The sequence below is a fragment of the Paenibacillus antri genome, assembly GCF_005765165.1.
In the GTDB taxonomy this organism is placed as follows: domain Bacteria; phylum Bacillota; class Bacilli; order Paenibacillales; family YIM-B00363; genus Paenibacillus_AE; species Paenibacillus_AE antri.
The window spans coordinates 1-57,180 of the sequence record NZ_VCIW01000016.1 but is presented as its reverse complement, the minus strand read 5'-3'; the positions used below and the strand labels follow the sequence as shown (position 1 = coordinate 57,180).

Sequence of the window (57,180 nt, the reverse complement as noted above, 5' to 3'; positions counted from 1 at the left end):
TCACGATCTCTTCGGACAGCGGCGTCAGCCGCTCGCGCAGGAAGCGGCGGACGTCCTGCTCGAAGCCGGGCGCCCCCGCCATCTCGGTTAAAGTCCTGAATAACGACAACGTCTGTTCGTTCACGCGAATCTCTCCTTACCGTGATCAGTCTTCATCGTTCGAATCCAACTCGCGGAGCAGCCGCTCCACGTCCTTCGGGTCGTACGACCCTTGACGCTTGAATTCCAGCAACGTCTTCCGGATGCGCTCCGCCTCCCGTTCGCCCTCGTCCACTTCCAACGCCGGCGCGGGGTCGAACCAGACGTATCGATCGTTCGGTCCGTTACGCAAATACGCCCGCCGCCACGCCTCCGGATACCGGTACGGGGCTCCGTTGAACATCAGATCCAGCACTTCGTCCGTCTCGAGCGGCATGAGCTGATGATACGCGGACTCGGCGCCGCCGGCCGCGACGTCCCGGTGTATGTATCGATAATGCAAATAGTGTTCTCCGGTTTCCTCGTCCTTCACGATTCCGTATCGTTCCGTCTCGGACGCCTCCAGCTCGCGAACCTCCTCGATGCGCCGCTCGAGCCATTCGCCCGGCACGACCTGCATCTCTCGCAAGGACATGGAATTCCCGCCTTTCGCGAAAGTCTTTTCCGAAATACGTTCCTCATTATACCATGCCCGCGCGGACAATAGAAAAAGAAGGCGCGTCGCCGCGCCTTCCTCGAGTTCAACGAATGTCGAGCCAATTCGTCTCCGCCACATGCTTATACCAGTAATAGCTGTTCTTCTTCGTGCGCGCCAGCGTGTCGTAATCGACGTGGATCAAGCCGAACCGCATGCCGTACCCTTCCGCCCATTCGAAGTTGTCCATGAGCGACCAGGTCAAGTAGCCGACGACGTTGACGCCCGAGTGAATCGCTCGCTGCAGCGCGATGAGATGCTTCCGCAAATACGCGATCCGCCGGTCGTCGCGAACGCGGCCGTCCGCGCCGGGCTCGTCGTTGTAACAGGCGCCGTTCTCCGTAATGAGCAGCGGGATGTCGCCGTACCGGTCGCGAATGTACGTCAGCACCTTATAGAAGCCCTCCGGATAGATGTTCCACCCGATGTCCGTCTTCTCGTAGCCGACGTCGATCGCCTCGCAGTCGAACAAGAACTCGCCTTCCTTGTACCGTCCGACGCGGCCCGTATAATAATTGATGCCGACGAAGTCGATCGGCTGTCGAATCGTCTCCATGTCGCCCGGCTCGATCGGCACCGTCACGCCGCGCTTCGCGAACGTCTCCACGAGAAAGTCCGGATACTCGCCCTTGAACACCGGATCGAAAAACCATTCGACGAACCATCCCGTCGCCCGTCGGCAGGCGTCGATATCTTCTTGGCGAGAAGAATACGGCTCGTTCCACTCGGTATTCGGCGCATAGCCGATCCGACCGGGAGCGCCGCTCTCGCGGAACGCCTTCACCGCGCGGCCGTGCGCCACGTGCAAATGATGCGCTACGTTCACGGCCAGCTGCAGATCGCGGTAGCCCGGGGCGTGCGCGCCGAGGAAGTTGGACAAGAACGACACGCACCACGGCTCGTTGAATGTCATCCAATGTTTGATTTTCCCGCCGAATTCCTTATACATGAGCGTCGCGTATTCGACGAACGCGTCGATCGTCTCGCGGTTGTTCCAGCCGCCCTCGTCCTGAAGCGCTTGCGGCAAGTCCCAGTGGTACAGCGTGCAGTACGGCTCGATGCCCGCCTCCAGAAGCTTGTCCGCGAAATCGTGATAATACGCCAATCCCTTCGCATTGACCTCGCCCCGCCCCGCCGGGAAGATGCGCGGCCACGCAACGGAGAAACGGTAATGCTTAATGCCGAGCTCCTTCAGAAGCTTGATGTCTTCCGCGTACCGATGGTAGCTGTCGCAGGCGACGTCTCCGTTATCGCCGTTCGCTACGTTGCCCGGCGTATGCGAGAACGTATCCCAGATGGACGGTCCGCGGCCGTCCTCGCGCGCGGCGCCTTCGATTTGGTATGACGCCGTCGCCGCCCCCCATCGGAAGCCGTCCGGAAATCGAAATATCGTCATGCAGCCGTTCCCCTCTCCTGTTCGTCGTTTCCTGCCCATCCCATCAAGCATAAGCGCGTCTGCAGGAAATTAGTATGCGGCAGATCACTGATTTTTTGCGTTTTTCCATGGAAAACGTAGAAAAACCGACGGCGGACCGTCGGTTTTTCTAATCCTGCGCTTAGGAAGCGGCTGTCTCTTCCGTCGCGAGGGAATTTTCGATTTTCGCCGCGGAACGCAGCTCTTCGACGTAAGCCGACGTCCGCTCGTTGAGCTTCTGTTGGAATACCGTCTCGCGGATTTCCTCTTTCTTCTCGTCGAACGTCGCCGTCGCAGCCGCCTTCTTATCCGTCACCTTAATGATGTGGAAGCCGAATTGGGATTCGACAACGCCGCTGACCTCGCCGATCTCGAGCGCGAACGCCGCTTCTTCGAACGGAGCGACCATCTGGCCCTTGCCGAAGAAATCGAGATCGCCGCCTTGCGCCGCGCTGCCGTCCTTCGAATGCTCCTTCGCGAGCTCCGCGAAGTCCGCTCCGCCCTTGATCTGCTCAAGCAGCGCTTCCGCTTCTTCTTTCGTCTCGACCAGGATGTGCGACGCGCGCACTTGCTCCGGCGTCTCGTATTGCGCCTTGTTCTCGTCGTAGTACGTTTGAAGCTCTTCGTCCGTCACTTCGATCTGCGGCTCGACCAGCTTCGTCAGCTGCACCTGCGGGCGGATTTGCTCCTTCAGCGTGTCGAGCGTGAAGCCGGCGGATTCGAGCTGCTGATTGAACGTCGCTTCGTCCGGGAAGTTCGCTTTTATTTTATCGAGCTCCGCGTTAATGTCCGCGTCGGACACTTCGATCTTCTGCTTCGCCGCTTCGCGGTTAATGAGCCGCTCGAGGATCAGCTGGTCGACCGCTTGCGGCCCCACTTGCTTCAGCATCGTCTGGTACAGCTCGTTCGCCGTGATCTTCTCTTCGTCGACCGTCGCGACCGCTTCCTCGCCCACGTTGCCCGTCGTGACGTTCGATTGGTTCGCTTGTACGATCGCGTACGCGCCGAAGCCGATCGCGGTCGCCGCGAACAATACCCATGGCAGAATGATTTTCCCTTTGCCCCCTGCCGCTCCGCCGTTACCTTGGCCGGATACGGGCTTCTGATTCTCTGACATCGTTCATCCTCCTATAGTTCGTTCCCATTCTCAATCGTGCCACAATCGAGAACGTTTGTCCAATACTAGCTCCCCGTCTTCCGGCGGATCGGAAATCCGACCCATAATATGCTATAATTCCGTAGAAAACGCTTCACGATTCAGACTCGATTGACGAAAGGAATGTTGCAATTGAATTCTTCCATTCTCTCCCGAATCGACGAGATCGCCCCCCGGATCCGCGGCATCGCCAACGCGATCGGCAACCGGCCCGAGCTCGGCAACGAGGAGTTTTTCGCGTTCGAAACGCTGACCGAAGCGCTCGAGAGCTTCGGCTTCCGGATCGAGCGCCATACGCTCGGCCTTCCGACCGCATTCGTCGCGGAGCTCGATTCCGGAAAGCCCGGCCCGACCGTCGCGTTCCTTGCCGAATACGATGCCTTGCCGGACATCGGCCACGCCTGCGGCCATCATCTCATCTGCTCGATGAGCGTTGCGGCTGCGGCAGGCCTCGCGGCTGCGCTCGACGACTTCGGCGGCAAAATTCGCGTCTACGGCACGCCCGCCGAAGAAACCAAAGGCGCTAAGGTGCTTATGGCCGAAGCCGGCATGTTCCGCGATTGCAGCTTCGCGCTGATGGCGCATCCGTATTACGCATACGAGAAGTCCGGGTCGTCCATGGCGATGGACGCGCTTCGCTTCGAATACCGAGGCCGGTCGGCGCACGCCGCCGCCAATCCGGAGGACGGCATTAACGCGCTCGACGCGGTCATCCAGCTGTTCAACGGCATCAACGCGCTGCGGCAGCAGACGAAGGCCGACGCGCGCATTCACGGCGTCATTACGAACGGCGGCAAGGCGCCGAACGTCATCCCCGACTATGCGTGCGCGGACTTCTATGTGCGAGCCGGGACGCGGGCGTACACCAATGAGCTGGTGGAGAAGGTGAAGCGCGTCGCGGAGGGCGCCGCCCTCGCTACGGGCTGTTCGCTGACGATCTCGAACTACGAGTTTTCGTACGACGAGCTGCGGACGAACGAGACGTTGTCCGACGCGTTCACGGCGGCGCTCGTCGCGCTCGGCGTGCCGGAGGCGAGCATCCAGCGCGGCAACGATCACGGTTCGCTAGATCTCGGCAACGTATCGCTGCAGTGCCCCGCCGCTCATCCGTACGTGCAGGTCGTCGACGAGAAATTCGCCTTGCATACGGTCGAATTCCGGGACGCCGCGATGAAGGACCGGGCGTTCCAAGGCATGCTGCTCGGCGCGAAGGCGCTTGCGGCTGCCGCCTACGACTGCGCGTCCTCGCCGTCGAAGCTTCAGGCGATTCGCGACGAGTTCGAACAGCAAGCGAGTAAGAAGTAAGACGACGCTATAGCGACGCCGTTTCCGACGCCCCCGTCGGAGACGGCGTCGCTTTGCGTTGCGCGCCTAGAGAAAATGAAAAATCCGCCTCTCGATGAAGAGGCGGATGTCGTGCCGAATTCGGTTAATTCCCGAAGTAGTCCCGCTTCAGCTTCTCCAGCTCCAGCAGCGCGCGGCGCCCGAACGCGTCGCCGCGCCGCTCCATCGCCGCGATCTCGGCGTCCAGCGCCTCAGCGAGCGAAGCTCGGTAGTCCGGCACTTCCGCGCCGTCGTACGGCTCCAGGTCGGAGGCGAAGACGTTCGCCACCTCGCGATAGCTCAACGCCCGCCGCTCGTGGAAGAACGCGACGTCCGCCTGCTCCGGATGATGCAGATCGCCCTGCGTCGGGTGCTTGCGGACGGCGAGCATCCGCACCTTCGCCTTCGGCCGGTCGAGCTGGATCAGCTCGCCCACGTATTCGCCGCTCTTATACCGAGCGACGACCAAATCGCCGACGTTCATGTCCGTCCCTCCTCGCTTAATACGATATCAATAATCCGCCTTCGCCCGCGTACGTGCCGATGACCGGTCCCATGTCCGACACGATGACTTCCCCGAAGTCGTAGCGCGCCAAGATGTCGCGCACGAGCGCCTTCGCCCGCTCCTCGCAGTTGCTGTGAGCCACGGCAAGCAGCTTGCCGCTTACCTCGTGCTTCGCGTCTTCGATCCGGTCGATCAGCTTCTTCACCGCGTTCGACGTGCCTCGAGCTTTCTCCAGCACCTCGATGGCCCCCTGCTCGCTCGCGTGCATCAGCAGCTTAATATTGAGCATCGAAGCGACCGCGCCTCGGACGCGGTCGAGTCTGCCGCCCTTAATAACGTTCTCCAACGTGTCGAGGACGAAGTGCGTGCGCGTCTCGGCTGCGAGCCGCTTCACGGCGGACGCGATGTCCCGCGCGCCGACGCCGTCCTTCGCCATCTTGGCCGCTTTATAGACGATGCCCCCGAGCCCGGCCGAAGCCGTCTTCGAATCGATCACCTCGATGCGGCCGGCGTCGGGACGCTCTTCTTCGAACATCTCCTTGGCGAGCACCGCGTGTCGATACGTACTGCTCACCTGCGACGACAAAGCGACGACGAGGATCGGTTCGCCCGCCGGGACGTCGCGAAATGCGTCCATGAACGCGTGCGGCGCCGGGCTCGACGTCTGGGGAAGCGATTCCGATTCGCGCATCCGAGCGTAAAATTCGCTCGACGCCATCGTCGAATCGAACTCCGCTTCGCCGAAGCGAACGCCGAGCGGCACGACGCGGATGCCCCAGGCGTCGCGGATCGATTCCGGCAGATCGGAGCTGCCGTCGGTGATGATATGTAAGGTCATGGATGAGTCCTGCTTTCTTCGGAAAAAGTAGTGCCATTATAGCATCGGCCCGCGCGTCGCGGGAAGTTATGAATGTCACATGCCCAACCGCGCCCGGACGCGCTCCAGCAAAAACTCGACCGAGCGCATCGTATACACTTTCTCCGTCACGCGCTTCTCTTCGACGAACGCGAGGCAGGGCACGCTCTCGATCTTCCAATCCTGCACGACGGCCGGCATGAAGTTGACGTTCGCCTTGAACATCGCCGCGTCCGGCGCCATCGCCCGGACGACGGTCAACATCTTCTCGCCGTATCGGCACGTCCCGCACCAAGGCGTATAGAAATAGACGGCGAACGGCGCTTCGCCGCTCCACCTGCGGCGGATCAGCTCCTGTTCGGCGACGTCGGTCATCGGTCCGCTCATCCGCGTTTATTCCAGCGCGTAGGCGGCCAGAAGCGCATACGTGCTCCGGATCGCGTCCTCGTGCGTCCGTTCCATCCCGTGCGAAGCGGCGACGCCCGGGCCGATCAGCGCGGCCCGGATGTTCTGGCCGGCTCGCAGCGCGGCGGACGCGTCCGACCCGTAACGCGGATAAATATCGACGGCGTACCCGAGTCCGAGCCGCTTCGCGTGAGCGACGAGCCGGTTCGTCATCTCGTAATCGTACGGCCCCGTCGAATCCTTCGCGCAGATCGACACGTCCCGCTCCGTGCAGGCGAGGTCGTCTCCGATCGCGCCCATGTCGATCGCAAGCATCTCTTCCGCCCCGCCGGGGACGTAAGACGAGCCGTGGCCGATCTCTTCGTAATTCGAAAAGAAAAAGATCAGCTCGCGCCGCGGCCTCGCGCCCGTGCGGGACATCGCTTCGAGCAGCGCGAACATGGCGGCGACGCCGGCCTTGTCGTCGAGATGACGCGACTTGATGTAGCCGTTATCGAGGAAGACGGCGCGCGGGTCGAACGAAATATAGTCGCCCGTCTCGATGCCGAGCGCCTTGACGTCTTCCTTGCTCGAGACCGTCTCGTCCAGACGGACGACGTAGTTTTCCTCGTTGCGCTTCTGATCGCGCGCGTCTTCGTATACGTGCACGGACGCTTTCATCGGCAGAATCGTGCCGGAATACGTCTTTCCGTCGCGGGTATGGACGAGGCAGTATTCGTTTTCGATCGAATGCAGCATATACCCGCCGAGCAGCGTCAATCGGAGCGTACCGTCGGCGTTCGCCGAGCGGACCATCGCGCCGAGCGTATCGACGTGGCCGGTAACGGCGAGCGCCGGACCGCCCGACGTCCCTTCGACGCGGACGAAGCCGCCTCCCTTGGCGATGCGCTCCATGCGGAAGCCCAGCTTCGCGGTTTCCTCCTCGAGCAGGCGCAAAATGTCGTGCGTAAACCCGGTCGGGCTCGGGGTCGTCAGCAGCCGCTTCAGCCACCCGAGCGTATACTCTCGGTTGTAGTCCGGCGGGGTGATCGGCGTCGTTTCGTTCATGCGAATGCGCCCTCCTTCGGGGTTATTTTCGATCCAATCGGACGTTCCAGCCCGAATCCGCCAGCTCGACTTCCTCGACGCCGACCTCGGACTTGAACAGATTGTCGTAGGCGGACACGCGCAGCCGCTGCGACTTGTCGATCGCGTACGTGATCGTCAGCCGGTTCACGTCGTGCGTGCCGGGATGCGCCCGGATGTTCATGCGCCATAAAATCGGGCGGCCGTACTTCTGCAGCGGCTCGTATCGGTCGCTTCCCTGCGCCTTCACCATCGGAGCGATCTCGATCTTCGTCTGGTTCGGCTTCGTCGTCGCGACGCGCTTCTGCTTCTTGATCGGGTACGTGTCGTCGGCCGCGATAATTTCGATCGTCTCCTTGCCGGCATGGTTATAGATGCCGATCGAAGCGTTCACGACGTCGCCGACGATCCACTCGTCCTCGCTGCGCGTGTACCGGGCGTTGCCTCTCGCGATACGCGTCTGCAGATGCTCCTCGTCCCAGACGATGCGGGCGTTCGGGAACAGCTCCTCGAGCACGTCCGGCACGAACGGCACGAGCGAGCTGCCGCCGGACAACAGGACGGCTCCGATGTCGCGGCGCGTCAGCCGGGTCGCCTCGTTGAACTTGCGGGCGAGCTCCGTCAGTCCTTTCATCAGCGTCTCCCGCGGCTTCTCCGTCGCGAGGTAGAATTGCTCTGCCGTGATCGTCACGTCCTTGATGCCATGATCGACGCCCGGCATGAGCGGCGGCACGTCTACCGTCACCGATTCCTCGGTCGACAATCTGCGCTTCACCTGCTCTGCGATCGACTTCATCTGGTGATAGAACGTGTACTGCGGATGCGACTTCAGCTTATGGAGACGCTCCGGATCCTCGAACAGCTCGAGCGCGATCGAATCGCACACCGGATTGCCCTGCGCCTTGCCCCGTTCGACGAACAGCTTCACGAGACAGTCGTCCAGATCGTCCCCGCCGAGGTCGAGTCCGAGCTTCGTCACGACCTTGCCGTGGTACCGGTTGCTGTCGTTGTCGTCCGGGTCGAAGTACGGGTGATGCACGATCGCTTGCCGGTGCTTCTCCGACGCTTCTTTATCCATGATCGCCATATCGAGCGTGCCGCCTCCGAAGTCGAAGACGAGCGCATAACGCGACGGGATGATGCGGCAATCCCATAAGACGGATACCGGCTCGTCGAGGAACCAGATGCGGCTCGGCTCGACGCCGATGTTGACGGCCGCCTGTTCCATGATCGCTTTGCGCCGATCGTCGTAGTTGACCGGCACGCTGAGCGCCAGCCGGTCGATCGACTCCGGCTCGGGGATGCCGGCCTCGTCGAGCAGCTCCATGAGAAATCGGGAGATGCATTCCACGAGCGGCACGTCTTGGCCGTCCACGCGCAAGCTGAAGTCCGGCGACCGCCGAAGCTCCGTCTTCAGCGACAGCACCGAACGGTCGCGCAGCTTGCCGAGCGCCGCCGCTTGATTGCCGATGATCCAATCGCCTTCCGTGCCTTTCGACAAGATCGTGCGGATCAGGTAGGGAGTCTCGCCTTCGTCCAATCGTTTCATATGTACCCGGTTCTGGACCGGGTCGAGCACGGCCACCGAGCTGTTGGTCGTCCCGAAGTCGATGCCGACGAGCAAGGGATCCATAAGGTGTACCTCCGTTTCATGACTACGTTGTATGTCGTCCTAGAGCAGCTTCAGATCGTCCAAGAGCTTGCCGATTTCCTTCCGGTCTGACCATTCCGCCCGCACCGTCGCGCGAACGAGCACCTCGCCCGTCTCCGCGTCGATGGCGCCGGGCTTCGCGATCGCGTACGTGACGCCCTTGCCTTCCACGTTCGGCGCGTCCGTCTCGAACTGCACCCAGTCGGTGCGTCGTTGCAGCCATTCTTCCACCGCGCGGTGCTGCTCCGTCGGTTCGGCCGCCGTCCCCAACCAGCGGAAACGAAGCAAGCGCGTCAGCGCCTCGCCCCGCTCCCGCTTATCGCCGACCCACGCTCTCCAGTCGCGCTCGTGCCGGTGCAGCCAGCCGACGACGGCCGCCCTCTTGTCCGCGGATAAAATGGCGGCCAGCTTCTGCAGCGCTTCGGACGGCTTTCGCGTCTTCCCTTTGGGCTGTTGCGGTTCCTGAGGTTCCTCCAAGTACGCGTAAAACAGCAGCAGCAAGTGCTTGCGAGCCGACGCTTGCCGGACGCCGTCCCCGCGGAACAGCTGCGACAGCTCCGCGCCCGGCAGCTCCATCATCGGCAGCGCCTCTTCGATCGACTTCGTGCCGTGTACGAACGAATAGAAGACTTCTCTATCATGTTTGGCCAAATACGTATATAACGATACGACGATCCGTACGTCGAGGCCGCGGCGAATGCCTTCCGCATACAGCAGGCACAGCCTTCGGATCAGCTCCTCCGCTCGATCCGCGGCGCCGCGGAGCAATCGCTGCTGCACATTCTCCGGATCGAGCAGGAACACCCAGGAGACGGTCTCGAACCGTTCCTCGGCCCCGTCCTCGCGGAAGCGGTCCGCGAACGACGCCCAATGCTGAAGAACGAGTTCCTCGCGAAGCCGCTTCCGGCGGTCTTCGGCGCGCGCCGCCCGCCAGACGAAGGCGTGCAGCGCCCGCTCCGCGAATTCGGGTTCGGCGAGCAAGCCTTCCCAGCCGGCCGCGCGGAACGCCGCGTTCATCCAGCGGTCGCCCCGCTCCTCGGCCGCGTCCACGTCTGCGTCCGCCTCCGTCGTAACGGCGATCCATCGCAGGGCGGCGCGCTGCCGGTCCTCCAACGGGAGCCAGCCGCGCGTCATCTCGCTGCGGCTCATATACGCCGCGAGCCAAGCGGCCGCGGCGGCGCCCGCGGCCGGCAAGTCGCGCCCTAACGTATCGACATCGCCCGCGTCGAGCGCCGCCGCCCACCCGTTCGCCGGGTGCGTGGCGCTCGCCCGCAGCCGCTCCGCCGCGGCATTAACCCGTTCCGCCGGCTTCGGCACGCCGCCCGTCGCCATGCCCCTAAGGAGCGCATCGTCCGGGAACATCCGCGTCAGCACCTTCAGCGGCAGCTCTTGTTTCTTGCGGTCCCATTTCGACTGGGCGGCCCACTTTTCCGCTTCGAGATCGAATTCGCCTTCTTCGTACTCCGCCGCCTCCGCCTTCAGTTCCTCGAGTTGGCGCACGGCCTCGTCGTCGAGCTTCTCCGCCTCGAGTCGCAACGCCTCGACGTATTCGGGGTAGCGGCGGTCCGCCGCTTCCTTCAACCGCTCGGCGAGCGCCTCGACGCCCGCCGTCCAGCGTTGTTCGCCGTAGCGAGCCGCGAGATCGGCGAATGCGGCCGCGAGCCGCGCCGCGTCTTCCTCGGCGATCGGCTCCCCGATCAAGAGCTCGATCGGCAGCTGCTCGCGGAAGCACGCCTCGACGCCGATCAAGCTGCCTTTCTCCGCCCCCGGCGTTCGTTCTCCTTCCCAGGCGCTCCAGAACGCATCGTCTTCCGCGCCGGCTATGGTCTCCTTCGGCACGACGAGCCATTCCAGCAAGTAGTACGGGTTCGGTTCCGATCGCAGTGCGGCCGTTTTATCTTGAAACGACGACAGCTTATGGGCGTTCACGAACGTGCGAATCCATCGCGTAGTCGCTCTCGGCGTCATGATGCTCCTCCTTTGCGCGAACGGCGAACGCGATCGGCTTCAGCCAATCGGCGAACGACACGTCTCGATTCCAGAACGCCGGATCCGCGATCCGACGCAACATCCAGGGTTCTTCGTTTTCTCGGGCCAGCGACTTGGCTCGCTGCACGGCCCGCGCCTCCCAAGCCGCTTCCGCTTCGGGCGCGACTTCGGCGAGCTTCGCGCGGGCGCCGCGGACCGCGGACTCCAAGGCGTCGCGGTCGACGCCGGCCGCTTCCCACCAGAGCCAAGGGTCTCTCTTGGCTTCCTGTCGGAAGCGGAACAGCAGCGACTGCGCGTGCCGGCACGGCTGCCGCTGGCCGCAATCGCACGCCGCGCGCCAGTCCCGGTCGCCGGCGCCGAGCCGCTCGCGTTCGTCCTCCGTCGCCAGCCCGGCGCGCCAGCGCCCGTCCAGCTCCGGATCCGCCGCCAGCTCGCGCGCCGCGCGTTCAAGGTCTTCCGTCTTCGCTATGGGAACGTCCCACCGGGGGGACGGTTCTTTCCTGTTCGATTCGCTGTTCGTCGCGGCCGTCACGCGGCCGCGCTCGATGCGGATGTCCATCCGTTCCGCGATGATGTTCCGCCCCCTCTTCGCCGCATCATGCTTCGTCTTCCGACAGGATCACCTGTCTGCGGAGCGAGAGCAGCTCGTTCAGCTGTTCGTCGCTGTATTCGGTAATCCATTGCTCGCCCGTGCCGACGACGTCGTCCGCGAGCCGCTCCTTGCTCTCCAGCAGCTTCTCGATCGACTCCTCCAGCGTCCCCTTCGTCACCAGCTTCCACACCTCCACGGTGCGGGTTTGCCCGATACGGTACGCGCGGTCGGTCGCTTGCCGCTCGGCGGCAGGGTTCCACCAGCGGTCGTAATGCACGAGTCGATTCGCCCGGGTCAGGTTGAGGCCGAAGCCTCCGGTCTTCAACGATAAGACGAGCACCTTCGGTCCGTCCTCCGCTTCCTGGAATCGCTCGACGAGCGATTCCCGCTCCTTGCGGGGCGTCTTGCCGATCATCAGCCCGACCTCGCAGCCGAGACGGACGGAAAGATACGAATGCAGCAGCGTCGCCATCGTCGCGTATTGCGTGAAGACGATCGCCCGCACGTCCGCTTCGAGCGATTCCCGCAGCAGCTCCTCGAGCCGGAGCAGCTTGCCGGACGCGCCCGCGCGCAGCGATCGTTCTCGCAGCGCCTGCTCGGGCGCGTTGCATATTTGCTTCAGCTTCGTAATCGTCGATAGGATGACGCCCCGGCGGCGAATGCCTTCCGCCCGCTTCAGCTGATCGGCCATCCGTTCGAGCGCCGCCGTGTACATCGCCGCTTGGCGTTCGGTCATGCCGCAGTACGACGTCTGCTCGATCTTGTCGGGCAAATCCCCGATGACGGCGGGATCCGACTTCATGCGCCGCAGCAGGAACGGCCGCACGAGCGCATGCAGCCGCCCGGACGAACGGTTCCCCGCCTCTCCGCGGTCCGCGCCGTCGCCGAACGCCTTGCGGAACGCCCGCTCGCTGCCGAGAAAGCCCGGATTCAGAAATTCGAAGATCGACCATAGGTCGGACAGCCGGTTTTCGACCGGCGTGCCCGTTAAAGCGATTCGATGAACGGACGGCAGCGTGCGGATGAACCGCGTCAGCTGCGCGCCCGAGTTTTTCACGTATTGCGCTTCGTCCAGCGTCACCGCGTCCCAGGGCGTCGACCCGAGCAGCTTGCGGTCGCGAAGCGCCGTCGTATAAGAAGTGAGCACGACGTCGGCCGCGCCGGCCGTCTGGCGGAACGCCGCCGCGCCGCGCGCTCGCTCCGGCCCGTAGTGAAAATATACGGCCAGGCTCGGAGCGAACCGCTCCAGCTCGCGCTGCCAGTTGCCGAGCACGGACGTCGGGCAGACGAGCAGCAGCGGCCGCCGCAGGTGCCGCGGGTCGCGCCGCGCGACGACATGAAGCGCGTAAGCGATCCATTGGACCGTCTTCCCGAGTCCCATATCGTCCGCGAGGCACGCGCCGAGGCCGAGCTCGCGCATGCGGGCGAGCCAGGCGAAGCCGCGCCGCTGATAGTCGCGCAGCTCGCCTTGCAGCGCCGCAGGCGGCTCGACGGACGCTGCGGCGGCCCCGCCGCTCGCGTCGCGCAGCCCCGACACGAGGCGCTCGAGCCGGGCGTCGCCGCTCCAGCGGCGAATCGGCACGGCCGCATCGTCCGCGGGCGCCGCCGCATCGACGGCGAGCGCAGCCCGGAGCGCCTCCGCCGCGGTCGCTTCGCCTTCGAGCGGGTCGCGGAAAAACCGCGCCCCCGCGCGCCGGTCCGCCGCCCGCAGCCTGAGCCAGCGGCCTTCGCGGAACAGCAGCGCCGTATCCAGCTCCGTCAAGCGGCGCCACTCCGACTCGGAGATCGGCTTCCCGCCGAGCAGCAGCTCCTTGCGGTACGCCATGAGCGTATCGAAGCCGATCGCCGGCGCTGCGCCGGCTGCGTCTTCGAACGGGGCCGTTGCGCGGCTCGCGTTCGGCGCCGGTTCGCGATAGTGCACCGCCGCCTCGAGCGGCGAGGGCGCTTCCCACCATTCCGGCAGCATCGTGCCGAAGCCGAGCCGCTCCAGCGCGTCCGCTCCCGCTTCTAAGAAGTCGAGCGCCTCCGCCTCCGTCAAGGCGCAGCCGGCGTCCGCCGGGCGGACGCGCGCCAGCGGCGGAAACCGCTCCGCCGCCTCGGCGATGCCCCGCGCCAGCCGCTCCTGCGCGCCTTGGAACATGCGACCGCCGAAGCGCGGGTCGCGCTCCGTCCTCCGCCACATGTCGCGGGCGGGCACGAACAGCCGCTCGTCGTCCGCGGCTTGCAGCCCCGGCACGAGCCGCCACGTCCCGTCGGCCGTCTCCGGCTCGAGCAGCGCGAACGCCGCTCGAACGTGAGCGACGGCCGCCTCCCGCTCCGTCGCGCGATGCCATTCCGCGACGTCTTCCGCGAGCCAATCAGGCAGCGCGGGCGGCTCTCCTTCGCCCTGCAGCAGACCGTACGCCCACTTCTCCAGAGGCGTATGCGGTACGCCGTACCGCGGGTGAAGGGCGCGAAACGACGCCTCTCGCCGCTCCGGCGGGAGACTGGCCCGCACGGCCGCGTCGACGTACCGCTCGATCGCCTCGCGGTCGACCGGCGCCGGCAGCGCGGCTTCCGCCTCGACAAGCCCCGGCGCCGCCCAGAACGGCGCCCACCGCGCGCGGGCCGCGACATCGCCGTCGGCCGGCTCGAAACGGGCGGAAGGCACATACCAACCTTCTCGAAGGATGCGCCGAGCTAATCCTTCCCAAGTGTCCAAATTGATTTCGACTCCCCGCTTCGCATTCAAAAGGTGTATCTCTTAGCATATCAAATGGAAAAGCGTCGCCGCAATGTTACGGAATCATTAAGAACGTTTCTTCTATTCTTCCCCTTGATCCGGCTCTTCGTAAAAGCGTGTTAAATCATTACGCCTTAACTGGTAGGATGTAGCCCGGAAATCAGTTTTCAATATGAAGATGAGGCGTTTCAGCCCGCCGACGACTTCGGGCACTTGTGAAACGCCGCCGAAGCGGTGCGCTTGTTCATGTGCAATCAAACAACTACTTCACCCATGGGGTCGCAAACGTAGGGTGGCAAACGCCTATACGGAGTCAGTTAATGGCTTGACGCGGGTATGCGCAGGCGGTGATCCATTGGGTCGTGGCTACTCAGGCTCCTTGCGACCCTTTTCCACACACTTTTACGGATAATCGAACTTTTCAACATGCAAAAAATCCCCGGTCATATTGTCCCAGGGATCGTTTTCATGCCCATTTTGAGTAACCGTTATATTTCCCGTATAATTCATCCGTCTCATATGTTCAAACAATGCAGGCGGATCGCTTTCCCCATGTTCGAACAGAACCGAGCGGTTCGCCCTTGTACGGAAAAAGTCTATAACTGAACATTTGGGAAAAAAGCTGTTTCATTATGCGGTCACTCGCTAACCGTTACCCGGATCACGGCTCCCGGCAGGCGCAGCATGTCCCCGTCAAGCAATTCGTACCGTTCATGCGGCGTCATCAATCGGTCCATATAATATGTGCCGTTCGTAGAGCCTAGATCGCGCGCGCTAAGACGCCCGTCCGTGAACTCGAATTCCATATGGACCCGCGACGCGGCCGCATGATCGACCAAGACGTCGACGCCTTCCGGTCCGCGGCCGATACGCAGCGGACTGCTCCCGAACGGAAACGTCTCGACGCGGTCACCGGACTCGAAGGAAATTTCGAGACTCGCGGACCGTTCCGGTTTCAGATCGGACAAGAGCACGGTCTGCTGGGCTTCCGCGAGCAACACGGTCCGATGCTCGAGCCGTTCCGGTTCGAGCGGTTCCGGTTCCTCGCGAGTTCCGTCGGCCAGGGTCGCTAACTGTCCGAACGAAGCCTCCGGGATCGTCGATCCAGGCTCCGCCGAGTCTTCCGCCTCCTTTTCGCGAACGTACCTTCGGTACAACGTAACTCCTAGCGGAACGCAGCCGAGACAGGCGACGACGAACGCAGGCAAAGACGGATTCCATACGAAGACGATGCTACAGACGGTCGCGGCCAGTAGACGTATCCATTCTCTCGAAGTCATACGCGACGGGGAGAATCGCATCGTCTCTCCGTCGTCGACTTCGCGAATCGCTTGACCGATGACGCTGTTTTCGCGGATGTCGACCGGCGGATTGACTCGATGTCGACGTTCCGAAACGCTTTCGGTTTCCGCCGTTCGGATAACCTGGCTCGGCGCCAAGGCACTGGGCTCCTCCGGACCGGAGGAAACTTCTTCCATCCACAATCGATGACTGAAGGTGGCCGGATCCCATCGAGTAGGACGCAGCCGTTCCCGCCAACGATCCGGTAGTCCGGATTCGATCAAGAAATCGAACACGTTCTTCCATTGCTTCCATGACCGTTCCGGCGAACCGATGCCCGCGACCGGCACGGCCATAAAGCGAACGTCGCGCACGTCGCGCCGCACCCAGATCCAATCGGGGTCCAGCATGTACTCCGACTCCCGGATGCAATAGTCGGCCCCTTCCCGAATCGACAGGAGCATCGCGGCGAGAAAGCCGTCCCATTGCTCCCCTCGCAGCGATTCCGCTCGCAACGCGGTACGAAGCCGGCGATGCCCGGCGACCGAATACCGTAACGACACGACGCCGTCGCGCGTCTCTTGCCGCAAGGCGATCGTTCCGGCGAGCGCATTGCGCTCGAGCATGCCGATCTGCATGCGGATCATCTGTTCCGGCCTCAATCCGTCTCTTCCGGAAACTACGACTTCGGTCCCTTTTTCCGGGTCGATGTTCGCGCGAAGTCCGACCTCCTCCCACATCGCCATCCGTGTCCCTCCCTCGAAACTAGGCTGTCTTTCCCTTACCCCATAAGGATGTATCCGCAGACGACCGGCCCCGCGCAGAGCAGAAACGGAAACGTCGTACGCCCCTCCTCCGGTACGTTCAGCCGCTCCCAACCGGTGCGCACGTAACATCCGGCGATTACCTCCGCGAAGCGCCGGCGGAACGATCGAGACGCCGTCAACCGGCAGAGCGCGGCGACGCCTCCGGCCAACACGGACGCGCAAGCGATCGCTGCCGCTCCCGTCCATCCGGCGAAAGCGCCCGCGGCGGCGAACCACTTCGCGTCGCCGGCTCCGATCGCCCCCGCGATATAAAGCGAAAAGCCGAAGCCCAATCCCGCGGCGGCTCCAAGCGCCGGAACCGCCGCTCCGCTCCCGTCCGGCGCGAAGACGTGCAGCGCGGTCGCAGACAGGATGCCCAAACCGACGAGGAGGTTAGGAATTTTCCTGGCGCGCAAATCCCAACCGAACGTCAATCCCGTATACAACAGAAAGCCGATCTCCACAGTCGTCATCCTTGTCCCCCCAACTTCTCGCCCACCCAGCAGCGTTCCATCGCCGCGGCGCGAAAGACGACTTCCGGAGAGAAGAACGGGATCGGCAGCGTCATTCGATATTCCACGGACAGGCCGAAATAGCTCGTGTCCTCCGAAACGAACGTGGGGATCAGAGTCGATGTGACGACGAGCCGATCCGAATCGAGCAGCGGTTCTCCGTCCGCGCCTCGATCGACGAACGACATCACGAACGGCTCGGCCCACGATCGATGGAAGTCGGATTCGCTCCACGCGCGTTCGACCGCCTCCGCCTCCGCCTCCCCCGAACCGTCGCTCTGTTTCCGTTCCTGGAACATCGCTTTCACCGAATAAGGCAGGAACCGCCCGACCTCATTTTCGATATTTCGTACGTACTCGCTCTCCTGGTAGACGCGCGCCAACAGATCTAGCGGATACGCGTGCGCCGCGGTCGTCCTGACCGCCTCGTCCACTGCTTCCCTTACCAGCGACTCCGTCCGCGCCGTCAGCAGCAGCCAGGATAACGCCACTCCGATGCAAAGCAGCAGAGGAAGAGCGAACGCCGCTTCCAACGCGATCGATCCGCTTTCGTTCAACGCCTTCCACGCCCGTTTCAGTATGATACGACCACTTCCGTTTCCTTCCGAGCCGTCGGAATGACTAAGAAAGACGGCGCCGCTTCCGTTCGGACGCGCATCGCCGTGTACCGACGCATCAGGTCGATGCCCGTATTCAACTCGATCAACGCCTGCATCCGGGATAACGTCGATTCGTCTCGGCTGTGCAGCAAATAAAACAATCGAAGATGATCCCGATAATCCATCGTCGCTCCCGGAACGAACGGAATATCGACCGCCTCGCCCGAGAGCAATACATCGACGTCGTCGTTCGCTGCTTTCGCCCCTTGCGCGAGCGCCGCGAGCAAGGCGAGCCACGGAGTCGCCGCCTTCGCGCCCGTCTCGGGCTTCAACAGCTCTTCCATCGTTCGAAGTCCGGTTCGCAGCACGAACAGCTCGGTATGCATCGCCGTTAAGTTCATATGGCAGCTCGGCAGTCCGTAGAGAATGAATTCCGCTTCCTGGCCTCTTAATCGATGGGAGGCTCGATCGCCGATATTCGTGCCCAGCTTCACGGGATATTTCGGCTTATCGTCCGTCCGGTACGTGAAATGCATGATCGCGTATTCGTTCACGAACGTCTCGTCCAACAGCTCGCCGGTCAATTCGCCGATCGCATTCGTGAAGCGCACCGCCGAGGTCAAGAACGACTCCGCGTCCTCCGCGTCGAGCTCCGGTTCGATGCCCCCCGCAGCCGAATGTTCGTTATACGCGCGATATTTTTCGAACAATCCGTCCGGTCCGGTCAACGTCAAGTAATCCGCCATCGTCTCGACCGTGCATAAATCTTTCCAATTATCTCGCCGTCTGTTCAATTGCGTCTCGGCGGCTTTCCGCTGATTCGCTTCCAACCGTCGAATTTCGTTCCCCTCCTGGGCTCTCTTCGTCTCGAAGGCGCGCCGCGCGCCGAGCCACTCCGAGACGTACCGCCGCAAATCTTCGCGAAAACGTTCGACCCGTTCGAGGGCGGCACCCGCCTGTTCCTTCGGGACGGCCGCCGCTTCGGCCGCCGCCGCGGCTAACGCCTCGTGCATCGAGGCGACGGTTCCCGCACCGACCCGGTATGTCACGAAGAAGTCGAGCGGGTACACGGTAACATGGGGGAACGTCGTTTCGGGTCCGTTCGGCGCCCGAGGCGCCGGCGCGTTCAGCTGTTTGGAGACGTCGCGGTTCGCGTTCTCAGCTTCCTCCAGCGACTCGTGAAGGCGATTCATCAGCGACTGCAGCGACCCGCCGCTTCCGCCCGCCGCTCCCGCCAACGCTTGCGCCGTCGTCCACGCCCGATCCAACGCGGCTTCGCGCTTATTCACAAGCTCCTGCAGCTGTTGCGACAGCTCCGCGTATTGCTTGGCGGCCGCGATTTGCGGTTTCGCTTTGAACAACTTCTCCGTCACCTCGATGCCGAACTCGATCGGTGCGATATATTTCATCCGTTCCAGAATTTGTCGTTGGAACACGCGATGATCCCCGAGATGGTACAGCGGCTCGATCGCGAACGTCCTTCGGAATCCGTCGCTGGCGTCGTAAAAGCGAAAAGCGGCGCCCTTCGATCGTTCCGCGCTCGCCTCGGCGGCCAGCGCCTCGGCCGCTTTCGTTCGCGATGCGCTTTCCGAGGCGCCGAAAAGTCCGTACTTCAACAAGCTCGGTTCGAAGCTTGCCAGCAACGTCCTCCCTGCGCGCCTCGCGTCGCTTTCCGCGTCCATCGCCGTCATTCTCGAGCGCACGACGTCCGCCAGCACGATGGCGACGATGAACAGCGCGGACAGCGCGACGAGCGCGAACAACGTCATGCCGCCTCGCTCGTTCCCCGTCGGAAACATAAGCCTTGCCTCCTTACGAATGAATAACGAATACGATTCCGTTGTCCTGCAGCAGCTTCTTCAAAGCGGGCGACGGTCCGGCCGTCGCGTCTCCAGTCCTCCGAAAAAAATGCCAGACGACCCCTTTCACCTTCCCCTTACGAATGAGCTCCGCATCCTTCATCAATTGATCCCGTACGTCTTTGTTCGGCTGCTTCGGGCCGATGTACGTTTGGTGAGCGACCTCATGTTTGTCCATCGCGTCGATTAATCGCCACTTCCCTGTCTCTTCGGTGCCGATCCGCCGTTCTTGTCCTCGGACGAGCGTCCGCAAATACCTCACCGCGTCCGAGTGATGCCGGAAGGAGAGCGTCCGGTCGACATCCGGTACGATGTCGGGCTTGTCCACCCAAGGCGAGAGGAGATTTCTGAATTTATCGCCTTCGATAACCGCCTTAAGAGCCGGAACGTAGCCCAGCGCGAGCTCGACGTTCCGGATAAACTCGGCAGGCTCCGCGATCGATTTCGTCGATCTCCCCCCCGCCGCGTCCGGCAATCCGAATCCGCCTGGCAGAGACAGCGGAACCGCCGCCTCCACCGCTACCTCTCGATTCCACCCGATCCCCCGGAACGAACCTGCTCCCCGATATGCGGCCGGCCATCCGGCCGCCCCTCCGCTTAGCTTCCGGCTTAATATGGAGCCGTCGGACGAGTCCCCGGCAGGAAGCCGTACGAGGGAAGAGGTTTCCCCGGCTTCGCCCCCCCATAGCCAAGCGCTGGAGCTATCCTGGTTCCAGCGCCAAAACAAAGGGTCGCGCTGAAACGTCGAAAACATGCCTGTGACCGGATGCTTGTAGCTATTGTTCCAGTGCTGGGAGATGCGCTCCGACGACTCGTTCGCCGTAATATACGTTAAGCTGGATTGCGCCGATGCGATCAACAGAAACGCGACGCCGGCGACTAGCAAGGCCGAGATCGGCGCTACCAAGGCGGCTTCGAGGCTGTAGCTGCCGGCTTCGTCCTTGAACAAGCGGCTGTTACGGAAGAACGATCGTATTTTCATTAAGCGTATCGGTGACGTTGTCGTTCGTATTCTCGAACAGCCCGTTGATCCATTCCATGATCCACTTCCGAAAGGCGATCGCCACGACGAGGATGACCGCGATGATCAGCAGCATCTCCAGCGTTCCGATCCCGTCCTCTTCTTTCCAAAACGCGCGCCAGCGGGCTGCAAAAACTTGTTTCATAATGGGTTCCTCCTCCGATTTATTAATTCATTAGCATGACGGCGGGGGCCGCGACGATCAGCATGACTGCGCACAACATCAGCATCATCGGGAAAAGCAGCTTCGTCGACGCTTCCTCCCCTTGCGTCCTTACGAGCGCATGCTTCTTCTCCATCATAAGACGGGAGGCGTCTTGCAGAGCAAGGGCGAACGCTTCCCCGCCCCGCTTATAGTTCATTAAGACGGTCGTAATAAGTGCGCTCACTTCGTGATATCCGCAGCGTCGGTGCATATCCTCCAGCGCCTTCGGGAACGGCACGCCTTGCGCGATGTCCTGATTCGTTCTTGCGAGCTCCGTATACAACGGATGGGTTTCCTTGTCCGACCCGACCGTGCCGGCACGCTGCCATGCTCGGTGGATCGCTTCTCCTGCCGCCAACAGCAGCGACAGCTTATGCAAGAACGTCGGCAGCTCTGCTACGAAGGCGCGCTGCCTTCCTTCGACTTTCTTCTTAAGCTCTCTCCACAGGACCGCCGGAGCGGCGGCCGTCAGCACCGCGATTAATAGAACGACGGCGCCGTCCGCCTTCGCAAGATAGGCGAACACGGCGGCGAACGCGGCGAGCGTCGTCGCGGCGAAGGTTCGAACCGTCCAAGCGTATGCCGGGTCCGTCGCTTCGGACCGATCTTGAACCATCGCGCAATACCGAAGCAGCTGGGGCAGGTGAATCGCCAGCTTCGGATACGCGCCGCATCGCCTCAGCCACGCTTCCGCGACGACATAGACGATACGGGTAACGGTCGAATGCTTGCGCGGCAAGCAGCGCGTTGCCGCATCCCCGGTCTTCTCGAGGCGGTACGTCAGGAAACCCGAGGCGAGTACGACTGCAATCCAGATCGCCGCCATCGGATCAAGACCCGATCCGCGTCAGTCTGTCGGCTGCGAACTTGCCGACGCCGAGCAGCGCCAACGCGGCTATCATCACCAACCGGCCTTGTCCGCGGTAGAGGGCTTCCATGTACTCCGGCGAGCCGTACCGAAACATCGCTACGATCAGGAACGGTACGACGGATAAAGCTTTGGCTTCGAACCGCTTCCCGGCGATCAGCACCGACAGCTCCCGTTCCATCGTCATCTTCTCGACGACCGATCGGGACGTCTGCCTCATCACCCGCACCAAATCGCCGCCGGTTCTCTTGCAGGTACAGAACATATCTGCCCAGTCGTCGATTTCCCCGATCGAGAGAGCGCGTTGGAATTCCTGCACGGCGCGTTCCGTCGGCGTCCCGTTCTCCACCTTCCGGTTCAGCCGCTCGAGCTGATCGAGCAAGATCGTCCGGCTGCCTTCGTACATTCGCTTCAAATCGTCTTCCGCCGTTCGGAAGGCGTTCTCCACCGACTTCCCCGCCTGAAGGGAGGACGTCATCGAAAACAGCATCTGCTCGAACTGGGACGCAGCCTCCCGCTTCCTCCGCTCCGCGAACGCGCCCGATCGTCCGGCGGCCGCCCGAAGCCCGACGACGGCGAGCGCCGCGGCGCCGGCGACATGCTCGAAAAACAACCACCCGATAAACGCATAGACGCCAGAGTATCCGATACAAGCCATCGCCACCCTGACTCTCCCGGGTCGGTATACCATGGGAATCTCCTCCCATTGCTTCCGGATCGCCCTATACATCAAATCTCCTCCTTCCCCGACTCTTGAAGAAACCGCAGCCCTCCGCAGCCGCTCCCCTCGCTTTCTCGAACGTAAATTTTCCGCAGCAGGTACTCACCGTTCGCCAGGCCGTCGACGGCGGTAATCTCCGTTACTTTACGGCTGTAATCGGCCATCCGGGAAACGTGAACGATCAAGTGAAGCGCCGACGCGATCTGCTGCCGGATGACGGCGAGCGGCAGCTCCGAGCCGCCGATCGCCATCGTCTCGAGACGGCCGAGCATATCCTTCACCGTATTCGCGTGACCCGTAGACAACGAGCCTTCATGTCCTGTATTCATCGCCTGCAGCATGTCCAACGCTTCCGCTCCGCGCACCTCGCCCACGACGATTCGATTCGGACGCATTCGCAGCGCGGCCCGCAACAGCTGGCGGATCGTGATTTCTCCCTTGCCTTCCGTATTCGCCGTGCGCGTCTCCAACGCGACGACGTTATTCAACGTCGGGAGCTGCAGCTCCGCCGAATCCTCGATCGTGATGACGCGCTCTCCGTCCGGAATCGACTGGGCAAGCACGTTCAACATCGTCGTCTTGCCGGACCCGGTGCCTCCGCTGATGAAGATGTTCCGTTTCTCCCGAACGGCGGATTGGAGGAAGGATGCGGCCTCCGGCGTGATCGCTCCCCACTCGATGAGCCTCTCCATCGTCACCGGAGAGTCGGGGAACTTCCGAATCGTGAGCGTCGGCCCCTTCAAAGCGACGGGCGGCAGCACCGCGTTCACGCGAGAGCCGTCCGGCAGTCGAGCGTCCACGATCGGCGACGCCTCGTTCACCGTCCGATTCACCTTCGAGACGATCGACTGAATGATGTCTTCCAGCCGCTCCCTGCTCTCGAACCGGTGCGGATACCGATTCAATCGTCCCCGCTTCTCATAGAAAATCTCCTCGTGTCCGTTCACCATAATTTCCGTCACTTCCGAATCCGCCAGTAGAGGCTCCAGGATGTCCAACCCCCGGAACGAAGCGAGTACCCGTTCGGCGATCCACATTCGCTCGTCGGACGTCCAACGCCGTTCTCTCCCGGCGGCCGCCACCCGCCGCAAGACGAGCGAGCGCAGAGCGTCGTCCGTATAGATCGCAGCGTAATCGAGGTCGCTTCGAATCGTCTCGCGCAGCTCGAGCGCGGCTTCCTCCATGCTTACCGCGGCGCGCATCGCGCTCTCACCTCCTCGGCGAGACGTTCCCCCGCGGCTTGAAACGCAGGATCCCGCCGGGCGGCGTCCTGTTTCCATTCGGGCACGTATGGCAGCCGAAACGCCCCCCGCGTCCACCCGTAACACTCCGAGCCCGACAGGTTCAGACATCGATTGAGCGCAAAGCGCGTCTTGGCCCGGTACGCGCCTCGCTCCTCCCACTCCGGCCAATCGTTCAGCCACTTCTCCGTCTTCTCTAGGCACGCCGGGTCTTCCGAGGAAACGCATAAAATTTCGTCGCTCCGTCCCCAGACGACTTCCGCCCATGGGGACCAACCCGTTCCCGCATCCGCGAGAACGATCCCGTCGCAGACGTCGAGCGTCGCGGCTTCGAGCAGCGCCTCCGCTTCCCGGCGGCCGACGCTCGCCCATTCCCGATACGAGCTGGCGGGCGAGAAGCCGTACAGCGTCGCAGCGCCGAGGGCGGCAGGCAGCTCTTCCCCGATCGGGCGGCCGGATTTGATCGAATATAGCCATTCGCTGACGTCGCGGCCTGCCGCCACGTCATCCTGCAGGCCGCCGCCGGGATCGAAGCCCGCGACGAACGTCCTTACGCCACTCCTGACCCACGCTTCGGCCAAACAGGCGATGATCCTCGTCTTGCCGACGCCGCCGGCGGCGGACCATACGCCGACGATCGAAGCCCTCTTTCCTTCCGCGGAAGCCCCCGCCGCCCGATCCAACCACGCTCGGAGCAGCTTCGGTGCGGCTTCGTATTTGCATAACGCCGTTCCGACGACGGAATCGACGCGCCCGCCTTCCTCGCCGAGCCAAACGACGGGCCTCGGAAGGCGTTCGACGCCGGGGATCTCGTCCGCCGCCGAGGCCGCGGCGACGAAGACGTCGAATCGTCCGTCCCTTAGCCATTCCGCGAACAGCTCGGGACGCGTGCATACCGTCACTTCGACCTCCTTCCGAAAATAACTGTTTCTCGCGTAATCCGCGATCCGCTCCGCGTATTCCCGGTCCGGATCGTACAACAGAATCGTTCGCTTCATGCCCCCTCCTCCTCCTGTAGACAACAAAAAAAGCACGCGCAGACCTGTTAGGGTCAGCGGTGCTTCCGCATGTCAACCTATGGATGAAATTTGTTTTTATTATAGTCGATCGACCATTTGTTGGCAAGCCATCTTTTCGCGGACGCCCGGAAGCCCGACTCTTTCTCCTTGCCGGGAGCGAGCTTCCGAAGCAGAGGCTGCAGCGCGTCCGACAGCTCCTCGCGCACGTCCGTCTCGTCGCACAGAAATCTGCCGTTCCACATCGCCCCGATCATCCGGTCATACGAGAACTCGCGGATCGTCCCCGCGGGTTTAATGGAGAACAGCTTGTAAAAATCGTTCAACCGCACCCCCGACGGCACCCGGTTCGCGACCCATTCGATCCGTCCGTCGCCGGCGCAAGCGTTCAACCGACGCCAGTTGTCGACGGCGGCGCTCGATCGCAGCCCTCCCGGATCGGGCGAGACGACCGCGACGACCGCGTCCGATACGCGCAGCAGCGCTTCGGCCGCCTCCGGGTTCGCCTTGGACGGCACGTCGAATACCGCGACGTCGCCCTTCGTTTCGAATAACAGCTTGTACAACCGGGCGGCGTCGAAGTCCTCTTGCCCCTCCTCGTCCGGAGCGAGCCTCCAGGCAAGCCGGTCCTCCCGCCATTCGCTCTCGCCGTCCCTCGTGGCGGACACCATGCGGAGGAACGCGTCGCCCGCAGCCCACGGAAACCCCATATATGTCGTATAGAGCTTCCGCTCGGCGAGCAGCTTCGCGATCGCCACCGCCGTGAACGTGGCTCCGACCTTCGGGAACAATCCGTATACGGCGACGACCGTCCGTCTGCCGGTCGCCGCATGTCCCGTTCCGCCGGCGCCAGGCACGCTCGTCCCGCCTGCGACGGGCTTCGGGCCGGACGCGAGAAGCGACGCCTTCGCCGTCTTGGCGTCCGGGAACCGGCGCGACGGCTCGTCCGCGAGCAGACGATGAAGCGCGGCGGCTAGCTCCGGCGGGATCGCGTCGGCGACCGCTTCGATCGGCTTTTTCGTAAAATTGTAAAACTGTCCTCCGCTTAACAAAAAATAAAGCAAGCTCCCTAAGGAATATAAGTCCGCTCGGTGATCCGTCTGCAGATTCGCCAGCAGCTCCGGGGCGGCGAACCCGACCGAGCCGACGTGCACCGTGTCCGAAGCTTTGCCTTCCTTATACGTGCGGGCGATTCCGAAATCGACCAACCGCACCGCGTCGTCCGGTCCGACGATGACGTTGGACGGCTTCATATCCCGGAACACGATCGGGCTGTCGAGCGAATGCAAATAATCGAGCAAATCGCATAGCTGCGCGCCGTAATGGACGACCGTCGTCCAAGGCAGCGCATGATCGTGCGCGGCCGATCGCTGCAGCAGCGTCTCGCCTTCGAGATAGTCCATCACGATGCAGACGCCTTCCTCGCCGGCGCCGAAATAATCGACGATGCGGGGCAGCGACGGATGCCGGAGCGACGTCATGATCGCCGCTTCCTTCTCCGGCTGGGAGGGGAACGCCGCGTCGACGGGCACCCACTTGACCGCCCATCGCTGACCCGCTAGCCGTAAATCCTCGGCCAAGTAGACGCGCCCCATGCCCCCTTCGCCGATCCGCCGTACGATCCGGTATCGGCCGGCGGCGACGTCTCCCGAGCGGAACGGGCCGTCTCGTATTTCTTCGTCCATCATTCTCCCTACTTTCCGCAAAAAAAATAACAGACCGGCATACGGGAATCCCGCATGCTGGTCTGCTGTTTCCTAGTATAAAACGGTCGTCTCCAACCGTCAATCCCTTCGCGCTTCTTATCTGCAAGCCGCTTCCTTACGCGACCCGAGCTCCAGCTCGAGGTGCGACTTCCCAAGCGGGGTGATCTTGGCGACGTAATGATCCGGGTGCGTCTGCTTGAAATATACCAGCTTCTTCTCCGCCAAATATTCCAGCGCGAAAAACGTCTCCGGATCGTCGAACTCCACGGAAACCGGGAACGTTCTTCGTTTCAATCGATCGGTTTTGTAAGCGCGATGCAGGTCGTTCAACACGTCCATGCGAATCGCTCTTCTCTTCTCCGAAGGCATACGTTCATCCTCTCCTTCACAGCAATCTTGTCGGCAGAAGACTTTCATCTTACCTGAAGTCCAATATACTTCAAAATCAAACTATATGTCAATGTCAAAGCTTTGTATAAACATCCCCAATAAAATACCCTCATCCTTCGCTCAAACTCGAATGAAAGACGAGGGCATCTATCGTTATTACGTCGTTGTTACGTCGTTGTTACGTCGTTCTTCGCCAGCGGCACGTCAGCTCTTCCCGGTTGTGGAACAGCTGCTTCGTCGCGACGAGCTTCGCTTCCGGCTCCATGACCCGCTCCACCTCGCGCAGCGTCGCGAACGCTTTCCCGTGCATCAGCTTGACGGTCGTAAGAACGAGTCCGTCGCGCGACACGGCGGGAAGCAGACGCTTCACGAGCTCGGCCATCCGCAGCGGATCCCAGCTCATGTCGCACACGAGCAGATCGAACGAATCTTCCGGGAACGTGACGTCGGCCGCGTTTTTTCGCAAATACGTGAAGCCGTGCTCGCGATGCAGCGACGGGTGCATGTCCGCCGGGTCGATCGCCGTCACGCGGAGCCCCTTCTCCAGAAGGAACGAAGACCAGCCTCCTGGAGCTGCCCCGATATCGAGCGCGCTGTGGAACGCGCCGAAGTCGATGCCGAACGACTGCTCCGCCTCCATCAGCTTGAACTTCGCGCGGGAAATATCCCCATCTTCTTTGCGAAAATGCACCGCGCCCCCCGACCACGTCGACAGGTTGTCCTCCGGCTTCGACCAACCGACGTACGCCGTTTCCCGGGCGAGATACACCGAAATGACGTACTCCATGTCTTGTACGACGGGAATCGCGCCGTGCGTCGCGACGAGCGCTTCGTCGACGGCGCGCTTCACGTCGATCGGCGCGAGCTCCGCCTTCGGCGTCTGCGGAGCTTCCGCCTTGCGCGCCTGCACCGCGACCTTCTTGCCGCGCAGCGGCGCGTCGAGCTCCGCGACGACCGCTCGGATCGCGGCCAGCGTCGCTTCCGCGTCTTCGATCGGCACCGTCCGATGGACGGGCTGCATATGCCGCAGGAAGATCGGCGGCTTCTCCTTGATCCGCCGCAGCGCTTCCTCGCGGCCCGCGTCCACCTCGAAGCGGTATACGTCGCCGGGCGACAGCGATTGCGTCTTCGCCTTCTCGAACAGACGCTGCAGCTCGCTCGCCGCCAGCTTGCCGAAGCCGCGGTTCGACGTTCCGATCCAGACGCTTCCGGTCCGCGGCGCCGGTTCGGTCGCAGCGGTTACGTTCGTTTCACTCGAATCCAAGGACGCTCCTCCTCCCAATCCAGCGCGACCTGCACGTCGTACGCCTCTTCGATCAGCGACGCCGTCAGCACGTCCCGCTTCGGTCCGGCCGCGGTCAGCTTCCCTTCGCGCAGCAGCGCGACGTGCGTGAGGGCCGGCACGATTTCTTCCATATGATGCGTCACGTACAAAAGCGCGGCTTCCTTCGAGATTTGTTCGACGACCTCGAGGTAGTTTTCGCGCTGGTACAAATCCAAGCCCGAACACGGCTCGTCCAATACGATCAATTCCGGCTCGCCCATCAGCGCGCGCGCGAGCATGGCCTTCTTCCGCTCGCCCTGCGACAGCGTCCCGAGCGGGTTGTCCGCCAGCGACTCCAAGCCGAATTGCTGCAGCCGCGCCATCGCCCGGTCGCGCACCTCCGGGTCGATCTTCTCGTAGAAGCGAAGATGCGCGTACGCGCCCGTCGCCACCGCTTCCCAGAGCGGGTCGCGCGGCGTCAGCTTCTCGAACAGCGATTGGCTGATGTAGCCGAGCCGCTTGCGCTGCTCTCGCAGGTCGACTCGGCCGTATGTCGCCCCGAGCACTTCTACCGTTCCGACCGACGGAAATTGGTACCCGCTTATGATTTCGAGCAGCGTCGTCTTGCCCGAGCCGTTCCGCCCGAGCAGCGCCCAATGCTGTCCTTTCTCCACCTGCCACGAAATATCCGTCAGAATGCTGCGTCCCTCGCGAATGAACGAAACGTTCGACAATCGAATCATAGATGAGTTCCCCCCGTACATGCTTCTTCGTAGGGAAGTGTATCGCTCGCGCCGCGCAATTGCAAGCGAATCGCGTCGATTTACGCGAGCGACCGAACGAACTCGATCTCCGCCTGATGGGAGGATTGCATCGGCACCGGCGTCTCCAATACGACCGGCAGCCCGACCAGCTCCGGCGTTGCGAGCGCCTCGGCGAGCGCTCTGGCGCCGATCGCGCCGCCGCCGATGTTGGCGTGCCGGTCTCTCCGCGATCCCGTCGGGTAGACGGAGTCGTTCAGGTGCAGCGCCATCAGATGCCGCCAATAGCCGAGTTTGCTTCCCGCTTCGTAGAGCTCCTGCCAATTGGCTCCGGACCAGACGCCGCTGGCGAAGAAGTGGCACGTATCGAGGCAAAACCCGATTTGCTCGGGGTAGGCGGTCAGCTGCCGAATGCTGACGAGCTCCTCCAACGTCGTTCCGATGGCCGTCCCTTCGCCGGCTTGGTTTTCGATTAGCAGCTTGGCGTTGCCTCGCCAATCCTGCAGCGTCTCGTTCAAAGCCGCGATGATAACCTTGTAGCCCTCCAGCGGATCGCCGCTTCCCTTCCACTTGCCGAAGTGGACGACGACGCCTTCCGAGCCGCACGCCTCCGCGATCTCGAGATCGTTGCGCAGCGACCGGATCGTCGGCTCCCGCAGCGCGCCTTCCGCGGCCAAGTTCGTCGCGTACGTCGTGTGCGCGATGCTGCGAATGCCATGCTCGCGGCAGAACGCCGCGCACGCGGCGGCGTCGGAGGCGCTAAAGTCTTTGACCGAAAGCCCTCTTGGATTTTTCGGAAAATATTGAAACGCCGTCGCCCCGATCGCCGCAGCCGTCTGCGCGGCGCCCGAGTAGCCGTGTTTAATGCTGATATGACAGCCGACGTGCTTCAGCCGCGTCGCCGTTCGGGTCACCGCTCTCGCCTCCAAGTCGCTGGCATCGTTCGCAAAAAAACACCTTGCGCCCGTTGCTTTCGGTTTTCGTAATCGGCGTGCCGCAGCGGAAGCACGGCTCGCCGCCGCGGTCGTACACCTTGCATCGGTCGTTGTAGCCGCCGGTAAGCTTGTCGCCGGCATAGAGCGGCGTCTCCATGTATCCGCCGTACCGCATCGCCTCCGATAGCGTCGATTGCATCGCGGGATAGAGAGTCTGCAGCTGCGAGGCGGACATGTCCGTCAGCTTCCTGAGCGGATGGATGCCGGCGGCGAAGCACATCTCGTCGGCGTAGCAGTTGCCGATGCCGGCGATGACGGCCTGATCCGTAAGCGCGAACTTGAGCGCGCCTCGCGAGCGGCGAAGCGCCGCCGCGAGCTCGTTCGGTCCGAAGCGAGGGTCGAGCGGATCCGGGCCGAGCTTCCGTAGCTTCGCTTCGAGGTCCGGCGGGTCGTAAATATGTAAATACCCGAGTCGGAGGCCGTGGAAATACAGGCGGCGGTCGTCATCGTCGAATGTAAGGATCACCTGCGCGGTCCGGTCCGGCGCCTCCTCCGGCGTTCCGTAAAACATCGAGCCGCCGAGCATCAGGTGCAGCGCGAGCGCGTCGCCGCCGTCGAGGCGGAACAGCAGCATCTTGGCGCGTCTGTCGACGCGTTCGAGCCTGCGCCCCTCCGCCCGCGCCTTGAACGCGTCGACCGGTACGTTGATCGTCTTCTCGCGCGTCACCTCGGCGGCGCGGACCGTTTTCCCCGCGATCCGCTCGTTTAGTAGGTTTTTATATGTCTCCATCTCCGGCAATTCGGGCAAGCGGTTCTCCTCCCTCGGGTTGCTCCGTTTGGCTTAGATTGCCTGCCGTCGTGGTATTTTATGCTATAGCAGGGAACGCATTGCGAGGGTGCCGATGTACGGCGGAACTGCAAGCGCGCCCGAATGCGAAGAAGCGATCAGCCCGCCTATGCCGGATGATCGCTTCCTCTTCAAAACAACGCTCCGCGTTTGCGGGCCAGACGCTCCTTGCGCTTGCGCAGCTCGGCCAGCTGCTCCCGCAGCTTGCCGTCGTCTCCGGCGCGCGAGAGCGACAATCGGCGCTCCGCCGTCCGCAGCGCCTCGTCCGTCCAATAGAGCGCCGCGTCGGCGTCCTTCAAGCGATGCTCGTACGCGATCGCCAGCTCGACGTACGGGTCGAGCGCCGACCAGAGACGCCCGCCTTCCGCGACCGCCCGCCACAGCCGAATCGCGTCGTCCCAGCGCTTGCGCCGCTTATAGAACGCCGCCGCTTCGTGCCAATGCGGCGCCGCCTCCTCCGCCGGGCGTCCGGCAAGCGCATCGATCGCGCCGCACGCTTCCGATTCGAAGCCGAGCCGCTCGTACCAGAGGCCGAGCCGCAGCAGCTCCGCGGCGGACAACCCGTCGAGCGCGACGCCGCCGTCCCGAAGCAGCGTGCCGAAGTGAATCGCCAGCGTCAACAACGTCACGATATCCGTCTCGTTGTGACGAACGACGCCTTCGAGCACGGAGCAATCGCGTTCGGCGAGGTATTGGAAATACAACGCCGGCGCCATCGAGCCCGGCACGTCGTCCTCGCGGAACACGCCCAGCTTCGCTTCCTCGACCGCGCCGAGTCGCACCGACGGCATCGTCGTCCGCCACAGGCTTCGAGACGGGTACAGAAAGTCGAAATGCGCCGGATCCTTCGGCACGGCCATCCGCTGCAGCACGTATCGGTTTTTCACGAGCGGCCAGTCGAACGTGCGTCCGTTATAAGTGACCAGGTGAGTGAACTCCGGCAGCCGCTCGGACAGCATCGCGAGCATCGCCGCCTCCTCGCCCGGATGGCGAATCAAACATTGCCGCACCGTAAATCCGTCCGACGTCCACCATCCGATGCCGATCAGGAACGGAACGTTGCCGGCGCCTTGCCCGAGCCCCGTCGTCTCCGTATCGAGAAACAGCAGCTTCTCCGGCTTGACGACGCGCCCAGCCGGATCGAGCCGGGTCAGCGCGGCGCCGGCGGAGGCGAACTCGCTCACGGCGAAATGTCCGTGCCGATGCGACGCCTCATACCGCACGTCGCGGGTCAAACAAGAGCCGCCCGGGCCGAGTCGCAGCGCGAAGCCGAGCTTCGCCCAGTCCGCGGCTTCGGGCTCCTGCGGCGCCGCCTCCGCGACGGCCGACGCGACCTCGTCGGCTGCCGGCTTCGATCGATCGCCGCTCCCCGTCAGCCGGCCGAGCCGCTCGCGAAGCCGCCCGCTCATACGTCCGCCGCCAACCGGTCGACGAGCTCGAGCGCCAGCGACTTGCCGAGCAGGCCGACCTCCTCGATCGGCCCGACGCACGCCGGACAGCCGCTCAAACAAGAGCAGCCGGAGATTATGCGTCTCGCCTCGGCAAGCAGCTCCCGATGCGACTCGTACAGCCGCTCGCTTAACCCCACGCCGCCGGGATAGCGGTCGTAGAAGAAAATCGTCGGCAGCTTCGACTGCACCGCCTTCACCTGCGGCACGACGCGGATGTCGAACGGGTCGCACATCAAATACAGCGGCGCGATGTGGATCATCACGTTCGCGAGCCCCAGCAGCGCGTATTGCAGGTCGTTCGCCGACCGGAACCCGCCGAGCTCGTCCGCGAGCGTAATCCAATACGAGCTCGTATGCAGCTCCTCTTCCGGCAGATGGATCGGTCCGGCGCCGATATTTTCGTGGGTGCGCAGCTTAATCTTCTTAAAGATCGTCGCCCGCGCGTTTACCGTCACTTCGCCGTAATTCGTCGTATGCCCCGCGCCGCCGGAACGCTCCCGGTCCGCGTGCAAAATTTTCAGATCGACCGCGAGATTCGCGTCCGTGTAATAGTCGACGTCGACCTCGCGAACATACGCCTTCTTCTCCTCGTAGTCCAGCTTCTCCACTTGAAACTGCACGCCTTCGTGGATGTAGATCGCTTCCTCGTGCACGAGCGTCTGCGCGCTGAACCGGTCGACCTCGCCGATCACCTTATGCTCCGGCTTCGTCATGTCGACGATAATGATGTTCTCCTGGGCCGCCGTCCGCAGCGAGATGTTGTTCGCGGGGAAGTGCTGCTCCATCCAGTAATACTTGCCCCCGTTCCGGTGCAGCACCCGCTCCTCCACCAGAAACTCGAGCAGGTCCTCGAGCCGCTCCTCGCCGAACGTATCCCCTTGTTGAAAAGGAAGCTCATACGCCGCGCACTTGACGTGATCGAGCAAAATGAGCAAGTTATCCGGATGAATGCGCGCCTGCTCGGGCGATCGCTCGAAGAAGAAATCCGGATTTTGAATGACGTACTGATCGAGCGGGTTGCTGCTCGCCACTAAGAACGTCACCGCCGTCTCGTGACGCCGGCCCGCCCGGCCGGATTGCTGCCATGTGCTGGCGATCGTGCCGGGGAAGCCGTTCAACACGCACGCTTGCAGCTGTCCGATGTCGATGCCGAGCTCGAGCGCGTTCGTCGACACGACGCCGCGGATGTCGCCGCTGCGAAGCCCCCTCTCGATCTCGCGGCGCTGCTTCGGTAGATAGCCGCCCCGATACCCTCGGATCGACTTCGTGCCGAGCTCGTTCTTCACGAGGTCCTGCAAGTATGTAAGCAGCAGTTCGACCCGCACGCGGCTGCGCGCGAACACGATCGTCTGGATGCCCTGCTTCAGCAGCAACGCCGCGAGCCGCTGCGATTCGAGCACGCTCGACTTGCGGATGCCGAGCTGCCGGTTGACGACCGGCGGATTGTAAAACACGAAATGCTTCTCGCCCGCCGGCGCGCCGTTGTCGTCGACGAGGGCGACAGATTCGCCGATCAGCTTCTCCGCGTGCTCCTTCGGATTCGCGATCGTCGCCGAAGCGCAGATGAACTGCGGATTCGAACCGTAGAATTTACAGATGCGCTTCAATCGGCGGATGACGTTCGCCACGTGGCTGCCGAAGACGCCCCGGTACGAATGCACTTCGTCGATGACGATGAACTTGACGTTCTCGAACAGCTTCACCCACTTCGTATGATGCGGCAAGATCGCGCTGTGCAGCATGTCCGGGTTCGTCACGACGATATGGCCCGCGTTGCGAATGGCGGTCCGCACCGTCGGCGGCGTATCGCCGTCGTACGTATGCGCCTTGATTTCGACGCCCATCCGCTCCACCGTCTCCTGCAGTTCGGCGACCTGGTCCTGCGCGAGCGCCTTCGTCGGGAACAGATATAGCGCCCTTGAGCTGTCGTCCTCGAGCAGCTGCTGCATGACGGGCAAATTATACGTCATCGTCTTGCCGGACGCGGTCGGCGTCACCGTGACGACGTGGCGGCCCGCAGCGATTTCGCGGAAGGCGGACGCCTGATGCGTGTACAGCTTCGTGATGCCCTTCGCCTCGAGCGCGGCGCGGATTTCCGGGCGAAGCTCCGTCGGGAAATCGGAGAATTTCGCCTCGCGCGGGGGAAGGGTGCGCCATTCGGTGACGTTTTCCAAAATTTCTTTCTTAGACCTTATAAGTTCAAGCAGCTCCTCCATGGAGGAAACCTTGCCGGTTAATCGGTTCATGCGTTCGTTCTCCTCGCCAGTCGATACATACCTTCTATTCTACAGAATATACGTTCGCCTGGGAAGTCGAAAAACAGAAAAAGAACTTATCGATCTTCTACCCGAGCCTTTCGCCCCCCGGATGTACCGACGCACCTCCGGATGGGTCGAACGTCCCCGCCCGAACGCGCACCAAAAAAAGCCGGAGCTCGAGCCCCGGCTTTCTTGCGGCAAGCGAGTTGTCGCATTTGTCGAAATTGTATGAAAACTTGTCGATTCCGCGTTCTCTCTTGTCGCTTCCTGCGGTTTCCCGGGAAAAGTTCCTCGACGCTACGCCCGCAAATCGGACGAATCGTCGGTATCGTACCGAAATCCGTCGTTCCGCTCCATCGTCGTCCGGCTCGCGGCAGCGGCGCCGTGCGCTTCGTTCAGCTTCCCGAGCACCGCCTGGTACGTCGAAATTTTGTGATAATCCGCGCCTTGATTGATCGCTTCTCGCAATGCCTGTTCGATAACGGCCATGTCGTAACGGTTCAATTGCATAGGAATGGGTGCCTCCCCGAAATCGGTATACATCGTGGGTAGTGTACCCATGGACGATATTTCTATTACAGGATCCTCTTTCTTCCGTTACGCCCGGTTCGCGCCGGGTACCCACGCGTCCACCTCGTATCCTCGCTCCTGCCAATACCCGATATGATCGCGATCGATGATTTCGATCGATTCCAACCATTTCACCGACTTATACGCGTACATGCGGGGGACGATCAATCGGACCGGTCCGCCTAAGTCCTCCGGAATCGGCTTGCCGTCGATCAGCGCGGCGACCATTACGTCGTCCATCTCCGCTTGCTCCAGCGATAACGCATCCGTGTAGACGCCGTCTCCCGAGTAAAACTTCACGTACCGGGCGTTCGGCTTGACGCCGGCCGCGGCGAGCAGCTCCTTGAGCGGGATGCCCTCCCACGTCGCATGGTACACCGACCACCCGGTGACGCAATGGAAGTCGCTCACCTGTACCTTCCTTGCCAGCTTCGCGAACGCGGGCCAATCCCAAGAGATCGGCTCCTCTACAAGTCCGTGAATGCGGAACGACCAGGCCGCCGAGTCGAACCTCGGAATCGACGTCACCGTGTAAATCCGGAAGCTGCCTTCCGCGCCGCCGCCGATCGGCGGCGACGAGTCGGGCGCGGGCGTCAGCAGCTCTTGCCCGTTCGCCGGCGGCGCCGCTTCGATCTCTTCGACGGCGACGCCGCCTTGAGCGTCCAGTCGCTTCCAGAGACGGTACGCCACGGGGCCGAATACGACCGCGAACGCCGCGACGATGCCGGCCTTCAGGAGTCGCCGGCGGGACCCGTCGTACCGGAGATAGCTGCGCTCGGCTTCCGCGTCGTCGCCCGCCGCCGCGCGTTCGGCCGCTCGGCGCTCTCGCACCCAACGGCTTCGCGTCGCCGAGTGGAAGATCGCATACGGAACGCCGACCCACGTCAGCGCGTCGTGCGCCAGCAGCGCCGCCGACGTCCACGCGGGCGGCACCGACCGCTCCAGCCATAGGACGACGCCCGAGACGCTCCACCCGACAAGCAGCAATAAGACGATCGTCAAGTTGCCCGCTTGCGCCGGCTTCGCGCGAAGCTGCTTGACGTGCTTCCCGAGGAACGGCAAATACAGCAGGAGCAGGACGATCGAAGCGACGCCCGCCCAGATATGCCCTTGCTTCAGCGCGACGCGGATCGGCGCCGTCGCTCCGCGCAGCGCCGGCAAGAACAGCACGATACCGGATACGGCCAACGCCGCGACGACCCACCCGTTCCATGCATGAATGCGGCGGAGCTTCTTTCCCGACTTCGACGTATACCTCTCCATCCATCCGCTCATTCGATTCGCCTCCTTCGATGGCGCACCAGATTCGATTAAGGCCGTGAATCATCCGTTTCCGAATTCATGCCGTTCATGTTTCGCGGGATGAAATCATTCGAATTAAGCCTGGGACAACCAGGTTGCGTAACGTTCCAGCCACCGCTCGGCGTACATCATCGACAGGAACGCTCCGACCGCGATGAACGGGCCGAACGGAACCGTACCGCCGCGCTTCCCGCTCAGCCGTCTGACGATTCCGTAGGCCGTCCCCGCGAAGCTGGCGAGGAGCAGCGACAGCAGCGTCGCCTGCAGTCCGCAGACGAGCCCGACGAAGACGTACAGCTTCACGTCGCCGCCTCCGATCCCGCCCTTGCTAAGGAAGGATACGGCGAACAGCAGCCCGAAGCCGACCGCTGCCCCGGCCGCGTATTCCCACAAGGGGAGCGGATGCCAGAGAAGCCGAAGCAGCGCCGCGAGTCCGACGGCGGGGAAGACGATCGCGTTCGGAATGAGCATCGCGCGCATGTCCGTGATCGTGATCGCGACCATTACGACGGCGAGCAGCGCGGCGGGCAGCCACTCCGCGTCCGCAGGGCCGTAACGCAAGCCGATCCACGCGCACGATGCCGATGCCGCAGCCGCCGCAAGCCCGCGCGTCGACCGTCCTTCGCCAGGCGCCCGGCGGCGCGAAAGCGCCCGACGCGCCCACGCGTCCGCCAACGCGCCGAGCGGAACGCCCGCCGCCGCAGCAGCGGCGGCGAACGCAAGCTCCTTGACTTCCATCCGACACCTCCTTGAAAACAAACAAGGCAACTCGCGTGGAGTCACCTTGGGAATCGTCTCGTTGTGTATTGTCAGTATACGGGTTTCTCGGGCGGAAATCCACGGTTGAATTGTTTCACGGGGTTGATCTTTTTTCTGGTAAAGAAATGAAACGCCGTTCGACGGGGAACCGTATTATCCATCAAGCGGTTCAACCTGAAGGAGGATCCATTCTATGATCATTACGACGACGAATACGATCGAAGGCAAGCGCATTACCGATTACCTCGGCATCGTGAACGGCGAAGCGATTATGGGCGCGAACATCGTGCGCGACTTGTTCGCGTCCATCACCGACATCGTCGGCGGCCGTTCCGGCGCTTACGAGCAGAAGCTCAAGGAGGCGCGGGAAATCGCGATCCAAGAGATGCAGCAATACGCGCGAAGCGTCGGCGCCAACGCGGTCGTCGGCATCGACATCGATTACGAGGTCGTGCGGGAAGGCATGCTGATGGTGACGGTGAGCGGCACGGCGGTTCGAGCGGAATAAGACCGCCCCAAGCTCGAACATAGGAAAAGGCGAACGCTCGCGGGAAGAAACCTTCCCGCCGAGAAGTTCGCCTTTTCCTTGTTATTCCGCCCGTCTCGGAATAACATACGACCAGAAGTCTTCCGCCACGTGGGAGCGCGGAAAGATCGCCCGCGCCTCCTCGAGCAGCCGGTGCACCGCTTCGTCTTGGTAGCGCGACGACAAGTGCGTCAGGATGAGCGCCCCGACGCCGGCCTCGGCGGCCAAGACCGCGGCTTGCGTCGCGGTCGTGTGGTAATACTTGTGCGCGTTGTCCGCCTTCTCGTGCATATACGTCGCCTCGTGTACGAGCACGTCCGCCCCGCGCGCGAGCTCGAGCTCGCTTCCGCAAGGCCGCGTGTCGCCGAAGACGGCGACCGTGCGTCCCTTCAGCTCCGGCCCGAGATACGCCCTGCCGTCGATCGTACGCCCGTCGGGCATCGTCACCGTCTCGCCGCGCTTCAGCCGCGCATACTGCGGGCCGGGACGGAAGCCCTCCGCCGTCAGCCTCGCGCTGTCGAGCGCCCCCGGCGTGTCCCGCTCCACGATTCGGAAGCCGTACGAATCGATCCGATGCTCGAGCTTCGCCGCCGTTACGCGGAACTGCTCGTCCTCGAACACGACGCCCTCCTCGAACTCTCGGACCCGAACCTCGTAATCGAGATGCGCGCCGCTCACCTCGAACGCCGTCTCGACGAACCGCCGCAAGCCCGGAGGCCCGAACAACGTGAGCGGCTCGTCCCCGCCTTGGTACGATCGGCTCGTCATCAGCCCAGGCAAACCGTACAGATGATCGCCATGCAGATGCGTAATAAAAATAAATTCCAGCTTTCCCGGCTTGATCGGGGAGCGCAGCATTTGGTGCTGCGTGCCCTCCCCCGCGTCGAACAGCCATACCGTGCCGCGTTCCGGCATCAGATTCAGGGCGACCGACGTGACGTTGCGCCCCCGCGTCGGCATGCCCGCCCCCGTGCCAAGAAAATACAATTCCACGTTACTCCGCCTTATCTACGTTAAAGTATCGGGCTTCCGGATGCGCGAAGACGATCGCCGACACGGACGCCTCCGGCTCCATCATGAAGCTGTCCGTCAGCTCGACGCCGATATCGCTCGGCTGCAGCAGCTCGAACAACGGCGCTTGATCCTCCAGGTTCGGACAGGCCGGATACCCGAAGGAGAACCGCTGCCCGCGGTACTTCGCGCCGAACAGCCCTTGTATCGTTAGGTTCGCCGGATCCGGAATTCCCCATACGTCGCGCATCATCTGGTGCACGCGTTCCGCGAACGCCTCGGCCGTCTCGAGCGCGACCGCCTGCACGGCGTGCGAGAGCAAGTATTCGCCGCGCTCCTTATACGCCTCGGCTCTGGCGCGGATGCCGGCGCCCGCCGTCACGACGAGGAAGCCGACATAGTCCATCTCGCCGCTCTCCGTCGGCTTCAGGTAGTCCGCAAGGCATAGATACGGCTCGACGTCTTGGCGCGGGAACGTGAACGTCTGCAGCACGCGGGACGTGTCGTCCGGATCGTAGACGATGACGTCGTTCCCTCGCGATTGCGCCGGGAAGAACCGGTACACCGCGTTCGCCTTCAGCGTGCCGTTCTTGATTCCGTCTTCGAACAGCTCGTCCACGACGCTCTTCAACTGCGTCGCTTTCGGATCGCGCGCCTCGAGCAGCGTCGCGACTTTGCCCTTCAGCCCGAGATGGTGGCCGAGCAGCATCTGCATGTTGACGTACGGCAGCAGATGCGAAACCGGATAGTCGCGAAGCACGTGCCGGTCGGTATCCTTCGGCACCTGGACCGGGACGTCGCGGGAGACGTTCGACACCTTCGGACCTTCGTCGGCGACGGCCGACTTCTCCTTCCGTCCCGACTCCTTCACGTCCGACTCCTTCGCCTCCCGCAACTCCTGCACGAGTCGCTCCCGCTCCTCGGCGTTCATGATCCGATTCGCGAGGTCGAGACCGTCCATCGCGTCCTTCGCGTAGAGCACCAGGCCGTCGTACTCGGGCGCGATCCGCGTCTTCGTGAACTTCCGCGACAGCGCGGCGCCGCCGACGAGAATCGGCACCTCGACGCCCGCCGATTTCAAGTCCTGCGCGGTCGTAACCATCTGCTGCGCCGACTTGACGAGCAAGCCGGACAACCCGATCGCGTCCGGCTTTTCCTTCCGGTACGCTTCGATCAACTGATCCGGCGGCACCTTGATGCCGAGGTTAATGATCTTGTATCCGTTGTTCGTCAAGATGATCTCGACGAGATTTTTTCCGATATCGTGCACGTCGCCCTTCACCGTCGCGAGCATGATCTTGCCCTTCACGCTCGACTCGGACTTCTCCATGTACGGCTCGAGATGGGAGACGGCGGCCTTCATCGCTTCGGCGCTCTGCAGCACTTCCGCGACGATCAGCTCGTTGTTGTTGAATAGCCGGCCGACTTCGTCCATCCCCGCCATCAGCGGCCCGTTGATAATGTCGAGCGGCGCGTATTTCGTCAGCGCCTCGTCGAGATCCGGGACGAGCCCTTCCTTCGTGCCTTCCACGATATACGAAGACAGCCGCTCCTCGAGCGTCAAGCTGCTCGTCTTCTCCTTCTTCTCGACCTTCTTCTCCCGGAAGTACGCGACGAACGCGGCGAGCGTCTCGTCGCTCGTATGGAAAATCAGATCCTCCGCGAGCCTGCGCTCCTCTTCCGGAATCGAGGCGTATCGCTCAAGCTTCTCCGTATTGACGATCGCATACCCGAGCCCCGCCTTCGTGTTGTGGTACAGGAACACGGAGTTCAGCACCTCGCGCCCCGCCGGCGGCAGGCCGAAGGAGACGTTGCTGATGCCGAGAATCGTTGAACTTTCCGGGAACTGCTCGCTGATCAGACGAATGCCTTCGATCGTGGCCGCCGCCGAACCGACGTATTGCGGATCGCCCGAGCCGACGGGGAACACGTTCGGATCGAAAATGATATCCCGCGGATTGACCCCGTACCGGCTCGTCAAAATATCGAACGAGCGCTTCGCGACGCGCAGCTTGTCTTCCGGCCATACCGCCATGCCCTTCTCGTCGATGAGACCGACGACGACGGCGGCGCCGTATTTATGAATGAGCGGCACGACGCGATCGAACCGCTCCAAGCCGTCTTCCATATTAATGGAGTTAATGATCGCCTTGCCCTGGGAATACTTCAAGCCGACCTCGAGCACTTCGTGGTTCGTCGAGTCGAGCATGAGCGGTACCTTGACCTTCTTCGTCACGAGCTGCAGAAACTCGGCCATCGACTTCTTCTCGTCGAGCTCCGTGTCCTCGAGGTTCACGTCGACGATATGCGCTCCGCTCTTCACCTGCGCTCTCGCGATTTCCGACGCCTCTTCGAATTTCCCTTCGAAAATCAAACGTTTGAACTTCCGCGAACCGATCACGTTCGTCCGTTCGCCGACCATCAGCGGCTTATTGTCCGCTTCGAGATACACCGTCTCGATGCCGGACACGGCCGGCGGATGCTCGCCGTCGCGCGGCCGCGGGCGGTAGCTCGACAGCTCGTCCGCCAGCGCGCGGATATGGTCCGGCGTCGTACCGCAGCAGCCGCCGGCGATGTTCAGCCAGCCCTGCTCCGCGAAGCCGGCCAGCTTCTTCGCGAGCGATTCCGGCGACTCGTGATAGTTGCCGTTCTCGTCCGGAAGACCCGCGTTCGGATAACAAGACACCGCCGCATCCGTCAGCGCCGACAGCGTCCGGATATGATCCTTCATAAATTCCGGTCCCGTCGCGCAGTTCAGACCGATCGAGACCGGCTTCAGATGCTCGAGCGAAACGAGGAACGATTCGATGTTCTGCCCCGCCAGCGTCGTGCCCATCGGCTCGATCGTGCCGGAGATCATGATCGGCACCGTCTTGCCCGCTTGATCGAACGCCTTGCGGATGCCGATGCTGCCCGCCTTCACGTTGAGCGTATCTTGGCTCGTCTCGAGCAGGAGCGCGTCGACCCCGCCTTCGAGAAGCGCCAGCGCCTGTTCGAAATACGACTCCACGAGTCCTTCGAACGTCACGCCGCCCGTCACCGACAGCGTCTTCGTCGTCGGTCCCATCGCGCCCGCGACGAAACGCGGCCAATCCGGCGTAGAAAACTTGTCCGCCGCTTCTCTTGCGAGGCGCGCCGCGGCCAAGTTCAGCTCTCTCGCTCGGTGCGGAATGTCGTATTCCGCCAAGACGACGCTCGTCGAACCGAAGCTGTTCGTCTCTACCAGATCCGCCCCTGCGGCGAAGTACGCTTCATGAATGCCGCGGATGAGGTCCGGTCGCGTGACGCAGAGCAGCTCGTTGCACCCGTCGAACTCGTCGCCGCCGAAGTCGGCCGCCGTAACGTCCGCTTGTTGAATCATCGTTCCCATAGCGCCGTCTATGATTAAGATCTTCTTTTCCAATTGTTGTTCTAATAATGTCTTCGTCACAACCAGACCCCACTCCCCTTGCCGATTTAACATAGTGTAGCAAATTACTCGGATTTGGAAAAGTTATTTGACAAAACCGATGACAGAGAGGTTAAAATATTCTATAATACGATTCATTGCTTCACTCTTTAGAATCATTATAAATAACAACTCCAATAAGGAAAGAGGGATTCGGATGGCGGAAATTCGCATTCGAAACACGGAAGAACGCATCTCGGGCGAAGAGAACGTCCGCGCGTTCCTGAGCAGTCAAGAAGTATTGTACGAGCATTGGAACCCCGCTAAGCTGCCGGCGCATCTTCAAGATAAATTCGTGCTGAGCGACGAGGAGAAAGCGGAAATCTTGTCGACGTTCGACGAGGAAATCCGAGATCTCGCGGCCCGCCGCGGCTACCGCACGTGGGACATCGTCGCCTTGTCCGACGCGACGCCGAACCTGGAGGAGCTGCTCAAGAAATTCGAGAACGTCCACACGCATACGGAAGACGAAGTGCGCGCGATTACGGCGGGCAAAGGCATCTTCATTATCAAGGGCACGGACGACGTCGGCTACTTCGACGTCGAACTCGAAGCCGGCGACGTCATCTCGGTGCCGGAGCACAAACCGCACTTCTTCACGTTGATGGACAATCGCCAGATCGTCGCGGTTCGCTTGTTCATCGAGACGGAAGGTTGGATCGCTCATCCGTTCGCGGACCCGGCGTTCCAGAAAGCATAAGATCGTTATTTGAAATGAACAATCCCCTTCCGCTTACCGGCCGGAAGGGGATTTTTTCGCGCTGCAGCGCACGCGGCGCGTCGGCTTCACCGCCGACTGCTTCCGGAGCCGAATTTCCACGACGCCGTCCGCGTATTCTGCTCGCGGCTTCCTCGGCACGACCGCGGCCGGCAGCTCGATCGTCTCGTCCAGCTTCCCCGGTATGCCTGTCAACGTCAGCGTACGATCGTCCAAGCGAAGCCGGGGCAGCTTGTCTGCGCCGTCCGACGGCATCGTCACCCGGACGATAACCGACTTGAACGTCTCGAAGCACTCCCACGTATATCCCGAGGCGCGGTGCCGTTCCAGGTACGCCAGCGCCTCCCCCATGAGCCGGTCCCACTCGTATTCGTTCCTCGCCGACGGCGAATTCCGCACCGACTGTATCTTGCGCCGGATCATGCCTTCGAACGACTTCCACCCGTTCCGGAACCTCCGGTCTTTCCATACGTCGTTCATGTCGAGCGAACCTCCTCCGCTTGCGCCCAGTGTATCTTACAGCGTATGCCGAGCGGAGACGTTCGGTTCATAAGAAAGGCCGCGGATCTGCGCTCCGCGGCACCAATAAGAACGTTATAGAATAATGGCAAGAATTTCTCGCAATCTCGTGACCGTGTGCTTCGGCGCCGTGTGTTCGCCGATCGAAGCGCCATGATGGTTGATCCAAATATTGTCCATCCCGACGCGGCTCGAACCGAGAATATCCGTCGTCAGCTTGTCGCCGATCATGATCGCTTCCTCCGGCTCGACCTCGAGCAGCGACAGCGCATGGCGGAAGATGCCCGGATCCGGCTTCCCTCGGCCGAAATCGCCGGAGATGACGATATGATCGAAGTAGGGGGACAGCTCGGGTACGCCGGCGAGCTTCTCCTTCTGCAGGTCCGGCGAGCCGTTCGTCAGCAGAAGCAGCTTGGCGTTGCCTCGGAGTTCGTCCAACACTTCGTACGTCTCTTCATAGAGGTACGCGAGACTGCGGCGAATCGCCGGGAACCGTTCGCCCAACCGGGCGCCGAGCTCCGGATCGTCGACGCCCAACGCGAGCAATCCGCGCGTCCACGCGTCGGCGCGATATTGCGGCATGAGCCGTTCCATCATCCGGAACTCCGGGGCTGCGCCTTCGCGGAAGTTGCCCCACAGCCCTTCGAACGGGTTAATGCCGATCATCTGCGTGAACGGGAACGTCTCGTAGCTTTCGTACAGCGCGCGGGCTTCCTTCCGCACGGACAACTCGAGCGCCTTCGGGTCTACGCCGACCGCTTCGGCCGCTTCCCGGCACGTCGCGTCGAACGCCTCCTGCACCGATCGCTCGTCCCACAACAACGTATCGTCCAAATCGAAAAGCACGGCTTTCTTCTTCATGCCCCTACGGTCTCCTTCTCCGCTCCGTTCAGCGGAATATGGTGAGCCGCCGCGAATTGCGTCAGCGCCTCGTTAATCCGATTCATCGGATACAGATGATAAGCTTTGGAGAACGAACGCTTCGTCTTCCCGTCCTTCAGCATCACGGTCGAACGATTGTCGCCGATGTGAATCGTAGCGATGTCCTGCGCCGCGACGGACCGGTCCCCGGCATACGTTCTCCAGCCGAGCTCGTTCTTCCCGACCTTAAGGAACGGCCTCCGTACGAAGAAGTGAAACAGCGCAAGCAGCAAATACAGCGCGACCGTGATCTGATATAACGTGTCTCCGGCGTTCGCCTGCGGCATCGTGAACGCGAAGAGAATGCCGGCGGAAGCCAGCACTAACGGGAACACCCAGCTTCTCCCCTTGATTTTCTCCGGGCCGTCTTTCGCGCCGATCGGCGTCTGCCCTTTTTTCAATCGGTCTTGATTCATCCGTTTGGAGTTTTTCTCCACCATGCGTTCCCATTTTCGGGACATACGTCTCAGTCCTTCTTCTCTTCGTCGTCTACGAATTCGATCGAATCCAGCTGCTGCCGGAGCGAGGCCTTCAAGTTGTCGATATATTGTTTGCGCAACTCGGCTTGTTCCAGTTTCTCCTCCGCCGTCAGTCCGACGGATTTCTGCTTTCTCGCCAGCTCGTTGATGCGTTGCACGCGTCCGGATATCATGATGACCTACTCCTTTCTTCAATTACTTAAACATAGGAGGAAGAGGCAAGTCAAGGCGGAAAACGAACAACGCCGCCAGCCGAATATCCGGCAGGCGGCGATCTGTTTTACGTATTAAGGGAGTCGCAACACTTGTCCCACTTGAAGGCTGGCGGAATCCAGATCGTTCGCTTCGATAATGCTCTGCACGTACGACTTCACGGAGACATCGTCGGGACCGTACGCCTTCGCGATCTTCCATAATGTGTCCCCCGGTTCTACGCATAGAATCGAACCGGTATCGAGAACGCTCGCCTGGGCGGCCGATTCGGCGGTCGTCGTCACCGCGGTAGAGTTGTCTTCTTGGTTGGCGCTGGCGTGAAGCATGACGCCCGACGTAGCGCTGAATCCGATCAGCGCGAGAAACATCATCATCCGTACGAAGAACTTCTTTCTCGCTTGTTGCTTGCCGTTCCGCTGTCTGTATGTGTTCGTTCTCATCGATATCGTCCTCCAAACGTTTGTTCCGAAACATTTGTTCTGATATCAAAATAACACGAACACCCGTTTGTGTCAACGGGAATTGAGAACTTTTGTTCTCCTATTCTTCGTATCGCCTTGCTTATCCACCGTCCGAACCGTTGCCTTTTAATGAAGCGCTTCGTTATATCGGGAACGCGGCGCTCCATCGCTGCGGCCGATCGCGTCTTCCATCTCCTTCCGCTCCCCCCTGCCGTACGAATGACATTCCGAAGTCCTACTTCCTTTCAAGTCGATTCGAACTTATGTTTGTACGAACTCCGGTTCTGTGTTATACTTCTCGTAATTAATTACCATTCCTTGGAGTGATCGAACTTGACGAAGCTGTCGAACCGGCAACAAGCAATTCTCGAATTCATTAGAAGCGAAGTTCGCGAGAAGGGTTATCCGCCTTCCGTACGGGAGATCGGCGAAGCCGTCGGCCTCGCGTCCAGTTCTACCGTTCACGGCCATCTCGACCGGCTCGAGAAGAAGGGCTTCATTCGCAGAGACCCGACGAAACCTCGCGCCATCGAGCTGCTTGGCGACGAAGACGAACGTCAGATGGTTCGCCTCGCGGTATCCCGCGTGCCGCTCGTCGGCAAGGTGACCGCAGGCCAACCGATTACCGCCGTCGAGAACGTCGAAGAATATTTCCCTCTTCCGTCGCATATGGTTCGCGACGATGAAGTGTTCATGCTCTCCGTCGTCGGCGAAAGCATGATCGACGTCGGCATCTTCGACGGCGATTACGTGATCGTGCGTCAACAGCAGACGGCATCCAACGGCGACATCGTCGTGGCGATGACCGAAGACGACGAAGCTACCGTTAAGACGTTCTACAAGGAGCGCGACCACATTCGTCTTCAACCGGAGAATCCGACGATGGAGCCGCTTCGCTACAATCACGTGACCGTTCTCGGCAAGGTCATCGGCATCTTCCGCGAGCTTCACTAAGACCAAGAACCCGGCGCAGCATGCGCCGGGTTCTTTCGTTCTTCCAAGTTCGGATCAAGCGTAATAGGACTTCCCCCACTCATCGGCGTGCACCGTGCAGGGCTGTTTGATGATCGTTTCGACGTCTGGCGACGGTATACGAGGGAGGCAGCACCGGAACGCAGCCGCTGCGCAAAAAAACCGACCGCGATCGCTCGCGGTCGGTCTCGATCCAACTTAATACAACGCCAAGTACTGGTCCCGTTCCCACTGATGCACCTGGGTCCGGTACATATCCCACTCGATTTCCTTCAACTCGACGAAGTGCGCGAGCGCGTGATCGCCGAGCGCGTCGCACACGACTTCGTTGCCAAGCAGCTCGTCGAGCGCTTCCTTAAGGTTTTCCGGCAGGCTCGGAATGCCCGCGGATTCCCGTTCGTCTTCGCTCATGACGTAGATGTTCCGATCGACCGGCGCAGGCAGCGACAGCTTGTTGCGAATGCCGTCGAGACCGGCCGCCAGCATGACCGCCATCGCCAAATACGGGTTCGCCGCCGGATCCGGGTTGCGCACCTCGACCCGCGTGCTGAGTCCGCGCGATGCCGGGATGCGGATCATCGGGGAGCGGTTGCTCGCCGACCAAGCCACATACACCGGCGCTTCGTATCCCGGAACGAGACGCTTATACGAGTTGACCGTCGGATTCGTGATCGCCGCGAAGCCTCGAGCGTGGCGCAGTACGCCGGCCATGTAGTGGCGAGCCGTAGCGCTGAGGCCCAGGCGGTCGCTCTCGTCGTAGAACGCGTTCGTGTCGCCTTGGAACAACGACTGATGGCAGTGCATGCCCGAGCCGTTCATCCCGAACAGCGGCTTCGGCATGAACGAGGCGTGCAAGTTATACTTGCGCGCGATCGTCTTGACGACGAGCTTGAACGTCTGAATTTGGTCGGCCGCATGAATCGCGTCGGAATATTTGAAGTCGATTTCGTGTTGACCCGGAGCGACCTCATGGTGAGACGCTTCGATTTCGAAGCCCATCTTTTCGAGCACGAGCACGATTTCGCGGCGGCAGTTCTCGCCGAGGTCCGTAGGCGCGAGGTCGAAGTATCCGCCTTGGTCGTTCGTCTCGAGCGTCGGATTACCCTTCTCGTCCGTCTTGAACAAGAAGAACTCCGGTTCCGGACCGACGTTCATCGCCGTAAAACCAAGCTCCTGCGCATCGCGAAGCGCACGCTTCAGAATTCCTCGCGGGTCGCCCGCGAACGGCGTGCCGTCCGGCATGTAAATATCGCAAATCAAACGAGCGACGCGGTCTTCCGTCACCCACGGGAAGATGACCCACGTATCCAAGTCCGGGTACAAGTACATATCGGATTCCTCGATCCGCACGTAACCCTCGATGGACGAACCGTCGAACATCATCTTGTTATCGAGCGCCTTCTCCAGCTGGCTGACCGGAATTTCCACGTTCTTGATAATGCCCATCAAGTCCGTAAATTGCAAACGGATGAACCGCACGTTCTCTTCTTTCGCGATCCGCATAATATCGTCTTTCGTGTAACCCAAAGCGATCTCTCCCATCAAATATAGTTCGGCGACTGATTTGCATCGTCAAAAGAAAAACGTCTTTCGACGTCTTCTTCCCTCTATGGATTGAAGAACCTCGACAGCTCGCCTTGAATGAGCGACACCTGTCCTCTTCGGTTTCCGCCGAGCAACTGCTGCTTGAGCATCTTATGAAGCTGCTTGTCGGTCAGCTCGCGCCGCTTGACCTCCGTATGCTCGTTAAGCACCGTCGCGTCGTCCGACTCCTTGTTGACCGGGGACAGCACCTGCTTGATTCCCGCGATATTGACGCCCTTCTCGATGAGGGACTTAATCTCCAGCAGGCGTTCCACGTCGTTAAATGAGAATAGGCGTTGGTTCCCTGAAGTTCTTGCCGGCATAATGAGTTCATGCTGTTCGTAATAACGGATTTGTCTCGCCGTCAAATCGGTCAGCTTCATAACGATTCCGATGGGAAACAATGCCATATTTCGGCGAATTTCATCACCCATTATACATCAACCTTCCAGTGTTTATAAGTGCTACTGTACATTTTAAACGAAATGACGGATACTTGTCAATTGATGTTAGGTTATATGTTATAAAAATTTACAAGATTCTTTCTTCCATCATCCGTTGTACAGCGGAAACGACACCTATTTTCACATGAGAGAAGGTCAACCCGCCTTGCATATAGGCCGTGTAAGGTTCTCGGATCGGCGCATCCGCGCTTAATTCCAGGCTTCCGCCTTGGATGAACGTACCCGCCGCCATAATGACCGGATGCTCGTAGCCCGGCATATCCCACGGCTCCGGCACGACGTGAGCGTCAACCGCGGAGGCTCGCTGCACGCTCTGCACGAAGGCGATCAGCTGCGACGCCTTGTCGAATCGTACCGCTTGGATGATGTCCGAGCGAGGATCGTCCCACTTCGGGTTCGAGACGAAGCCAAGCGCGTCGAACAGCGCCGCCGCGAACACGGCGCCCTTAAGCGCCTGTCCGACCGCGTGCGGCGCGAGAAACAGCCCTTGGTAGATCGCCCGCGTCGTTCCCAGCATCGAGCCGACTTCGGCGCCGATGCCCGGCGCCGTCAACCGATAGGCCGCCAATTCGACAAGACGCTTCCGTCCTACGATATATCCGCCCGTCGGCGCGAGTCCGCCCCCCGGGTTCTTGATCAAGGAACCTGCCATCAGATCGACCCCGACCTCGGTCGGCTCCCGCGTTTCCGTGAACTCTCCGTAACAATTGTCGAGGAAAGCGATCACGTTCGGGTTCAGCGCTTTGACGCGGCGCGTCATCTCGCCGAGCTCTTCCACCGTGAACGAAGAGCGCCACTCATACCCGCGGGACCGCTGCATCGCGACGACCTTCACCGAAGGGGACCATGCCTCCTCCACCGCATCCCAATCGACGCGACCGTCCGACCCGAGCGGCACGATCGTGCAGCGAACGCCCCAATCGCGGAGACTGCCCGTCCCGTCTCCTTCCGCGCCGATGACCTTATGCAGCGTGTCGTACGGCGATCCGGTAATGAACAGCAACTCGTCCCCGGGCCGGAGAACGCCGAACAACGCGGTAGCGATCGTATGCGTCCCCGAAGCGAAGTGAGGCCGGACCAACCCGGCCTCCGCACCGAACACCTCCGCGTACACCTCGTCCAACGTCTCCCGCCCGCGGTCGTTATAACCGTAGCCGGTCGAACCGCTGAAGTGAAAATCGCTTACCTTATACTTCTGAAACGCTTGAATCGTCTTCCATTGATTCGCATCGATCAATCGATCGATGTCCCGTAACCTCGGCTCCGCCACCCGTTCCGCCGTTGCGACGGCGTCCTGAAGCCTTGGATGTAACTCCATCATGTATGATAATCTCCCATCAACATTCCGTAAAAGGACTTATTTTACGATATAAGGTTCCAAACGTGACGCGGATAATGCAAAGGCCTTCGATTGCAGCTTGGCCGTCAATACGACCGCTTCTTCCTCCGTCTCCGACTCCATAACGTCGCTGACGCGGTAGGCCAGCGCGATCAAGTCCCCGCGCTCGATTGGGAATCGCATCGTAACGACCTCCCCCATCAAGCGGCGCTCAAGAACGTCCTTCAACGCCTCGAGGTGATCGTCGTTCATCGCCGAGATCGCGAGCGTATTCTCGCCCGTCGGAATCATCTCCCGTTCGCCCGGCGTACACAAGTCGATCTTGTTGTAAATCATGACCGTCTCTTTGCCTTGCGCGCCCAGCTCTTCCAAGACGCCGTCGACGACTCGGATATGCTCCTCGCGCATCGAAGACGAAGCGTCGACGACATGCAGGATCAAGTCCGCCTCCAGCACCTCTTCCAGCGTCGCGCGAAACGCGGCCACGAGATCATGCGGCAGCTGCTGAATGAAGCCGACCGTATCCGTCAACACGACTTCGCCGACGGACGGCAGCGGCATGCTGCGGGACGTCGGATCGAGCGTCGCGAACAGCTTGTTTTCCGCATAGACGTCCGATTTCGTCATCCGATTGAGCAGCGTCGACTTCCCTGCATTCGTATACCCCACTAACGCCACTTGGTATACGCCGCTCTTCTTCCGACGCTCGCGATGCAGCTTCCGGTGCCGCGTCACCTCGTCGAGCTGCCTGCGCAAATCCGTGATGCGGTTACGGATATGACGGCGATCGGTCTCCAGCTTCGTCTCGCCGGGACCTCTCGTTCCGATGCCGCCCCCGAGCCGGGACAAATTCTTCCCGTGTCCGGACAACCGGGGCAGCAAATAACTGAGCTGCGCCAGCTCGACCTGGAGAATGCCCTCTCTCGTCTTCGCCCGCTGCGCGAAAATATCGAGGATAAGCTGCGTCCGATCGACGATCTTCGCGTCTAAGTACTCCTCCAAATTTCGAACTTGGCCGCCGGAGAGCTCTTGATTGAAGATGACCGTCGTTCCGTTCAATTCCCGGAGCCGGTCGCGCACCTCCTCGACCTTCCCCTTCCCGATAAACCACTTGCTGTCCGCCTTCTCGCGCTTCTGCACCGCCGTGTCGAGCACTTCGACCCCGGCCGTCTCCGCCAGCCGAACGAGCTCTTCCATCGAATAGCGGACGAGATCGTCGGTTTCGTCGCCCGTCACGAGGCTAACGAGAATCGCGCGATCCTCCAACTCCGTACTCGTCGTCATCGTACTCGCTTTCATCTATGTCAGGGTCCCCTTCCGAAATCCATACTCCCCCATAACATACCATCTTGCCGAAGCGATTTCCACTTGACAACCTCCCCCGGTAAAAACGAAAGACCTCCCGCCGTCCTTCGGCGAAGAGGTCTATAGTTTACCACGCATCCGTTCCGTTCCATTCGGCTTCGAAGCGGCGAAGGAACGACTCCATGTACCGGTGCCGATCCTCGGCGATCCGCCGGGCTTCGTCCGTGTTCAAGAGCTCCTTCAGCTTCAACAGCTTCTCGTGAAAATGATTGTACGCGCTGCTCTTCCCCGTCCGATATTCCTCCGCCGTCATCGACGTTCGTATCGGCAGCGAAGGATCGTGCATCGGCTGCCCCTTCCAGCCGGAATAGGCGAACGTACGGGCGATGCCGACGGCGCCCAGCGCATCCAGCCTGTCGGCGTCCTGCACGACCCGCCCCTCGAGCGTCGTCAAGCCGGATCGTCCGCCGCCCTTAAAGCCCAAATTCGCGATAATGTCGACGATATGCTCCGCATCCGATTCCGCGACGTTCCGCTCCGCCAGCCAGCTTCGAATGTCTCGCAGGCAGCTTTCCTCGTCGCCGAACAGCTTCTCGTCCGCCAGATCGTGCAGCAGCGCCGCCATCTCGCAGACGAAGGCGTTCGCCCCCGTCGCCGCGGCGAGGCGCAGCGCCAAACGACGCACCCGCTCGATATGCCACCAGTCATGTCCGCTGCTGTCCCCGCCGAGCTTCTCCTTCGCCCAAATTTCCGCTTCCGCCGTAATATTACTCATCCCGTTCGCTCCTTCCGGCCGCCGCCTCGCGCAGCACCGCCTTCATCATCGATACATAAACTCTCCAGTAAAACGATTTTACGTCAGTCGGGGTACGGAACCGTCTATTCGACGACGACCGCGCGCAGCGGAATCGCCGGCTTCGCTAACCACCATAACCATGGCGCCAAGGCGCACAACGCTAGAGCGAACAGCGCCCAGACGAAGCCGGGCGCGTTCCGAATCGAACGCATCGTTCGTAATCCTCTCATTTGCGATGTACCGAGATGCCGCGGCGGGCCATATCTCCCCAGCCGTGCTTCTTGCCCCGGAGCGCTTCGAACAGACCGATCAGCCGGTACCACAGCATCGTCGGACGGTACCAGAAGCTTTCCGTCAACGCATACAGAAACAGCTTCGTAACGTCGGATACCCGATTGTACTTCCGCAAGCTCCATTCCTCGAGCAGCACCGTTCCGGCCGACAGCAGCGAACCGTACAACACCATGAGCAGCGCATACGCCATCACGAACGACACATTCAGCACATCGAGAAAATAGCCGAGCAGTACCGTCGCATACCCCGCGATCTCCAATAGCGGACCGAGCAGCTCGACGATGAGGAAGTACGGCATCGCCGCCATCCCGATCCGTCCGTATTTCGGATTGAACAGCATGCCCCGATGCCGCCACAAGCTCTCGAATAGGCCGCGATGCCACCGCGTCCGCTGCCGCTTCAACACTTGCAGCGTCTCGGGCGCCTCCGTCCAACAGACGGGATCGGGGATGTAGGCGATTCTAGCCTTGCTCTTCTTCTCCCGGATCAGCCGATGCAGCCGAACGACGAGCTCCATATCTTCGCCGATCGTCCCCGTCTCGTAGCCTCCTGCCTCGATGACCCAATCCTTGCGGAATACCCCGAAAGCACCCGAAATAATAAGCAGCAGTTTCATTTCGCTGAGCCCGATGCGCCCCATAAGGAACGCCCGCAAATATTCGATGACCTGCATGACGACCAACGGATTTCGCGATAACCGAATATCCGATTCCCCTAGGTGACCGCCGACCACCTCGCTGCCGTTCACGATGCCGATGCTGCCTCCGCTCGCGATAATTTCTTCGCCCGGCCTCGCCTCCAGGATCGGTTTCATGACGCGGACGAACGCGTTGGGATCCAGCACCGTGTCGCCGTCGAGCGAGACGAAATACGGATACTGCGAGAAGTTGATGCCGGCGTTCAGCGCGTCGGCTTTGCCCCCGTTTTCCTTATCGATCAATACGAGGTTCGGATGTTTCCGGGAGGAAAACACCCTCCGTACAGGCTTCGTCTTCGTTTTCAAACCGGACCACTGGACTTTGTTCTTCAACTCGAACATATCGAATTGTTCGACCAGCACGTCGACCGTTCGGTCCTTCGAGCCGTCGTTCACGACGATGATTTCGAAGACGCTGTAATTAATGCCGAGCAAGGATCGTACGCTGTCCACCACGTTCAACTCCTCGTTGTACGCGGGGACTAAGATGGATAAGGGAGGAGTGAATGCGGAAAATTGCACCTCGTCGTATTGAAGAGCTACGACCTTATGCTCTCTAAGCAATTTGCGCATCGCGATGACGAGCTGCAGCAAATAAAACGCCAACACGGCCAACACGTACCAAAACACAACCACCGAAGCGCGTTCTATCGTCCACGCGATCCATTCAAGCCAGCTGTCGCTCATAACCGTATCTCTCCATCATTTCATGCGCCAGATCGCGCGCGTACCGGTCCGGATGCGTATGCAGCAGCCGCTCCAATCTCGCCTTCCGGCCGGGATATTCCATTAACGACGCCATCGCTTGCTGCCGCACCGAATAATTCACGTCGCCTAACATCGACTCCAGCAACGCCGGATAGACGTCATTGGGCACGGCTCCCATCAATCTTGCGGCCATCAGCTTCTCGGACCGGGGCATCCGCTCCCAATTCGAGGCTCGTTCGATGAAGGCGGCTTCCGCCTCCGGACCGATGTATCCGAAGTTGGCGATCCCTTTCAACGCGCGCACGCGCTGTTCCGCCTCGTCGGAGACGGACGCTCGCTCGAACAGATGGAGCGTCCGCTCGTCCCGCAGATTACGTATGCGCAGCACGTCCAGCAGATTGTTCCTCACCCATGGCGCGAAGGCGTCGAATTTCTCGATGCACAGCTGCAAGAGACTCGGATCGAGCGGCATGAATACGTGCCGGATATGGTGATCGGTCATCCCCTTCGCCCGCGTCTCCAACAGGTCGATCGCTTCCGGGCGCTGCAGCGCCGCAAGCGTCCGATGGGCGAGCAGCCGCTCCGCTTCCGTTCTCCGTTCGTCGACGGCCGCCCACGCCAATTCGGGCCAAAATTCGTCCAACCGGAACAAGCCGATGTAGATCATGGCGTTCACTCGATCGCTCCAGCGTCTTCCGGTCAGCCGCGAGCGATAATTTTCCGCGAAGCTGGCCCGGACCAATGACCGAATGCGCTCGATTTCTTCGCGCGTGCCGCCCAGCCGGATTCGCTTCGCGCAGAACTCCTGGATCAACGAACGCCAAAGCGGATATTTGCGAGCGAGCGCCGCGAGATCCGCGATCGAACCGGCGGACTCCACGGAGCGCTGCAAGCCGTATTCGGCCGTTTCGAGCCGTTCCGCGACGAATCGGCTCGCCCTGGCATATCGCGTCTTCGCGTATACTAAGTAGCCGTACAATCCAAGCACCGTCGCGGCAACGACGACGCTAAGCGTCCCGACGATAAGGAAAGGAGCGGAGCTCATCGCTTCTGCAGCATCTTGCGAACGCGGGCTTCCAGCTCGGCCATGCCGAACGGTTTCGTCACGTAGTCGTCGACACCGGCCTCCAACGCCTTCGCAACCTCCAAGTCGTCTTCGATGCCGGTCAGCATTAATATGCTATATCTACGCTTCGGGTCGTGTTGCCGAATTTGGCGAAGCACTTCCATTCCGTTGAGCCGCGGCATATTCCGATCCAATACGATGAGACAAGGCTCCTCGTTCTTATGCCATTCGTCGGCCAAGAACGCATCTCCGTCCTCATAAAGCTTAATATTGACTTCGTCGAAATCGCTGATCAGTCGAGACAATCGGCGGCCAAGCATCGTGCGAAGGATCGGATCGTCGTCCACCACGGCGATCTTCCAAGGTCCTTCCACACGAACCGCTTCGGCAGCGGCCGGGGCGATCTCCTTCGCTTCCATCGTCGCGGCGACGACGCTTCCGCTCGCCGCATGCAGCAACGGCGCCAACAGCAGCTCCGCTTCCGCTACCGTGAACGTTCTACTGCCGTCCTCGCTCAGCAACGCCAACAATTCGCCCGCGATCGTCGACCACTCGGGCAATCCGACGGTTCCGGCCGTTCCCTTGGCCGTGTGAACGAGCCGATAAAGCTCTTCCTCGGAAACCGAAGCGTCCCGCTGGAGCAAGTCGCGGATGCGCTGGCCGAATTGTTGAATGAACATCTCGATATACTTACTCATAACGCCTCCCGAATATAAAGACACCCCATCCCCTATCCTCGGCTAAAGAATAGAGAACGAGGCGAATATCAGTCTTTGTCGCCGGCGAACTTGTAACCGGATCCCCACACGGTCTTGATGTACCGGTTCTGGGTATCGATCTTCGACCTTAGATTCTTAATATGAACCGTTACCGTGTGAATATCCCCGGAATCCTGCCCGCCCCAGATCGATTCATACACTTCTTCTCTCGAGACGACGCGGCCTTCCTGCTCGGCCAAATACGACAAAATCTGGAATTCCTTCGTGGAGAGCTCCACGCGTTCTTGATTCAAGTACACCTCGAAGGTGTCCTTATGAATGAGTAAGGCGCCGTTGTCGAAGGACATGACGGCATCCGTCGACTTCCGTGCCGATCGGGAGCGCTGCTCTCTGCGAAGGTGCGCCTTCACGCGAGAGACGACTTCTTCGATTTCGAACGGCTTCGTGATGTAATCGTCGGCGCCGACGCTAAGTCCGATCACCTTATCCGCGTTCCGATCTCTGCCGCTGATCAGCACGATCGGCCCTGGATATTGATCCCGGATTCGTTGGCACACCTCGAGACCGTCCATCCCGGGCATCATAATATCGAGCAGAATGAGATCGAAAGTATACTCGCCGATCAATGTAAGCGCATCAATGCCGTTCCCGGCCGTCATCACAAGGTAGCCTTCGATTTCCAGCGTCTCCGACAGCAGATGTTTAACCGCGCGGTCGTCATCCACCAATAGTATTAAGGGCTTGTCCATTGGCAAAGAAAGTCTTCCTTTATGAAATAGTAGGTAACCAGATAATAGTATATCAATTTATTCTTGCAGCAACCAGTTGCCATGGACCGATAATTCTCAGTTTTCTTTACTTTCGATAATAGGATGCTAGAATCGCGTCCATCACGCGATTCGTGCGCAAGGCCGTGCGGCCCGTGCTGGGGGAAGTCCCTCCTATCCCTCTCAACTCGTCTACGATGCTTTGGATCAGAGGTTGTTGGACGTGCATCGGTTGTTCGATCCTCCACTCCTCCGTCCCGGCTGGCGTCGTCAGTCGAATGGGATCGTTACGGAACGTGGCATACTCGATCTTCCCGCGGGTGCCGACGATTTCGTTCCGGTCTTCCGCGACCCCTGCCTCGAAACACCACGAGCCTACGCCGTGCGCTCCGGATTCGAACACATAGGAAGCCGTTACCGTATCCTCTGCCGCATAACGTCTGCCTTGGTTCGTCGCATGTCCGGAGACGCTTCCGATGGGACCCAGCAAATAATCGAGCAGATCGAGCGAATGACTGGCCAAGTCGGGAAAAAGCCCCCCGCCCCCGATCTCCGGCTGCAGCCTCCAAGATTCCCTTGCGTCCGATTTCGGCGGCGGCGCGAACTGGACCGTCGTTACGGTGCGAACTTCTCCGATCGCCCCTTGTTCGATGAGTTCCTTCACTTTGAGAAAACGGGGCTGCTTCCTCCGATAGTAGGCCACGAATAAAGGAACGTTCGCCGCTTCGCACGCTTCGACCATCGTTCTGCATTCCGCTTCGTTCATCGCCATCGGCTTCTCGACGTATACCGGCTTGCCGGCCTTAGCCGCTTTCAATACATATTCCATGTGGGACGAAGGAGGCGTGGCCACATATACGGCATCGACCTCCGGATCTTCGATTAAGCGGTCCGCGTCGTCGTACCATCTCGGCACGCCGTGCCGTTCGGCGTAATCGCGCGCCAAGTCGCCGTTCCGGCGCATGACCGCAACCAATGCGGAGCCTTCGGCCTTCTGCAGCGCGGGGCCGCTCTTGACCTCCGTTACGTTCCCGCAGCCGATAATGCCCCACTTTATGAAATCCATAATTTGGTTCCCTCCGTTGTTATCGCTCGGCTCATTGTATCAGAGGCTCGCCCTCCAAACAACAAAAAAACCTCGAATGTCTCCATTCAAGGTTTAGATATTTCGTATTGGAGCGGACGATGGGATTCGAACCCACGACCCTCGCCTTGGCAAGGCGATGCTCTACCACTGAGCCACGTCCGCATACATTGCGGTTGCTCCCTGAAAACTGGATGCGAAACAATTGTACACTCCGAATATGTTGGATAAGTCCTCGACCGATTAGTATTCGTCAGCTCCACGCGTTGCCGCGCTTCCACCCCGAACCTATCAACCACGTCGTCTACATGGGGTCTTCAAGCAGGGAAATCTCATCTTGAGGGGGGCTTCACGCTTAGATGCTTT

The 57,180-nt window shown here is 61.2% G+C and carries 56 protein-coding genes, 1 tRNA gene and 1 rRNA gene (1 of these 58 only partly in view); 4 read left to right on the top strand and 54 right to left on the bottom strand.

Annotation, left to right across the window (positions count from 1 at the left end; genetic code table 11):
* From FE782_RS21185 to FE782_RS21170, 4 genes are all read right to left on the bottom strand, one after another.
* Positions 1-124 carry the start of a M42 family metallopeptidase gene (locus FE782_RS21185; protein ID WP_138196341.1) on the bottom strand. Its footprint begins 953 nt before the window's first position, so the window shows 124 of its 1,077 coding nt (coding positions 1-124); it begins with the start codon at positions 122-124; its stop codon lies beyond the left edge, outside the window.
* 21 nt (positions 125-145) lie between these two features.
* The gene (locus tag FE782_RS21180) at positions 146-613 is read right to left on the bottom strand and encodes a hypothetical protein (protein WP_138196340.1); all 468 of its coding nucleotides are present in this window, start codon (positions 611-613) and stop codon (positions 146-148) included.
* Positions 614-719: 106 nt separating this feature from the next.
* Positions 720-2,069: a GH1 family beta-glucosidase gene (locus tag FE782_RS21175; RefSeq protein ID WP_138196339.1), complete on the bottom strand. Its 1,350-nt coding sequence runs from the start codon at positions 2,067-2,069 to the stop codon at positions 720-722.
* Positions 2,070-2,229: 160 nt separating this feature from the next.
* Positions 2,230-3,204, bottom strand: a complete 975-nt coding sequence (locus FE782_RS21170; protein WP_138196338.1) for a peptidylprolyl isomerase — start codon at positions 3,202-3,204, stop codon at positions 2,230-2,232.
* 171 nt (positions 3,205-3,375) lie between these two features.
* Between FE782_RS21170 and FE782_RS21165 the strand changes: the two genes are divergently transcribed.
* Positions 3,376-4,548 (top strand): M20 family metallopeptidase, encoded by a 1,173-nt coding sequence (locus FE782_RS21165; protein WP_439116446.1) that lies wholly within the window; start codon positions 3,376-3,378, stop codon positions 4,546-4,548.
* 124 nt (positions 4,549-4,672) lie between these two features.
* Here the strand turns inward: FE782_RS21165 and kapB are convergent, their stop codons facing one another.
* The 30 genes from kapB to FE782_RS21020 form a co-directional block, all read right to left on the bottom strand.
* On the bottom strand, positions 4,673-5,050 hold the full coding sequence (kapB, locus tag FE782_RS21160; RefSeq protein WP_138196337.1) for a kinase-associated lipoprotein KapB: 378 nt from the start codon (positions 5,048-5,050) through the stop codon (positions 4,673-4,675).
* Between the two features lie 16 nt (positions 5,051-5,066).
* A complete protein-coding gene (locus tag FE782_RS21155) occupies positions 5,067-5,909 on the bottom strand; it encodes a DegV family protein (protein ID WP_138196336.1) in 843 nt (280 codons plus the stop codon).
* 75 nt (positions 5,910-5,984) lie between these two features.
* On the bottom strand, positions 5,985-6,314 hold the full coding sequence (locus tag FE782_RS21150; RefSeq protein WP_138196335.1) for a thioredoxin family protein: 330 nt from the start codon (positions 6,312-6,314) through the stop codon (positions 5,985-5,987).
* Positions 6,315-6,320: 6 nt separating this feature from the next.
* A complete protein-coding gene (locus tag FE782_RS21145) occupies positions 6,321-7,379 on the bottom strand; it encodes a M42 family metallopeptidase (RefSeq protein ID WP_138196334.1) in 1,059 nt (352 codons plus the stop codon).
* 22 nt (positions 7,380-7,401) lie between these two features.
* On the bottom strand, positions 7,402-9,030 hold the full coding sequence (locus tag FE782_RS21140) for an Hsp70 family protein (RefSeq protein ID WP_138196333.1): 1,629 nt from the start codon (positions 9,028-9,030) through the stop codon (positions 7,402-7,404).
* Between the two features lie 39 nt (positions 9,031-9,069).
* Positions 9,070-11,016 (bottom strand): hypothetical protein, encoded by a 1,947-nt coding sequence (locus FE782_RS21135; protein WP_138196332.1) that lies wholly within the window; start codon positions 11,014-11,016, stop codon positions 9,070-9,072.
* Positions 10,964-11,596 carry a hypothetical protein gene (locus FE782_RS21130; protein WP_138196331.1) on the bottom strand — a complete coding sequence of 211 codons (633 nt, stop codon included), beginning with the start codon at positions 11,594-11,596 and terminating at the stop codon, positions 10,964-10,966. The genes FE782_RS21135 and FE782_RS21130 overlap by 53 nt, the downstream gene beginning before the upstream one ends.
* A 37-nt stretch (positions 11,597-11,633) precedes the next feature.
* The gene (locus FE782_RS21125; RefSeq protein ID WP_138196330.1) at positions 11,634-14,279 is read right to left on the bottom strand and encodes a DEAD/DEAH box helicase; all 2,646 of its coding nucleotides are present in this window, start codon (positions 14,277-14,279) and stop codon (positions 11,634-11,636) included.
* A gap of 153 nt (positions 14,280-14,432) precedes the next feature.
* The gene (locus tag FE782_RS32380) at positions 14,433-14,609 is read right to left on the bottom strand and encodes a hypothetical protein (protein ID WP_158299487.1); all 177 of its coding nucleotides are present in this window, start codon (positions 14,607-14,609) and stop codon (positions 14,433-14,435) included.
* Between the two features lie 380 nt (positions 14,610-14,989).
* Entirely contained in the window at positions 14,990-16,378 is a 1,389-nt protein-coding gene (locus FE782_RS32660; protein WP_202914579.1) for a DUF6382 and FHA domain-containing protein, read from the bottom strand.
* 35 nt (positions 16,379-16,413) lie between these two features.
* On the bottom strand, positions 16,414-16,911 hold the full coding sequence (locus FE782_RS21115; RefSeq protein WP_138196329.1) for a prepilin peptidase: 498 nt from the start codon (positions 16,909-16,911) through the stop codon (positions 16,414-16,416).
* Entirely contained in the window at positions 16,908-17,507 is a 600-nt protein-coding gene (locus tag FE782_RS21110; protein ID WP_138196328.1) for a hypothetical protein, read from the bottom strand. Before FE782_RS21110 ends, FE782_RS21115 begins: the two co-directional genes overlap by 4 nt.
* A gap of 17 nt (positions 17,508-17,524) precedes the next feature.
* On the bottom strand, positions 17,525-19,348 hold the full coding sequence (locus FE782_RS21105) for a hypothetical protein (protein WP_138196327.1): 1,824 nt from the start codon (positions 19,346-19,348) through the stop codon (positions 17,525-17,527).
* 13 nt (positions 19,349-19,361) lie between these two features.
* Positions 19,362-20,390 carry a TadE/TadG family type IV pilus assembly protein gene (locus FE782_RS21100; RefSeq protein ID WP_138196326.1) on the bottom strand — a complete coding sequence of 343 codons (1,029 nt, stop codon included), beginning with the start codon at positions 20,388-20,390 and terminating at the stop codon, positions 19,362-19,364.
* Positions 20,365-20,574 (bottom strand): Flp1 family type IVb pilin, encoded by a 210-nt coding sequence (locus FE782_RS21095; protein WP_138196325.1) that lies wholly within the window; start codon positions 20,572-20,574, stop codon positions 20,365-20,367. The genes FE782_RS21100 and FE782_RS21095 overlap by 26 nt, the downstream gene beginning before the upstream one ends.
* A 22-nt stretch (positions 20,575-20,596) precedes the next feature.
* Complete coding sequence (locus tag FE782_RS21090; RefSeq protein ID WP_138196324.1) at positions 20,597-21,460, bottom strand: type II secretion system F family protein; 864 nt, start codon at positions 21,458-21,460, stop codon at positions 20,597-20,599.
* 4 nt (positions 21,461-21,464) lie between these two features.
* Positions 21,465-22,232, bottom strand: a complete 768-nt coding sequence (locus FE782_RS21085) for a type II secretion system F family protein (protein WP_138196323.1) — start codon at positions 22,230-22,232, stop codon at positions 21,465-21,467.
* The gene (locus FE782_RS21080) at positions 22,232-23,425 is read right to left on the bottom strand and encodes a TadA family conjugal transfer-associated ATPase (protein ID WP_238392592.1); all 1,194 of its coding nucleotides are present in this window, start codon (positions 23,423-23,425) and stop codon (positions 22,232-22,234) included. Before FE782_RS21080 ends, FE782_RS21085 begins: the two co-directional genes overlap by 1 nt.
* A complete protein-coding gene (locus tag FE782_RS21075; RefSeq protein WP_138196321.1) occupies positions 23,410-24,462 on the bottom strand; it encodes a CpaE/TadZ family protein in 1,053 nt (350 codons plus the stop codon). Before FE782_RS21075 ends, FE782_RS21080 begins: the two co-directional genes overlap by 16 nt.
* A 77-nt stretch (positions 24,463-24,539) precedes the next feature.
* Positions 24,540-26,165, bottom strand: a complete 1,626-nt coding sequence (locus FE782_RS21070) for a serine/threonine protein kinase (RefSeq protein WP_158299486.1) — start codon at positions 26,163-26,165, stop codon at positions 24,540-24,542.
* A 117-nt stretch (positions 26,166-26,282) separates the two neighbouring features.
* A complete protein-coding gene (locus FE782_RS21065) occupies positions 26,283-26,555 on the bottom strand; it encodes a hypothetical protein (protein ID WP_138196317.1) in 273 nt (90 codons plus the stop codon).
* A gap of 199 nt (positions 26,556-26,754) precedes the next feature.
* Positions 26,755-27,840 (bottom strand): SAM-dependent methyltransferase, encoded by a 1,086-nt coding sequence (locus tag FE782_RS21060; protein WP_138196315.1) that lies wholly within the window; start codon positions 27,838-27,840, stop codon positions 26,755-26,757.
* Entirely contained in the window at positions 27,816-28,583 is a 768-nt protein-coding gene (locus tag FE782_RS21055) for an ABC transporter ATP-binding protein (protein ID WP_138196313.1), read from the bottom strand. Before FE782_RS21055 ends, FE782_RS21060 begins: the two co-directional genes overlap by 25 nt.
* Before the next feature lie 80 nt (positions 28,584-28,663).
* Positions 28,664-29,515: a deoxyribonuclease IV gene (locus FE782_RS21050; RefSeq protein ID WP_238392591.1), complete on the bottom strand. Its 852-nt coding sequence runs from the start codon at positions 29,513-29,515 to the stop codon at positions 28,664-28,666.
* On the bottom strand, positions 29,463-30,344 hold the full coding sequence (gene mutM / locus FE782_RS21045; RefSeq protein ID WP_138196311.1) for a DNA-formamidopyrimidine glycosylase: 882 nt from the start codon (positions 30,342-30,344) through the stop codon (positions 29,463-29,465). Before mutM ends, FE782_RS21050 begins: the two co-directional genes overlap by 53 nt.
* 170 nt (positions 30,345-30,514) lie before the next feature.
* Entirely contained in the window at positions 30,515-31,792 is a 1,278-nt protein-coding gene (locus FE782_RS21040; RefSeq protein ID WP_138196309.1) for a ribonuclease H-like domain-containing protein, read from the bottom strand.
* A complete protein-coding gene (locus FE782_RS21035; protein ID WP_138196307.1) occupies positions 31,789-34,080 on the bottom strand; it encodes a DEAD/DEAH box helicase in 2,292 nt (763 codons plus the stop codon). Before FE782_RS21035 ends, FE782_RS21040 begins: the two co-directional genes overlap by 4 nt.
* A gap of 309 nt (positions 34,081-34,389) precedes the next feature.
* Entirely contained in the window at positions 34,390-34,602 is a 213-nt protein-coding gene (locus tag FE782_RS21030; RefSeq protein ID WP_138196305.1) for a hypothetical protein, read from the bottom strand.
* A gap of 87 nt (positions 34,603-34,689) precedes the next feature.
* Positions 34,690-35,937 (bottom strand): molybdopterin-dependent oxidoreductase, encoded by a 1,248-nt coding sequence (locus FE782_RS21025; RefSeq protein WP_138196303.1) that lies wholly within the window; start codon positions 35,935-35,937, stop codon positions 34,690-34,692.
* Positions 35,938-36,039: 102 nt separating this feature from the next.
* Positions 36,040-36,702, bottom strand: a complete 663-nt coding sequence (locus tag FE782_RS21020; protein ID WP_138196301.1) for a prepilin peptidase — start codon at positions 36,700-36,702, stop codon at positions 36,040-36,042.
* Between the two features lie 214 nt (positions 36,703-36,916).
* On the opposite strand from FE782_RS21020, the gene FE782_RS21015 reads away from it, so the two are divergent.
* The gene (locus FE782_RS21015; protein ID WP_138196299.1) at positions 36,917-37,231 is read left to right on the top strand and encodes a YbjQ family protein; all 315 of its coding nucleotides are present in this window, start codon (positions 36,917-36,919) and stop codon (positions 37,229-37,231) included.
* Positions 37,232-37,312: 81 nt separating this feature from the next.
* On the opposite strand, the gene rnz is transcribed toward FE782_RS21015, so the two are convergent.
* On the bottom strand, positions 37,313-38,242 hold the full coding sequence (gene rnz, locus FE782_RS21010) for a ribonuclease Z (protein ID WP_138196297.1): 930 nt from the start codon (positions 38,240-38,242) through the stop codon (positions 37,313-37,315).
* Between the two features lies 1 nt (position 38,243).
* A complete protein-coding gene (gene metH / locus FE782_RS21005) occupies positions 38,244-41,630 on the bottom strand; it encodes a methionine synthase (RefSeq protein WP_439116449.1) in 3,387 nt (1,128 codons plus the stop codon).
* Positions 41,631-41,865: 235 nt separating this feature from the next.
* Here metH and FE782_RS21000 point away from each other — a divergent pair, with 235 nt between their 5' ends.
* Positions 41,866-42,408 carry a 1,2-dihydroxy-3-keto-5-methylthiopentene dioxygenase gene (locus tag FE782_RS21000; RefSeq protein ID WP_138196293.1) on the top strand — a complete coding sequence of 181 codons (543 nt, stop codon included), beginning with the start codon at positions 41,866-41,868 and terminating at the stop codon, positions 42,406-42,408.
* Between the two features lie 33 nt (positions 42,409-42,441).
* Here the strand turns inward: FE782_RS21000 and FE782_RS20995 are convergent, their stop codons facing one another.
* The 5 genes from FE782_RS20995 to FE782_RS20975 all read right to left on the bottom strand — a co-directional run bounded on the left by FE782_RS20995 (position 42,442) and on the right by FE782_RS20975 (position 44,998).
* On the bottom strand, positions 42,442-42,906 hold the full coding sequence (locus tag FE782_RS20995) for an Hsp20/alpha crystallin family protein (protein WP_138196291.1): 465 nt from the start codon (positions 42,904-42,906) through the stop codon (positions 42,442-42,444).
* A gap of 114 nt (positions 42,907-43,020) precedes the next feature.
* The gene (locus FE782_RS20990; protein ID WP_138196289.1) at positions 43,021-43,806 is read right to left on the bottom strand and encodes an HAD family hydrolase; all 786 of its coding nucleotides are present in this window, start codon (positions 43,804-43,806) and stop codon (positions 43,021-43,023) included.
* Positions 43,803-44,327: a hypothetical protein gene (locus FE782_RS20985; protein WP_138196287.1), complete on the bottom strand. Its 525-nt coding sequence runs from the start codon at positions 44,325-44,327 to the stop codon at positions 43,803-43,805. Before FE782_RS20985 ends, FE782_RS20990 begins: the two co-directional genes overlap by 4 nt.
* Before the next feature lie 5 nt (positions 44,328-44,332).
* The gene (locus FE782_RS20980; protein ID WP_138196285.1) at positions 44,333-44,518 is read right to left on the bottom strand and encodes a DUF896 domain-containing protein; all 186 of its coding nucleotides are present in this window, start codon (positions 44,516-44,518) and stop codon (positions 44,333-44,335) included.
* A 114-nt stretch (positions 44,519-44,632) separates the two neighbouring features.
* Positions 44,633-44,998, bottom strand: a complete 366-nt coding sequence (locus FE782_RS20975) for a LysM peptidoglycan-binding domain-containing protein (RefSeq protein ID WP_138196283.1) — start codon at positions 44,996-44,998, stop codon at positions 44,633-44,635.
* 354 nt (positions 44,999-45,352) lie between these two features.
* Here FE782_RS20975 and lexA point away from each other — a divergent pair, with 354 nt between their 5' ends.
* Positions 45,353-45,973, top strand: coding sequence for a transcriptional repressor LexA (lexA, locus tag FE782_RS20970; protein WP_138196281.1), 621 nt, complete (start codon positions 45,353-45,355; stop codon positions 45,971-45,973).
* Positions 45,974-46,189: 216 nt separating this feature from the next.
* Here lexA and glnA read toward each other — a convergent pair whose 3' ends face one another.
* From glnA to FE782_RS20910, 13 genes are all read right to left on the bottom strand, one after another.
* Entirely contained in the window at positions 46,190-47,518 is a 1,329-nt protein-coding gene (gene glnA / locus FE782_RS20965) for a type I glutamate--ammonia ligase (protein ID WP_138196279.1), read from the bottom strand.
* Positions 47,519-47,598: 80 nt separating this feature from the next.
* On the bottom strand, positions 47,599-48,009 hold the full coding sequence (locus tag FE782_RS20960; RefSeq protein ID WP_138196277.1) for a MerR family transcriptional regulator: 411 nt from the start codon (positions 48,007-48,009) through the stop codon (positions 47,599-47,601).
* 97 nt (positions 48,010-48,106) lie between these two features.
* Entirely contained in the window at positions 48,107-49,360 is a 1,254-nt protein-coding gene (locus FE782_RS20955) for a methionine gamma-lyase family protein (protein ID WP_138196275.1), read from the bottom strand.
* Positions 49,361-49,396: 36 nt separating this feature from the next.
* Complete coding sequence (gene hflX / locus FE782_RS20950; RefSeq protein ID WP_138196273.1) at positions 49,397-50,677, bottom strand: GTPase HflX; 1,281 nt, start codon at positions 50,675-50,677, stop codon at positions 49,397-49,399.
* 133 nt (positions 50,678-50,810) lie between these two features.
* The gene (locus FE782_RS20945; RefSeq protein WP_138196271.1) at positions 50,811-51,458 is read right to left on the bottom strand and encodes an HD domain-containing protein; all 648 of its coding nucleotides are present in this window, start codon (positions 51,456-51,458) and stop codon (positions 50,811-50,813) included.
* Positions 51,459-51,562: 104 nt separating this feature from the next.
* The gene (locus tag FE782_RS33135; protein ID WP_274388740.1) at positions 51,563-51,691 is read right to left on the bottom strand and encodes a hypothetical protein; all 129 of its coding nucleotides are present in this window, start codon (positions 51,689-51,691) and stop codon (positions 51,563-51,565) included.
* A 14-nt stretch (positions 51,692-51,705) separates the two neighbouring features.
* Positions 51,706-53,157 carry a glycosyltransferase family 2 protein gene (locus FE782_RS20940; RefSeq protein WP_138196269.1) on the bottom strand — a complete coding sequence of 484 codons (1,452 nt, stop codon included), beginning with the start codon at positions 53,155-53,157 and terminating at the stop codon, positions 51,706-51,708.
* Complete coding sequence (locus FE782_RS20935; protein WP_138196268.1) at positions 53,138-54,223, bottom strand: hypothetical protein; 1,086 nt, start codon at positions 54,221-54,223, stop codon at positions 53,138-53,140. The genes FE782_RS20940 and FE782_RS20935 overlap by 20 nt, the downstream gene beginning before the upstream one ends.
* Complete coding sequence (locus tag FE782_RS20930; RefSeq protein ID WP_138196266.1) at positions 54,220-54,942, bottom strand: response regulator; 723 nt, start codon at positions 54,940-54,942, stop codon at positions 54,220-54,222. The genes FE782_RS20935 and FE782_RS20930 overlap by 4 nt, the downstream gene beginning before the upstream one ends.
* Before the next feature lie 68 nt (positions 54,943-55,010).
* Positions 55,011-55,712, bottom strand: a complete 702-nt coding sequence (locus tag FE782_RS20925; protein WP_138196264.1) for a response regulator transcription factor — start codon at positions 55,710-55,712, stop codon at positions 55,011-55,013.
* A gap of 106 nt (positions 55,713-55,818) precedes the next feature.
* Positions 55,819-56,796 carry a Gfo/Idh/MocA family protein gene (locus FE782_RS20920; protein ID WP_202914578.1) on the bottom strand — a complete coding sequence of 326 codons (978 nt, stop codon included), beginning with the start codon at positions 56,794-56,796 and terminating at the stop codon, positions 55,819-55,821.
* A gap of 108 nt (positions 56,797-56,904) precedes the next feature.
* A tRNA-Gly gene (locus FE782_RS20915) sits at positions 56,905-56,979 on the bottom strand.
* Positions 56,980-57,037: 58 nt separating this feature from the next.
* A 23S ribosomal RNA gene (locus tag FE782_RS20910) occupies positions 57,038-57,180 on the bottom strand; the annotation flags it as partial.

Excerpts from the sequence above, each read along its gene's own strand:
- FE782_RS21180 (WP_138196340.1), bottom strand. The coding sequence starts at position 613 with ATGTCCTTGCGAGAGATGCAGGTCGTGCCGGGCGAATGGCTCGAGCGG.
- FE782_RS21175 (WP_138196339.1), bottom strand. The coding sequence starts at position 2,069 with ATGACGATATTTCGATTTCCGGACGGCTTCCGATGGGGGGCGGCGACG.
- FE782_RS21170 (WP_138196338.1), bottom strand. The coding sequence starts at position 3,204 with ATGTCAGAGAATCAGAAGCCCGTATCCGGCCAAGGTAACGGCGGAGCG.
- kapB (WP_138196337.1), bottom strand. The coding sequence starts at position 5,050 with ATGAACGTCGGCGATTTGGTCGTCGCTCGGTATAAGAGCGGCGAATAC.
- FE782_RS21155 (WP_138196336.1), bottom strand. The coding sequence starts at position 5,909 with ATGACCTTACATATCATCACCGACGGCAGCTCCGATCTGCCGGAATCG.
- FE782_RS21150 (WP_138196335.1), bottom strand. The coding sequence starts at position 6,314 with ATGAGCGGACCGATGACCGACGTCGCCGAACAGGAGCTGATCCGCCGC.
- FE782_RS21145 (WP_138196334.1), bottom strand. The coding sequence starts at position 7,379 with ATGAACGAAACGACGCCGATCACCCCGCCGGACTACAACCGAGAGTAT.
- FE782_RS21140 (WP_138196333.1), bottom strand. The coding sequence starts at position 9,030 with ATGGATCCCTTGCTCGTCGGCATCGACTTCGGGACGACCAACAGCTCG.
- FE782_RS21135 (WP_138196332.1), bottom strand. The coding sequence starts at position 11,016 with ATGACGCCGAGAGCGACTACGCGATGGATTCGCACGTTCGTGAACGCC.
- FE782_RS21130 (WP_138196331.1), bottom strand. The coding sequence starts at position 11,596 with ATGGACATCCGCATCGAGCGCGGCCGCGTGACGGCCGCGACGAACAGC.
- FE782_RS32660 (WP_202914579.1), bottom strand. The coding sequence starts at position 16,378 with ATGGCGATGTGGGAGGAGGTCGGACTTCGCGCGAACATCGACCCGGAA.
- FE782_RS21115 (WP_138196329.1), bottom strand. The coding sequence starts at position 16,911 with ATGACGACTGTGGAGATCGGCTTTCTGTTGTATACGGGATTGACGTTC.
- FE782_RS21105 (WP_138196327.1), bottom strand. The coding sequence starts at position 19,348 with ATGTTTCCGACGGGGAACGAGCGAGGCGGCATGACGTTGTTCGCGCTC.
- FE782_RS21100 (WP_138196326.1), bottom strand. The coding sequence starts at position 20,390 with ATGAAAATACGATCGTTCTTCCGTAACAGCCGCTTGTTCAAGGACGAA.
- FE782_RS21095 (WP_138196325.1), bottom strand. The coding sequence starts at position 20,574 with ATGAAACAAGTTTTTGCAGCCCGCTGGCGCGCGTTTTGGAAAGAAGAG.
- FE782_RS21090 (WP_138196324.1), bottom strand. The coding sequence starts at position 21,460 with ATGGCGGCGATCTGGATTGCAGTCGTACTCGCCTCGGGTTTCCTGACG.
- FE782_RS21085 (WP_138196323.1), bottom strand. The coding sequence starts at position 22,232 with ATGTATAGGGCGATCCGGAAGCAATGGGAGGAGATTCCCATGGTATAC.
- FE782_RS21080 (WP_238392592.1), bottom strand. The coding sequence starts at position 23,425 with ATGCGCGCCGCGGTAAGCATGGAGGAAGCCGCGCTCGAGCTGCGCGAG.
- FE782_RS21075 (WP_138196321.1), bottom strand. The coding sequence starts at position 24,462 with ATGAAGCGAACGATTCTGTTGTACGATCCGGACCGGGAATACGCGGAG.
- FE782_RS21070 (WP_158299486.1), bottom strand. The coding sequence starts at position 26,165 with ATGGACGAAGAAATACGAGACGGCCCGTTCCGCTCGGGAGACGTCGCC.
- FE782_RS21065 (WP_138196317.1), bottom strand. The coding sequence starts at position 26,555 with ATGCCTTCGGAGAAGAGAAGAGCGATTCGCATGGACGTGTTGAACGAC.
- FE782_RS21055 (WP_138196313.1), bottom strand. The coding sequence starts at position 28,583 with ATGATTCGATTGTCGAACGTTTCGTTCATTCGCGAGGGACGCAGCATT.
- FE782_RS21040 (WP_138196309.1), bottom strand. The coding sequence starts at position 31,792 with ATGAGCGGGCGGCTTCGCGAGCGGCTCGGCCGGCTGACGGGGAGCGGC.
- FE782_RS21035 (WP_138196307.1), bottom strand. The coding sequence starts at position 34,080 with ATGAACCGATTAACCGGCAAGGTTTCCTCCATGGAGGAGCTGCTTGAA.
- FE782_RS21030 (WP_138196305.1), bottom strand. The coding sequence starts at position 34,602 with ATGCAATTGAACCGTTACGACATGGCCGTTATCGAACAGGCATTGCGA.
- FE782_RS21025 (WP_138196303.1), bottom strand. The coding sequence starts at position 35,937 with ATGAGCGGATGGATGGAGAGGTATACGTCGAAGTCGGGAAAGAAGCTC.
- FE782_RS21020 (WP_138196301.1), bottom strand. The coding sequence starts at position 36,702 with ATGGAAGTCAAGGAGCTTGCGTTCGCCGCCGCTGCTGCGGCGGCGGGC.
- FE782_RS21015 (WP_138196299.1), top strand. The coding sequence starts at position 36,917 with ATGATCATTACGACGACGAATACGATCGAAGGCAAGCGCATTACCGAT.
- metH (WP_439116449.1), bottom strand. The coding sequence starts at position 41,630 with ATGGGAACGATGATTCAACAAGCGGACGTTACGGCGGCCGACTTCGGC.
- FE782_RS21000 (WP_138196293.1), top strand. The coding sequence starts at position 41,866 with ATGGCGGAAATTCGCATTCGAAACACGGAAGAACGCATCTCGGGCGAA.
- FE782_RS20995 (WP_138196291.1), bottom strand. The coding sequence starts at position 42,906 with ATGAACGACGTATGGAAAGACCGGAGGTTCCGGAACGGGTGGAAGTCG.
- FE782_RS20990 (WP_138196289.1), bottom strand. The coding sequence starts at position 43,806 with ATGAAGAAGAAAGCCGTGCTTTTCGATTTGGACGATACGTTGTTGTGG.
- FE782_RS20985 (WP_138196287.1), bottom strand. The coding sequence starts at position 44,327 with ATGTCCCGAAAATGGGAACGCATGGTGGAGAAAAACTCCAAACGGATG.
- FE782_RS20980 (WP_138196285.1), bottom strand. The coding sequence starts at position 44,518 with ATGATATCCGGACGCGTGCAACGCATCAACGAGCTGGCGAGAAAGCAG.
- FE782_RS20975 (WP_138196283.1), bottom strand. The coding sequence starts at position 44,998 with ATGAGAACGAACACATACAGACAGCGGAACGGCAAGCAACAAGCGAGA.
- FE782_RS20960 (WP_138196277.1), bottom strand. The coding sequence starts at position 48,009 with ATGGGTGATGAAATTCGCCGAAATATGGCATTGTTTCCCATCGGAATC.
- FE782_RS20955 (WP_138196275.1), bottom strand. The coding sequence starts at position 49,360 with ATGATGGAGTTACATCCAAGGCTTCAGGACGCCGTCGCAACGGCGGAA.
- hflX (WP_138196273.1), bottom strand. The coding sequence starts at position 50,677 with ATGAAAGCGAGTACGATGACGACGAGTACGGAGTTGGAGGATCGCGCG.
- FE782_RS20945 (WP_138196271.1), bottom strand. The coding sequence starts at position 51,458 with ATGAGTAATATTACGGCGGAAGCGGAAATTTGGGCGAAGGAGAAGCTC.
- FE782_RS33135 (WP_274388740.1), bottom strand. The coding sequence starts at position 51,691 with ATGCGTTCGATTCGGAACGCGCCCGGCTTCGTCTGGGCGCTGTTCGCT.
- FE782_RS20940 (WP_138196269.1), bottom strand. The coding sequence starts at position 53,157 with ATGAGCGACAGCTGGCTTGAATGGATCGCGTGGACGATAGAACGCGCT.
- FE782_RS20935 (WP_138196268.1), bottom strand. The coding sequence starts at position 54,223 with ATGAGCTCCGCTCCTTTCCTTATCGTCGGGACGCTTAGCGTCGTCGTT.
- FE782_RS20930 (WP_138196266.1), bottom strand. The coding sequence starts at position 54,942 with ATGAGTAAGTATATCGAGATGTTCATTCAACAATTCGGCCAGCGCATC.
- FE782_RS20925 (WP_138196264.1), bottom strand. The coding sequence starts at position 55,712 with ATGGACAAGCCCTTAATACTATTGGTGGATGACGACCGCGCGGTTAAA.
- FE782_RS20920 (WP_202914578.1), bottom strand. The coding sequence starts at position 56,796 with ATGGATTTCATAAAGTGGGGCATTATCGGCTGCGGGAACGTAACGGAG.